We start from the raw sequence: 56,366 nt of genomic DNA, 5'->3' as shown, positions 1-56,366 counted from the left end.
CCATGAGAGCCGCATCCGCGAATTGAGCACCAAGATCGGCTTCGACATCGATCCGACCGCGCAGATATGGACGCTCCCCATGGGCATGCGCCAGCGCGTCGAGATCCTCAAAGCCCTCTATCGCAAGGCCGAAGTCCTCATCCTCGATGAACCAACCAGTGTGCTGGCACCGAGCGAGATCGGCTCCTTCCTCGAAAGCCTCAGGGCGCTCAGGGCCGCCAATCACACCATCCTGCTCATCACCCACAAGCTCGAAGAGGTCATGCAGGTGGCCGACCGCGTGACGGTCATGCGCCACGGCAAGGTCACCGATGAGATCGATGCCAAGGACACGACGCCGCGCCAGCTCGCCCGGCGCATGGTCGGGCGCGACGTGATCATGAATCTCAAGCGTGTGAAAACCACGCCCGGCAAGGTCATCCTCACGGCCCGTGATCTTGTCGCCACCAACGACAGGGGTGTCAAGGCGCTCGACAATCTCAGCTTCGAGCTGCATGAGGGCGAAGTGCTCGGCGTGACCGGCGTCGACGGCAACGGCCAGCGCGAGCTCAGCGAAGTGATCGCCGGCCTGCGCCCTCTCGACAGCGGCGCGCTCGAGGTCTCGGGCCGCGACATCACCCGCCTCGGGGTGAAGCAGCGCAAGAACGAAGCCGGCATCGGCTTCGTGCCCGAGGACCGGCAGACGACCGGCCTCGTCCTCGACTATCCGGTGGCGACGAATCTCGTCCTACGCGACTATGATCGCCCCCCCGCCTCGCATCGCGGCATCCTCGATTTCGCTTATATGGCAAAGAACGCCATCGAGCTCGTCAAGCGCTACGACGTGCGCCTGCGCTCGCCGCAGCAGCTGGCCCGCTTTCTGTCGGGCGGCAATCAGCAGAAGGTCATCCTGGCGCGCGAGATCGAGGCCCGGCCGCGGATCCTGGTGATCATGCAGGCCTGCAAGGGTCTCGATATCGGCGCCATCGAATTCGTGCAGAACACCATCTTCGATCTCAAGAAAGCGGGCGTCGGCGTTCTCTATATTTCCACCGAGCTCGAACATGTCATGGATATATCGGACCGCATCGCGGTGATGTGCCGCGGTGTCATCACCGGCATTCTGGCGCCGGAGGAAGCGACCGGCGAGCGTCTGGGCGAACTGATGGCGGGCGTGAAAGGGGAGGCCGCCTGATGGCGCGGTTCATGCAATTCCTCTTCGTGACCAAGACGGTGTGGGCGGTGCTTCTGGCATTGCTCGCCGGATCGGTCCTGATCCTGGTCGCCGGCGCCAATCCGATCGAAGCCTATCGCTCGCTCTTCGGCGAAGCGTTCTTCGACTATTACGGCTTCGGCGCCACGCTGGTGAAGTTCTCGCCCATTCTGCTCGCCGGTCTCGCCGTCGCCATTCCGCTGCAGGCCGGCCTCTTCAATGTCGGCGCCGAGGGCCAGATCTATATGGGCGCGCTGTTCTGCGCCATCGCCGCCCTCTATCTGCCGGAAATGTACTGGCCGCTGCATCTCCTCATCTGCACGCTCGCGGGTGCGGCGGGCGGCGCCTTCTGGGCGGCGATCGCCGGCTATCTGAAGGCTTATCGCGGCATCAACGAAGTCATCGTGACGCTGCTGCTCAATTATGTCGGCATCAATATCGTCAGCTATGCCGCGGGCGGCCCGATGATGGAGGAAGGCGCACCCTACCCCTATTCGGCCGAGATTCCGTCCGGCCTGTTCCTGCCGCACATCATGAACCCGACGGACGCGCATATCGGCGCCATCGTCGGCGTGCTGCTCGCCATAGCCCTGGCGCTCGCCCTCAAATACACGACCTTCGGCTTCGCCATCACGACGGTCGGCAGCAATCCCCAGGCGGCGCGCTATGCCGGCATCTTCGTGCAGAGGCAGATGGTTGCCACCATGGCGCTTGGCGGCGCGCTGGCCGGTCTCGCCGGCGCCTTCGAGATTCTTGGCGTCAAATATCGCCTGTTCCATATGTTCAGTCCCGGCTACGGCTTCGACGGCATCGTCGTCGCCTTCATGGCGGCCGCCAACCCGATCCTCGTTCCCATCTCCGCGCTGTTTTTCTCAGGACTGAGATCCGGCGCGCAGTTCATGCAACGGGCCGTCGGCGTCGACAGTACGGTGATCGACGCCATCCAGGGCCTCGTCGTCATCTTCGTCGCCGCCAGCCTCGCCATCAAATTCAGCGATTCGCGCTGGGGCAAGATCCTGGCGCGGCGACGCGCCATGGAAGCGGCGGTCACGCTGGGGGAGAAGCAGAATGCTTGAGTTTCTGGATCTGGCGCTGATCACCGACCTGTTGCGCACCAGCCTGCGCCTCATGGTGCCGATCGCCTTCGCCGCGCTCGGCGGCGTCATCTGCGAGCGAGGCGGCATATATAATGTCGGGCTCGAAGGCATGATGCTGTCGGGCGCCTTCGGCGCGGCACTCGGCACCTTCCTCACTGGCAATCCCCTTGGCGGCGTGCTCGTCGGCATATTGTGCGGCATGCTGGGCGGCGGCGTTCTCGGCCTCCTGTCGATCCGCCTGAAGGTCAATCAGATCGTCTGCGGTATCGCCATCAATCTCGTCGCCCTGGGCCTGACCGCCTTCCTGGCGCGCCTGATCTTCGGCCTCAATGCCACGACCAAGACGCTGCCCGGCTTCACGCCCTGGGCCATATCGGGTCTGTCCAAAATTCCTTTCATCGGGCCGATCTTCTTCGACCAGGATCCGCTCATCTATTTCCTCTATCTGCTCGTGCCCTTCCTCTATTGGCTGATCTACAAGAGCGCCTGGGGCCTCTCTGTCAGGGCGACCGGCGAAAACCCGGGAGCCGCCGATTCTGCCGGCGTTCCTGTCTATTCGGTGCGCTTCGCCTGCGTGCTGCTGAGTGGCGCGCTCGCCGGCCTCGGCGGTGCCTATATCGTCGTGTCGCAGGTTTTCGTCTTCACCGAACATATGAGCGCCGGCAAGGGCTTCATCGCGCTCGCCGCGATCATCCTCGGCCGCTGGGATCCGATCGGTGCATTGCTCGCTTCGTGGTTCTTCGGTTTCTGCGACGCGCTGCAGCTCAGGCTGCAATTCGCCAATCCGTCCGTGCCCTATCAGATCTTCACCGCTCTCCCCTATGTCGCCTCCATCCTCGCCCTTATCGGCCTCTATGGCCGGGTGAAACCGCCGGCGGCGGTGGGCGTGCCCTATCAACGCGAATCCAAGACCTGAAGACATGTTGCTTAAACCGGGCACGCTGACCCTGAAGGATCTGCGCGACTTCTCCGCGCAGGATATGGAGCTCGAACTCGCGCCCGCCGATCGCCAACGCATGGCGCAGTCGCGGCAGGTCGTCGAGGATCGTATCGCGCAAGGCATCACCACCTATGGCGTCAATACCGGCTTCGGCACGCTGTCTGGTCATCTGATCTCGGCGCGCGACCTCGACGAGTTGCAACGACGGCTCATCGTCTCCAACGCGGCCGGGACTGGCGAGTTCATGGGCCGGAACGATGTGCGCCGCATGATGCTGCTCAAGGCGTCGGCGCTGGCAACGGGGCGCTCGGGTGCACGACCGCAACTGGCCGAAGCCATATTGGCGCTCCTCAACCACGACATCACCCCTTGCGTTCCAAGCAAAGGTTCGGTCGGCGCCTCGGGCGACCTTGCGCCGCTGGCCCATATGGGCGCCGCCTTGATCGGAACGGGCGATGTCCTTCATGCCGGCTGCATCGTATCCGCCACGGCGGCGCTCGAGGCGGCCGGGCTCAAGCCCTTCAAGTTCGCGGCAAAGGAAGGCCTTTCGATCGTGAACGGCACTCAGGCCTCCACATCCTTCGCGGTCGCCGGCCTCTTCCGCGCCGAGGAACTGCTCGCGGCAGCACTCGTCGCGGGCGCGCTCAGCGTAGAGGCGGCGCACGGCCAGGACATGGCGTTCGACGCCCGCCTGCATCAGGCGCGCGGCCAGCCTGGTCAGATCGCCGTTGCCGGTATGCTGCGCATGCTTCTCGCCGAGAGCGGCATCCGCGTCGACGCGCGCGTCAATGGACGCCTCCAGGATCCCTATTGCCTCAGATGCCAGCCGCAAGTGATGGGCGCCTGCCTCGATCAGCTGCGTCATGCGGCGACGGTCATCGGGCATGAGATCAATGCCTGGACCGACAATCCCATGGTCGACGCCGAGAGCGGCGACATTCTCTATGGCGGGAATTTCCATGCCGAGCCGGTGGGCATGGCCGCCGACATGATCGCGGTCGCTCTGGCGGAGATCGGCGCCATGTCGGAGCGGCGTATCGCGATGCTCACCGATCCCCATCATAGCCGGCTGCCGGCCTTTCTCGTCAAGGAAACCGGCCTCGATTCAGGATTCATGGTGGCCCAGGTGACGGCCGCCGCACTCGCCAGCGAAAACAAGTCGCTCGCCCATCCGGCAAGCGTCGATTCCATCCCCACCACCGCCAATCACGAGGACTTCGTCAGTATGGCGACCTTCGCCGCGCGGCGTCTCGCCGACATGGCGGACAACGTCGCGGCGATCCTCGCCATCGAGCTTCTGGCCGCCTGTCAGGGGCTGGAATTCCGCCGTCCTGCGCGCTCCAGCAAACTCCTCGAAGATATTCACGCCAGGATCCGCCGACTTGTTCCAGCCTATGAGGAAGACCGATTCTTCGCGCCCGACATCGCGGCGGTGAAGGATTTGGTCCTTTCCGGCGCGTTCCTCGCTATGCTTCCGCCCGACCTCGCTTTGAGCTCGGCCAGTTCCTGCCCATAAAATGGAGAAGAAAATGTCCGCATCAGAACTGTTGACGCTGCCTGCCCGCAAGGGCCGGGCCTGCCGCCTCACCAAGGGCCAGGCCATCAAGATCATCAACACGCATGGGCATCAGGTCGTCGATACCTGGGCCTTCAGCGCCGAAGACCTGCATGAATTCATGTCGAACGAGCATCTGCGGCCTACCATCGGCACGATTTTCCCGACCAAGGGCCACAATCTCCACACCAACCGGCGCCGGCCCATCCTGTTCTTCGAGGAAGACACCTCGCCAGGCATCCATGACACGCTTCTCGCTGCTTGCGACGACTATCGCTACGGACTCCTCGGCTGCACCGAATATCACGACAACTGCACCGATAATCTCTATGCCGGCATGCGCCAGATCGGGCTGACACCACCAGAAGTGCCGAGCCCGCTCAATCTGTGGATGAACATCCCGGTGGCGCCCGACGGCAAGACGGGGTGGGGTGAGCCCGTATCGAAGGCCGGCGACTATGTCATCCTGCGCGCCATGATGGACTGTGTCATCGCCATGTCGGCATGCCCGCAGGACATCCTGCCGATCAACAAGGGCAAGCCCGTCGAAGCCCACTACCAGATCCTCTCCTGACAACGGACAGAGCCATGATCAGACGTCCCGTTCCGTGGCCCAATGGCGCAAAGGTCGCCGTGGCCATCACTTTCGACATGGATGCCGACAGCCTCGTGCACATCGAGCATCCGCAGGATTCGATCACCCGCGTATCGACCATGTCGATGCTGAAATACGGGCCCGAAGTCGGTGTGCCGCGCATCCTCGACGGCTATCGCCGCTACGGCCTCAAGCAGACCTTCTTCGTTCCCGCCTGGTGCATCGAGCAATATCCACAGGCGGTGGAAGCGATGGTCAAGGACGGTCACGAGGTCGGTTTCCACGGCTATATCCATGAGGCGCCCAATTCGCTGTCACGCAGCGAGGAGCAATATTGGATGCAGCGATCGATCGCCGTCATCGAGAAACACACCGGCAAACGGCCGCGCGGCAACCGCTCGCCGCTCTACAATTACTCGATCCACACGACCGATCTCCTGGTCGAGGAAGGCTTCCTCTATGACTCTTCGCTGATGGGCGACGACGTCCCCTATATCCTTGACAATGGCAAGGGCGAGATCGTCGAATTGCCGTCAAGCTGGGCGCTCGACGACTGGCCGCCCTATGTGCATTCGATCGATCTGAATTATATGTTCCAGATCATGTCGCCCGACCGCGCCATGGAGACCTTCATGGCCGAGTTCGAGGCGATGCGCACCGCCGGCGGTGGCTTATGGATCGGCGTGTGGCATCCTTTCGTCAGCGGGCGGCTGTCGCGCTGGCTCCGGATCGAGAAGATGATCGAGTATATGCTGAATACCGGCGATGTCTGGTTCGCCCGGCTGGAGGATATTGCCGGCCATGTGCAGAGCCTGCGCAAGAAGGGCACCTATCAGGCGCGCGTCGACAAGCTGCCCTATTACGACAAGCTCCAGATCCCCTCGCCGCCGCCCTCGTCGATGCTGCGCAAGGGGTAGATTAAGGCGTGATGAGACTAGTGTCCCGAATCCGAAGTTCGCCAAAGCCAGCGGGACCTTCCGAGCGAACTTCGGATTCGGAAGGACACTAGAAAACCTAATGAATCTAGTGTGCTTTTGAACGCGAAGTTCCTGTCCGTGCAAGCCACCTGATATCAGGAACTTCGCGTTCAGCACACTAGCCTCATCTGCAACCCTCACCCTGAGGTGGCCGCGCAGCGGCCCTCGAAGGGTGGCAAGCGGCAAGACTTCGTGCCTGGATCATGCTTCGAGGCTCGCTTCGCTCGCGCCTCAGCATGAGGGCGTTAACGACTATAGTCATTTTGCGGGATAGGGAGGAAGAAATGAGCGAGCGGATCAATATTGCTGATATCAGCTGGCCGGAATTCGAGCGGCGCATCGCCCAGGGCGCGGTCGTCTTCGTGCCGGTCGGCGCTACCGAGCAACATGGCCGGCATCTGCCGCTGGGCGTCGATGCCATCATTCCCTCCGCCATTTGCGAAAGGCTCGCCCGCTTCTGCGGCGGGTTGGTCGCGCCGACGGTTGCCTATGGCAACCGCTCGCAGCCGCGCTCCGGCGGCGGCCCGGCCTTTCCGGGAACCATCAACATCACCGCCGCGACACTCACGCTGCTGCTGCGCGACATTCTCACCGAGCTTTTCCGGCACGGCGCCCGGCGCATCGTCATCGTCAACGGACATTATGAGAACACCTGGCCGATGGTCGAGGCGATCGAACTCGCGCTCGATCATATCGGCCGCGACCGCCTCGGCGATCTCAAGATCCTGCGCCTCGATCATTGGGAGCTGGTGCGCCCCGAGACGCTGGCCCGCGTCTTCCCCAATGGCTATCCGGGCATCGAGCTCGAACATGCGAGCGTCATCGAGACGTCGCTGATGCAGGTGCTCAAGCCCGATCTCGTCGATCTGAGCCAGGCGAAGAATGACGGACCGGCGAAGTTCAAGCCCTATGACCGCTTCCCGGGGCCGGTTACGGAAGTGCCGCCGTCCGGCGTCCTGTCGATGACGGCGGGCGCGTCGGCGGAAAAGGGCGAATGGCTGCTGGCCGACGTCATCACACGCATGGAGCAGGCGCTCGCCGAGGAGTTCGGCGCCGGCAAAGCCCGGTAGGACGGCGATGCTGTCTTTCAACCTAGCCGATGGCGGCCGCGTCGAGCCGGTGATCGGCCGGCTCGTGCTGGCAGGCTTCGCCGGGCGCAGCGCCGCCGACGTCGAGGCCCATATCGAGGAGATGGCGCGCCAGGGCGTCAAGCGCCCGCCTTTCGCGCCTATGCTCTGGCCGGTCGCGCCGCGCCTCATCACGCAAGGCGCCGAGATCACCGTCTATGGGCCGGATACGGTGGCGGAGGTGGAATATGTCCTCTTCGCCTGGCAGGACAGGTTCTATGTCACGGTCGGCAACGACCAGTGCGACATCGAGGTCGAGCGTGAGCTGTCGAGCGAAAAATCCAAGAATCTCTGCCCCAAGGTGCTGGCGGGCGGCGCCTGGCCGCTCGACGATGTGCTGGCGCATTGGGACGATCTCGAGCTGAGGCTCGCCTGCAACGGCACGATTTTGCAGCAGGACCGGCTCGCCGCCCTGATCCGCCCCGAGACCTTGCTCGCGAAGCTCGCGGCACTGGACGGCATCGAGGCCAATGGCCGGATGGTCTTTTCCGGCACCATTGCGAGCAAGGGCGCCTATCCGCCGGCGCCCTATCGCATCGACATGACGATCACCGATCCGCTGAGAGGCCGCGAGATACGGCACGGCTTCACCGTCACGGCGCTCAAGCCGCTGTATTGATCTCAATTCCGGAGGCAAGAATGGCCCTATCACCCAATGAAATCCCCAAGATCTTCGGCGACGTGCCCGCCTTCATGGGCTCGGCCTATACGCCCGATCTCGCCAAAGCTGGCAATCCCGATGCCGTCGTCGTCGGCATGCCCTATGACGGCATCGCCACCTTCCGCGGTGGTGCCACCCGGCGGGCACCGCAGGAGATCCGCAAATATTCGCTGCTCTTCGGCTCCTATCATTTCGATTGGGACCTCGAGACGCTCGATCATGTCACGGTGACCGATTGCGGCGACATCGACGTCATGCCGGGCGACACACCTTTGAGCTATCGCAGGCTCGAGGACCGCATCGCCGAGATCCAGCGCATCGGCGCCGTCCCCCTGATGATGGGCGGCGATCACGGCGTGACTTATCCCGCGGTGAAGTCGGTCGCCGCACGCCAAGGCGGGCCGCTCGGCTTCCTGCTGTTCGACACGCATCTCGATCTTTCCGAGAATTTCAACAACGACCGGCTGACGCGCGCCTCGCCGGTCTTGCGCATCTGCGAGCTGCCGGAGATCGATCCCAAGCGCATCGCCATCATCGGCCCCAAGGGTGCCCGCAACCTGCCGGAATGGACGCCGCTCGCGCGTGAGCTCGGCATCACCATCTATCCTGACCGCGTCGTCCAGAAGCGCGGCATCGAGGCGATCGTCGAAGAAGCGCTCGACATCGTGTCGCGGGACGGCCGCCCGCCCTATGTGAGCGTCGACATCGACGTGATCGACCCCGCCTTTGCGCCCGGAACCAACAGCATCGAGCCGGGCGGCTTCACGGCGCGCGAGATCATCAATGGAGTCCGGCTCGGCTGCGAAAGGGGTTTCTGCGGCTTCGACGTCGTCGAAGTCTCTCCCGATTACGATTCGAAGACCGGACATACCTCGACGCTCGCAGCAAAATTGATGGTCGAGGCGATTACCTGCCTCGCCGCCCGCAAGGCCGGCAAGATCCGCGCCTGGGACAGACGCTGATGCGCGCCCTCGTCCTTCCTCATACGGGCGGCCCGGAGGTGTTCCGCTGGGAAGAGGTCGCGACACCCGAACCCGGCGCCGGCGAGGTGCGCATCAAGGTTTGTTATTGCGGGGTGAATTGGGGCGATATCCAGAAGCGGCTCGGCAACTATCCGGATCCGATCGCCTATCCGGCGATCATCGGCCTCGAAGTGTCGGGCCATGTCGACACCGTAGGGCCTGGGGTTCGCGGCGTGAAGATCGGCGCACCGGTGGCGGCGATCACCGGTCCCCGGATGCTCGGCGGCTATGCCGAATATTGCGTCGTGCCGGCGGACTATGTGATCAACTTGTCGGCCGGCATCGATCTGAAGCTGGCGGCGGCGATCCCCGCCGCGTCCATCACCGCCTGGCATCTCCTCAACACCGCCTATCCGTTGCGCCGCGGCGAGACAATTCTCATTCATGCCATTGGCGGCGCCGTCGGCCTCATGCTGACGCAGATCGCCTCGGCCAAGGGCGCCCGGGTGATTGGGACGGTCGGCTCGGCCGGTAAGGCCGAGGGCCCCCTCAAGCTTGGCGCCGCCCATGTCATCGACCGCTCGCGGCAGGATTTTGTCGCCGAGGTGATGCGGCTGACCGACGGACGCGGCGTCGATCTGGTGATCGATTCGCTGGGCGCCGACATTCTCGAGCGCAGCTTCGATGTGCTGCGTTATTTCGGCCGGCTGATCAATATCGGCGAGGCGGCGGGTGATCCGCATTTCAATATCCGCGCCAAGCTCTATCAGCGCTCGACATCCATGGCAGGGTTCGAATTCCTGCATGCGAGGCCAGGCTCGGCTGTCTGGCGGCGCGGCATCAGAGCCATAACCGAGGGCCTGGTGATGGGGAAGCTCACGCTGCCGATCGAGGCCATCCTGCCTTTGCCGGAGGCCGGCAAGGCGCATGAGCTGCTCGCATCACGCACAGTGTCGGGGAAGCTGCTGCTGGAGGTTTCATAAGCGCTACTCTTGCGATCGTGGGCCGGCGCGTGAGATGGAAAATACCGGTGTCGGGCATAACTGTATTTTCCAACTCCCTGCAAATCGCTGCAAATCCGCTGTTATTCCCCTGTAAATCCGCTGTAAAAATTCCCCTGTTAATCTGCTGTTCTCAGCGGATTGACAGGGTCCGCACCACATCGAGCAGCACATTGGCGCCGGCGATGAGGTCGGCATCAGGCGTGAATTCCTTCGGATTGTGGCTGATGCCGCCGATGCTCGGCACGAAGATCATCGCCGCGGGTGCGATGCGCGCGAGCATCTGCGCATCATGCCCGGCGCCCGAGGTCATGCGGCGCACCGTGTGGCCGCGCGCCTTCGCCGCCGCTCCGATCTCGCGCACCAGCCCCTGATCGAAGATAACCGGTTCGAAACGGGCGAGGCGCTCGACCGAGACCGTAATCCCTTCCAGCGCGTTCAGGTAATCGGCAAGCGCCTGCTCATGGGACTTGAGGCTCGTTTCGTCGGGATCGCGTAGATCGATTGTGAAAATGGACCGCGCGGGTATGACATTGATGGCATTGGGCTCGAAAGCGATGGTGCCGACCGTCGCCACCGTGCCCGACGCCGAAGCCTTGGCGCGCTCATACAGAAATGTGATGACGGAGGCGGCGGCAAAGCCGGCATCGTGGCGCATCGCCATGGGCGTGGTGCCGGCGTGATTGGCCACACCTTCGAGCGTGATGCGCTGCCAGGAGATGCCTTGCAGATTTTCGACGGCGCCGATGGCGATGCCCTCGCGCTCCAGCACCGGCCCCTGCTCGATATGGAGCTCGATATAGGCGGCGGGCCGCGCGACATCATCTGACCCGGCATAACCGATGCGCGCCAGTTCCTCGCCGAGGAGCTTGCCGTCGGTGCCGCGCGCGGCGAGCGCCTCATCGACGGTGATGCCGCCGGCAAAGGCGAGCGAGCCCATCATGTCGGGTGAAAAGCGCACGCCCTCCTCATTGGTGAAGGCGGCGACGACCAATGGCCGTTTCGGTGTCAGGCGTGCCTCCTTCAGGGTTGCGATCACCTCGAGCCCGGCCAGCACGCCATAACAGCCATCATAGATGCCGGCATCAATCACCGTGTCGATATGGGAGCCCAGCATCAAGGGTGCCTCATGCGCGTTCTCCGACTCCGTCCAGAGCGCGAAGATATTGCCGACGCGATCCACCTTGACCGCGAGCCCCGCTTCCCTGGCCCAGGCGACGAACCGGTCGCGACCGGCCTTGTCGGCATCGGAAGCCGCGAGCCGGACGAGCCGGCCGTCGCCGTCTCGGCCGATCTCGCCCAATTGCTTAAGACGGCTCAGGAGACGGTCAGAATCGATCGCGAGATTGCTGAGGGCCATGCGCCATTCTCCTATAATCGGACGAAGTCCGCCAGCCGATCGCCGCGCGACACCTGTTCGCGCAATTCGGCCGGCGAGCCGTTGAAGGCGATGCGGCCCTTTTCCATGAAGACCACGCGGTCTGACACATCGAGCGCGAATTTCATCTCATGGGTGACGATGACCATGGTGCGGCCCGATTTCGCCAGATCCGCGATGATGCGCAGGACCTCGCCGACTGTCTCAGGGTCCAGCGCCGAGGTCGGCTCGTCGAAAAGCAGCACCAGGGGCTCCATGGCCAGCGCCCGGGCGATGGCGACGCGCTGCTGCTGGCCGCCCGACAATTGATGCGGATATTTGTTCTCATGCATGAGCATGCCGACCTGGTCAAGCAACTGGCGGGCCTTCGCCTCGATCTCGGACCGGCCGCCACGCTTGTGATAGACGGGCGCCATCATCACATTCTCCAGCACCGTCTTGTGCGGGAAGAGATTGAAGCTCTGGAACACCATGCCGATTTCCAGCAACTCATGGCTGAGTTTCGGCGGCTTCAGCTTCTCCTCATTCCCAGCCAGAATGGCGACGCCATGGAGATGCACCACACCGCGATGGAGGGCTTCGAGCCCGTTCAAGGAGCGGATCAGGGTCGTCTTGCCGGAGCCCGACGGCCCGATGATCGACACCACCTCGCCTTGCTTGACCGCCAACGAGAGGTCACTGAAGACAGTACTTTCGCCGAAACGCTTCTCGCCGCGCTCGAGGCTGATGGCTGGCTGTTGCGCAGAAGCGGTGAAACGCACCGCCGCGAACGCTTGCCCGTCGGCCGTCGCCGTCGACAGCTCCGTCTCTTTCTTCGAAAAATCGAGATGCTTCTCCAGGAGCTTGAGCAAGCGGTCGAATACGGTGACGATCAACACGTAATAAAAGGCGACCGCCAACATGGTCTCCATCACCTTGAAATTCTGCGTGTAATAGCGCTGGCCGACGAGCAGGATCTCCGACAGCGATATGACCGAGACGAGCGAGGTCAATTTGACGATCGAGACATACTCGTTGCCGAGCGCCGGCAATGCGATGCGCAGCGCCTGGGGGATGACGATCAGGCGCTGGATGCCGAGCTTGCCGAGCCCCAGGACGCGGCCCGCTTCATACTGGCCGCGATTGACCGCCATCAGCGCGCCGCGATGGATCTCGGCGATATAGGCGGTCTCGCTCAGCACCAGAGCGATCAGCCCCGCGACGAAAGGCAAGGACAGAAAGGCGCCGGTCGAGGGAAAAGCCTGCGGCAAGTTATAGACGAAGATCAAAAGCACCAGCAGCGGCAGGCTGCGGAAGAACCATATGTACACTGAGGCGGCCCGGCTCACCGCCCAGTAAGGTGACTGCCGTGCCAAAGCAACGAGGAAACCCAACACGACGCTCAGAACCCAGGCGGCAAGGCTCAATTCGACGACGAGAAGGGTCGCCTTCCAGAAGTCGCGGCTCCAGAAGAGCTGCAACAGATAGGTCCAATCGAATTCCATGAGATCTCGAGCCCTATTCGGTCAGAGATTTCTGGATTTCTTCCGGTGTCGGCATGGCAAGATTGTATTTCTTGAGAAGCTCCACATATTCGCCGGACGCGATGAGCGCCTTGAGCTCGGTATCGACGCGCTCCGCCAATGCCGTGTTGCCCTTCTTGACGGCAATGCCCATGACCACCGGGAAGAGAATTTCATCCGAGGTGATACGCAAGCGGTCGCCGGCTGTGATGACGGCCGCCTGCGAGACACCGGCATCGTCGAAGACGACATCGACACCGCGCGAGAACAATGCCTGCACAGCTTCCGCGGAGGTCGCATATTCCTGCACCTGGATCGGCTCGGAAGCGCATTTCGCGTCCGACACCTTCTGGAGCTCGGGCACCCAGGCGGCGCCTTTGAGATTACCGACCCGCTTGCCGCACAGCTCTTCCGGCTTCTTTGGCGCGAAACTGTCGTCGCCGCGCACCATGAGCGAGCCGCCGGTCTTGGCATAGGGAATGTAGTCGACGACCTTGGCGCGGGCAGGCGTCACATAAAGCGCCGAAGCGATCATGTCGTAGCGCTGAGCCTGCAATCCTGAGATCAGATTGGCGAAGCGCGTGTCGATGAATTTCACCGAAAGCCCGAGCTTGGGCGCGATCAGGGCCATCACATCGGCGTCGAGCCCCTTGGTCTCGCCATTCTCGATATAGTCATAAGGCGGGTAGACCTGGTCCGAGCCGATGAGAAGTGTGCCCTGCTCGATCGTCTCCACTTCGGCCGCCTGAGCGCCAGCGAGGCCGAAGGCAAGTGTCACCGCGCATAGTCCTACCAGAAGGCGTTTCGTCATTCTCATCTCTCACTCCCTTGCTTTTATGATTCAGGCAGCGCGTCTCCTTCGCCCAATCGCTCGGGCGTTGGCTTCTGCGTTGCGCTTGGTTCAGCGGATGACCGGCAGCTCGCGTGGCGCCCGCTTGGTCAGGAGGCGCGGACCATCCCTGGTGACCGCGATATTCTCCTCATGCACGATCATCTTGCCCGGCGCATATTCCATGCCGGGTTCGATGGTGAGCACCATGTTCTCGACGATCTCGGTACCGTCACCGAGGCGATGCGACGGCGGCTCGGTGAGTTGCATGCCGAGGCCATGGCCGAGACGGCCGACATTGTTGCCGATGGCGCCCGCGTCCTCGATGATCCTGGCCATGGCGCGCCAGACATCGTCGGTCTTCGCACCCGGCACGGCGGCCGCAATGCCGGCCTCGGTCGCCAGCCACAGCGCCTCATGCACGCGATGCGCCTCGTCCGATACCTTGCCCACCGCATAGTTGCGGTCGAAGTCGCAGAAATAGCCGTCGAAGGTCGAGCCCGTGTCGATGAACAGGATGTCGCCCGCCTCGATCAGACGGTCGTGCGGGCCGCAGACGATCTGCGCCACCCCGCCCAGTCCCGATATGGCCGGCATGAAGGGTGTCGAATCGGCGCCGCGGCGGGCGATGTCGATGCGCAGTTTGCGCACCACCTCGCGCTCGCTCTCGCCGATCCTGATTTGCGATGGCAGCGCCTCATAGGCGTCACTGGCGATCTGGCAAATATAGTGGATATGGGCGATCTCGGCTTCGGTCTTGACCATGCGGATTTCCCAGATGCAGGGCGATCCGTTCTCGAGGCTGAGCCCCAAGCTGCCCCGCAATTGCAGGAACTCCGCGACCGGCATGCGCAGCGCCATTTCGCGGCCCATCTCGGCGCCGACCTTGCCATGCTTGCGGGGCAGGCTCTCGATTGTCGATTTGAGCAGCGACAGGCCGTCATCTTCCGGATTGGGCGCCGCCCAGGTGCGGATATCCTTGACCCCGGTAAGCGCCATTTCTGGCGCGCCGATCTCCGGGATCACCGCGATCGGCGCTCCCTCACGCGGCACGACGACGAACCAGGGCCGGGTCGGGCTTTCCCAGAATTGCGAATCGAAGCCGGTGAAATAACGCACATTGGGCGGCGCCGTGAGGAGCAACGCATCGAAGCCATGGCGGTCCATGATTTTCTGCGCGCGCGCCGCGCGTTTCTCGAATTCGGCGGCCGAGAAGCCGCGCTGAGGTATCTGCAATGAACTATCCTTTCTGCATCACGGTCGTGGGCGACAAGCCGACGATCGCTTCATAGGAGGCGGGATCGGTGGCCGTCTCGGTGTTGATGACGAGGACGCGGCTGTCCTTGTCGAGCTTGAGCGCGGCGCTGGCGACCTGATCGCGCGCGATGGCGAGAAGCCCGGCAAGACCTGCCGCCCCGCTTTCGCCGGCGACGATCGGCTTCTCGCCGCCCTTCGGGAAAGCGAGGGCCCGCATAGCCTGCTTCGCCTCTTGCTCCGCGACGGTCATGAAGGCGTCGACGGTCCTTTCGAGGACGCGCCAGGCGATGAGCGAGGGTGTGTAGCATTCGAGCATGGCCATCACGGTCGGCTCGGTCGGCGCGACGCTGATGAGCTTGCCCGCTTTGGCGCTGGCGAAGACACAAGCGGCGCGATCCGGTTCGACGATGATGATCGTGGGCTTCAATGCGCCCAGACGATCGGCCAGATGGCCGGCGATGCTGCCGGCGAAACCGCCGACGCCCGCCTGCAGGAAGACATGGGTCGGCGCGGCCTGGCCCTGCTCTTCGATCTGCCGCAAGGCTTCATCCGCCAGGATCGTATAGCCCTGCCCCACGAAAGCGGGGGTTTCTTCATAGCCAGGCCACGAGGTATCGGAGACGAGAAACCAGCCTTTTTCCTTGGCGACGCGCTCCGATTCATTGACGGAGTCATCATAGGAACCCGGCACGCGCACGATCTCATCGGCGCCGAGCGCCGCGATGCGCGCGTCAGACACGCCTTGATGCACAAAGATCACCGCGCGGCAGCCGAGGAGACGAGCGCCGGCCGCGACCGATTTGCCGTGATTGCCATCGGTAGCGCAGCACACAGTGACGGAGCGCGCGAAATCTTTCGCCGTCGGCGAGAGAAGCTGCGTGACGCGCACCTCGCTGCCGAGATGGGTTTCGAGCAGGCGCTTGAACAGCACCATCACCGCATAGGCGCCGCCCAGCGCCTTGAAGCTGCCCTGGCCGAGGCGCAGCGCCTCGTTCTTGAGAAGAACCTGGCCAACGCCCGCCGCCACGGCGATCCCGGGCAAGGCGATGAGCGGTGTCGTGTCGATCGGGCCCCAGAGGCCCAGATAGGGGCGCACCAAATCCGGCGCGCTGCTCCCGACGGTCAGCCGGTCGGCTTCGCTCAAGGGCGAACCAAAAGCCGGCAAAGTGTTCAGATGGAGTGTCTTGGTCATGTGGCGAGAGAATATTGCAAACCACACGAGGATTGCGCTTGATTTTACCCCATTCTCTGCAAAGAAATTTCGCCACAGTCGCATAATGCGAGAAAGACCTGCACATGGCCAGACGACCGCATCCGGAAACGCTTGATGATTTCGACCTGAAGATTCTGGGAATCGTCCAACTCGACAATCAGATGCCGCAGCGGCTCATCGCCGACCGCATCGGCCTGTCGCCGCCGGCGGTGGCGCGCCGGCTGCAATATTTGCGCGAAGCGGGTGTCATCCGCCGCGATATCGCGGTGATCGATGAGACGGCCGTGGGCCGGCCGCTCACCATCGTGGTCGAGGTCACCACCGAGAATGAGCGGCTCGATCTCCTCGATGCTATGAAGGAGCGCTTCCTCGCCTGCCCGCAGGTCCGCCAGTGTTACTATGTCACCGGCGACATGGACTTCATCCTGATCATCAATGTCAGGGACATGGAAGAATATACCGAGCTCACCCGCGCCCTCTTCTTCGAAGGCGGCAATGTGAAGAGCTTCCGCACCTGCGTCTCGATGGAGAATGTCAAGACCAACGGTCCGGTGCCGCTTGCGACAGAGGTCTAGGGCTCCGGACACTCACATAGAATCGGGCCGGCGCTCTAACTCTTTGATTTGCGCATCGGATTATCCGAAAACCGCTTCGCACTTTTCGGTCCGATGCTCTAGCTCAAAGAAACTCGGCCAGCACCAGCAGGACCAGCGTCGAAGCGAGGCCGAGATTCACCGCGCGCGATGCGGCGGGATGCCGGAGGACGCGCGTCAACGCTGAGCCGGCGAGCGCCCAGAACATGTGGATCGCCACGATCGCCACAGCGAGCAGCAGGCATTTGAGCAGGGCGTCCGACAGCGGCCGTCCGGCCAGCAGGGTCGATTGCGCATAGACGGCGCCGATGGCGAGATAGGCCTTGGGATTGGCGATCGCCAGCGTGAAGCCGGCAAGCCAGCCCGGCTCGCTCCCGGCCGCCGCGGCCTCGGAGAGAGGCGGCGCCATGGCGATGCGCCAAGCCAGATAGAGTATATAAAGTGCGGCCGCGAGGCTGACGGCGAAGGAGACACCGGGCAGCTCATGGAGCAGAGCCGTGGCGCCCACAGCGACGGCGAGCAGCACGAGGATGGTGCCCAGATTGAGGCCGGCGCAGTAGGCGAGCGAACGCCGGAAGCCGAAGGCCGCCGCGGTCGCGGTGACGCTCATGGTGGTCGGCCCCGGACTCGCCATCAGTACCGCCGCCGATATCAGCAGCGTGACGAGACCCGACAGGGAAAGGTCCTGCAGCATGCATCGAGGCTAGACCCGCCTGGCCGCCCCCGTCTTGAACGATCGTGCTAAGCTTTCTTGTCGAACCGCCTGAGCACGTTCCAGGTCATCCGTGCCACTTCATTGTCGTAGCCGTTCCACGCCATGGCGCCGGCCCAGGCGATCGAGCCCACCGAAAAGACGGCGCCGCCGCCTTCCTTCTCGAAATAGACGAGATCGGCACGGATCGTCTCGTTCTGGGTGCCCGACATATCGGGCGTCGGATCGAGCATGTCCTCGGGCGTCATCAGATAGATGTCGGTATGTGATTTCGAGCTGCCGAGGATGAGCGCGTCGCGGGGCGTGCCCAGCGCGAAATCGGCACGGTCGATCTCCATGCCGGCCGCACCGCCGCCCGACAGGCCGAAGGCGCCGAATTTCCGTCCCGCCGTACGGTCGATGCCTTCGAAGATGAAATCGGCGCTCGGATCGGACGCGGCTTCGGTCAGTTCATAAGGCTCCGAGCGGTCGAAGCCCTGCGAGCTCATGATGAGGCCGGCAAGCTCGCTCGAGGGGCGGCCGTTGCGCCGCCACAGGCCCCCATATTCGCCGGTGAAGGCATGATGGAATTGGCCGAGACCCGGCTCCCACGGCCGGATGCCCGCTTCCGAGCGCCGGCATTCGATGACGCCCGGATGCTTGTCGCTGAAGGAAATGCGCCAGTAGAAGCCATTGCCGCCCAGATACATGAGCCTGCCGCCGCGATCGACGAAGCCCTGCAGCGCATCGAGCATCTGGAGCGAGTGATATTCGGGATGCGTTCCGGTCAGCACCACATGATAGCGGCGCAAGAGCGCCAGACCGTCGCGATGCAGATCCTCGTCGGTGATCACGTCATAGGCGACGCCCTGGTGCTCGAGCCAGCCGGTGATATGAGTGTCGGCGGTGAGCTGCCAGACATTGGAGCCGAGGCCGCCGAGAAAGCCCTTGATGCCGGGCTGCAGATCGACCACCGGCCGGTTGCGCGACGAATGGAATACGCCGCTGCCATCGGCATGGACTTCATAGAAGGAGAAGCCGAGCTCCGGATGCTCCTGCAGGAAAGCATGATGCCGGTCGATCTCGACGAGGCGCCCCATGCCAACCTCGGTGCCCGGCACATCGAGGCCCAGCCGGTGATTGGCGTAAGCGAGATAGCTCGCGGTCGGCAGCAGGAGGCAGACCGTGTTGCCGCTGGGCGACCGGCGCGGCGGCCTGACCGCGAAGACGCAATGATAGGCCGCCGCCTCATCGCCGTCGGGTACGAGACGGATCGCATAGAGACCGCTCTTCAGATCGTCCGGCAATCTGACCTCGAAATCGGTCTCCCATTGCGCGTCTGTCATGTCATCGGCATGGAAATGCATCGCCGAATAGAGTTCCGGCATCTGCCGCCAATCATGACATTGCCCAACCCAGCGCCAGCCGGTCATGGCGCGCGCCGGGCATTGCCACGTTTTGCCATGGAGCTGATGCGGCGAAGCATCGACCACCTCGGTGCCGTCTATGGCGCGGGAGAAATCCCAGAACGCCACGAGATCGGGCAAGCGGCTCAGTCTCTGCGGCAAGGCCAGTCGCGCGGCGGCCTCCAAGGGCTCCATCGCGCGGGCGAACAGGACGGGCGAATCGATCTTGCCGTCGAAATGACACTCGCCTGATGCGCGCGCCGCGATCAGCGCGGTGACGGCGCCGCTCTGGCGCAAAGTGGCGGCTGCTTCATCCTGCGCGATGATCTCGCTGTCCCTGGTGAGGCTTGCGAGACGCAGGCGCCCCTTGTCGAAGGACAGGACCAGGAGCATCCATTTCCCGCAAACCACAGGTGTCGCGAGCGTCAGCCAAGTTTCGCCGAGCTTGGCACATGCATGGCCCTCGCCGTCGATCAGCAGTTCGAGTCCGATGCCGGCGAGATGAAAGATTGTACGCTCCGTCTCTCCTACGAGGGTCGGCTGGACCGGCACCGCCAAAGTGAAGCTTGCGAGATCGGCCAGCACATCGCCGCGGTCCTCGATCCTGACATAGGAGCCGGGCTTGATCGGCTGCCGGCGCGCTTTGCGCTCGCCGCCGAGATCGAGCGCGATCGCCTCGTCCTTGTAGCCCGGCGCATCGGGATGACGGTCGCCCTGGATGAGGCGGCGCAGATCGGCGTGATAGACCTGCGCGCCATAGGAGCCGACCTTGACCGCCAGGGTCTCGCCCGGCGCGGCGCTCAGCGTGTTCGTATAGGCAATGAGAGACAGCATGGTTCAGCGCCGCATGGTCAGAAGTTCTAGTGGCAGGTCCGGTCCGCCGAGATCGCGCCAGCGGCGCAGGAAGACATCGCGCTCGGCGGTCGCGAGATCGCCATAGTCTACGCCATCGGCTTCCTCGATGGGCTCACCGCGCTTCGCCGGAAGCCGGGCGAGCCGCCAGCGCCGGTAGGGCTCCTTGCACAGGATGACATATTTGCCCTGGGGCCCGAGGCCGCGCATGACATTAAGCACCCGCTGCAGGCCGGGACTGCGATAGCCGAAAGGATCGGCCAAAAATTCCCGCGCGAAGGGCACATCATCCGGACCGATCTGGTAGCGCGCCATGTCGTCTCCTCGTCCAAAATGGGGCGGCTCGCGCCGCCCCGCTTGTTCACGCCGCTTTCCTGGCGATAGCGCCATGGACCTCATCCAGCGTCTTGCGCAGGATGCCGAACAGTTCGGAAATTTGCGTTTCGGTGATGATGAAAGGCGGCGCCAGCACAATCGAGGCGCCAAGCGGCCGGCAGATCAGGCCGTTCTTCAACGCCTGGCGCGACACGCGCTCGCTGACATCGAGATTGCCGGCGAAAGGCGCCTTGGTCTTCTTGTCGGCCACCATTTCGAGCGCCCCCATCAGCCCGACGCCGCGCGCCTCGCCCACCATCGGGTGATCGGCCATCGCTTTCAGCTGCTTCTGGAATGCGGACGAAACGGCTTTGACATTGGCGAAGGCGCCGCCTTCGATCTCGTCGAGCGCGGCCATCGCTATGGCGCAGCCGACCGGGTGGGCGCCGGTGGTGAAGCCCGTCGGTAGTTCCTCATATATGGCCGAAGCTTTCTCCACACGCTCGGTCATTTCCGGCGACAGGATGATGGCGCCCATCGGGAAGAAGCCGGCGGTGATGACCTTCGAAGCCACAACGATATCAGGCTTCATGCCGTATTTTTGCGACCCCCAGAATTCGCCGGTACGGCCGAAACCGCAGATCACCTCATCGGCGATGAGCGGGATGCCGTATTTCCGCAAGACCGGCTGGATGGCCTGGAAATAGCCTTCCGGCGGGGGAATGACACCGCCGGCGCCCATCACCGGCTCGGCGAAGAAACCGGCAATGAAGTCCGGGCCGGTATTGCGGATCGTCTGCTCGAGCTCGAGCGCCAGGCGCGCAGAGAACTCCGCCTCGCTCTCTTTTGGCAGCGCCTCGCGCCAATGATGCGGACAAGTGAGATGGCGCACCTCTTTCAGCGGCAGGCCGGAGGCCGATTTCACATAGTCCTTGCCGGTGAGGCTCGCGGTGATCACCGTCATGCCGTGATAGGCGTTCCTGCGGCTGAGCAGGAGGCGGCGATGCGGCTTGCCTTCCGATTCCGCCAGGAACCACAGAAGCTTCACCACCGTGTCGTTCGCCTCGGAGCCCGAATTCGCATAGAAGACGCGGTTCGCCTCCATCGGCGCCAGCTTGACGATGCGCTCCGAGAGGTCGAGCGCCGACTGGCCCACGCGCCCGAAGAAGGCGTGATAGGCCGGCAACTTGGCATAGGCGCGCTGCGCCGTCTCGATGAGCTTCTTATTGTCGAAGCCGAGCACCACATTCCACAGGCCGGAATTGCCCTCGAGAAATTTGCGGCCGCGATCGTCATAGATGTAGACGCCCTCGCCCTTGTCGATGATGACCGGCCCTTCCTCCTCAAGCGTCGGTATATGTGAAAAAGGATGCAGGAAGGCGCTTGGATAATTGCGTTTGCTCATTCTGGTTGCTCCCGGCTCGATGGCCTCTAGTGCTGGACAATATGTACCCACTCGCGCCGGCGATACCGGTGCGTTTGGAATAGGATCAATCTCTCTAAGCTCCTCATGCTGAGGTGCGAGCGAAGCGAGCCTCGAAGCATCCCTCAGGATAAAGTGAGCTTGCTGTACCTACCCTTCGAGGCCCGCCTCCGGCGGGCACCTCAGGGTGAGGGTAGATGAGAGGCAGCTCAGTTCATCAGTTGGCCTTGATGCGTGACCAGGCCCGATCATAGAGCTTCAGGTCGGCGCCAAGATCCTCGAATATCTGCAGTTTCGCGCGCACCTCGGGAGGCGGGTTGATCGCGGCGTTGTTCTTGAGCTCGGGCGGCAAGAGGTCGAGCGCCGCCTTGTTGACTACGCCATTGGTCAGCATGGTGGAATTTTGCGCGGCGATCTCGGGGCGCAGCAGGAACTCCATGAACAACTTGGCATTATCCTTATTGGGCGCCGTCTTCAGCATGCAGACATTCTCCTGGTACATCGTTGCCCCCTCTTCGGGAATCACGAAACCCAGCTCCTTCGGCCGCTTGTTCACATAGAGAACGCCGCCGACATAATAATGGGACGCCGCCATGTCGCCGCCCTCGATCAGCGGGATCACGTCATAGCGGAAGGCCGCGATATTGGGCTTCTGCTTGAGGATGAACTCCTCGGCGAGCTTGATGTCGGCTGGATCGCGGCTGTTCACCGACTTGCCGTTCATGATCAGGCCGATGCCGAGGGTCTCGCGCAGGTCGTCGAGCAATGTCACCCGGCCGGGATTCTTCGCCGCATAATCGAAGAGATCCTTCCACGACTTGAAGTCCTGGCCGCTGACCGTCTTGTTGTAGAAGATGCCGACCGGTCCCCAGGCATAGGGAAGACAGAAATCCGCCTTGGGATCCTGTTTGGAGCGCAGTGCCGTGGGATCGATATTCTCGAAGCCCTTGGACTGGTTGATCTTGCTCTCCTCGATAAGGCCGAGCTGCAGCATGATGTCGGCCATATGGACCGACGGCCAGACGAGATCATAGCCGGTGGCGCCAGCCTGGATCTTGGCCAGCATTTCCTCATTGGTCGAATAGGTGTCGAGCGACACCTTCACGTCGAATTCCTTGGCGAACTTGTCGATGATCTCGGGATTGATGTAATCGCCCCAATTGTAGAGATGCAGCTCGCCGGCGGCATAAGCGGGACCCGCCGCCAATGCCAAAAGAGCAGTTCCCGTCAGTGCGGTCTTCCTGAGCCAGTTCATCATTTCCTCCTCTTCCTTCTAGTTTCTACGCGATCTGAAATAGAGGCCGGCGCTCGCCACCACGAAAGAAAACATGATCAAGAGCACGGCCAGGGCGTTGATCTGCGGCCGGATGCCCCGCCGCATCATCGCCAGAATGAAGAGTGGCAAGGTCTGCGTGTCGACGCCGGCGATGAAATAGGTGATGACGACATCATCGAGCGAAATAATGAAGGCGAGCAGGAAGCCGCCGATGACGCCCGGCAGGATCAAAGGCAGCGTCACCCGTCTGAAGGTCGTCACCGGCCCGGCGCCCAGATCGGCGGACGCGACTTCCAGTGTGTTGTCCATGCCGGCAAGGCGCGCCGCCACGATGATATAGACATAGCTCGACAGGAAGGTGCAGTGGCCGATGATGATGGTGGCGAGGCTCAGCTTGAAGCCGACGCCGACGAAGAAGATGAGCAGCGCGATGCCGAGCACGATATCGGGCATCATCATCGGCAGGAACAGAAGTCCCTGATAGATGCGCTTGCCGATGAAGTCATAGCGCGCGGTGGCGAGCGCCGTCGCCGTGCCGATCACGGTCGAGACGGCGCTCGCCAGAAAGGCGACGATGAGACTGTTCCGGAGAACCTGGAAGATGCGATCGGGATTTTCCGTGAAGGCGGCGTCGAAGGCCGCTCCCGCCGGCTGCATGCCGAACAAGGTGCGATACCAGTCGAGCGTGAAGCCTTCCCACACGGCCATGTTGAGGGCATTGGCGTTGAAGGAATAGAAGAAGATGAGCGCCAACGGCGCATAGAGAAAGAGCAGGAAGGCCGCGCCATAGAGATTGAGCGCTGCCCAGCCGGGGGAAAGCCGCCGCTTAGGCATGCCCCACCTCCCCGGCCGCCCGCGCCTTGCCGGACCGGCGCATCCACAACACATAAAGCAGGATCAGGATCAGGACACTCGCCATGACGGTCATCGCCAGAGTCGAGCCGAAGGGCCAGTTGCGCGCCTGAAGGAACTGCCGCTCGATGACATTGCCGGTCATCTGCACTTTCGAGCCGCCGAGAAAGGCCGGCACGATGAAATTGCCGAGCGCCGGTATGAAGACGATCACAGCGCCACCGGCGATGCCGGGGGCGGTGAGCGGCAGGATCACCCGCCGGAAGGTCTGGAACGGCGTGGCGCCGAGATCCTGGGACGCCTGCACCAAGGACCAGTCGAGCCGCTCGACGCTGGCATAGATCGGCAGGAACATGAAGGGGATGAGCACATAGACGAGGCCGACGATCACCGCGAATTCGGTGAAGATCATGTTCAGTGGCTCGCTGATGATGCCGAGAGACATCAGCACCGTGTTGACGGCGCCGGTCGGCCGCAACAGCAGCAGCCAGGCATAGATGCGCACCAGAAGATTGGCGAAGAAGGGCAGCGTGATGGCGAAGAGCACGAGATTCTTCGCCAAAGGACTCATGCGGCTCACCCAGAAGGCGACCGGATAACAGACAACGAGGGCCACGACGACGGTGATGACGGCGTAATAGAGCGAGTTGAAGATGATCTGGATGTAAAGCGGCTCAAACTCCTCACCACCACCCAGGGGCCAGCCGAAGATGCGGCCATAGTTGAAGGGATAGAAGGACCAGACCACGCCGCCATAGAGCCCCGGCTCCAGGAAGCTGAAGACTACCATGATGCCAAGCGGGATCAGAAAGAAGGCGCCAAGCAGTATCGTGATGGGTGCGAGGAGCACGAGAAGCGCCCGCCGCCTCTGACTGGTCATGGCGCCACTGCCCGCCATCATGTCACCCCGCTCTTCATGAGATGCGGGGCCGTCGCCTGATAATGAAGGGTGACCGTCTGGCCGGCCCCGAGATCGAGAGGACCCGTGCCCCGGGCATGACGCTCGAGCGCCACGACCGGCAGGCCATTGCCGAGGCGGCCATGCAGATGGAGATCGGTCCCGACGAAGACGATATTCTCGATCACCGCCTCGAGGCTGCCGCCCGGGCCGGTCCTGCCCGGGTGAAGCGAGAAATGCTCAGGGCGCAGCATGACATCGACCTTGTCGCCCGAAACGAAACCATCCGCCCTCGCCGTGATGGCCGGGCCGCCCTCGATCTCGACATGTGAGGCGCCGCCGCTCTTCGCCAGCCGACCGGTGAAGATGTTGCTGGTGCCGATGAAGCCCGCGACGAAGCGGTTCGCCGGCGTGTCATAGATCTCCGCCGGCGTGCCAAGCTGCAGGATGCGGCCCTTGTCCATGACCGCGATGCGGTCGGACATGGTGAGGGCCTCCTCCTGGTCATGGGTGACAAAGATGAAGGTGATGCCGACGGTGTTCTGCAGGTTTTTCAACTCGATCTGCATGGACTGGCGCAGCTTGCGGTCAAGCGCCGAGAGCGATTCATCGAGGAGCAGCACACGGGGCCGGTTGATGAGGGCGCGCGCCAGGGCCACACGCTGCTGCTGGCCGCCGGAAAGCTGAGCGGGTTTGCGCCGTTCGAGCCCCGCGAGGCCGACCAGCCGCAGAATCTCGGAAACCCGCGTCGCTTCCTCGGCGCGTGGAACGCCCGCAACCTGCAGGCCATAGCCGACATTGCCGGCAACCGTCATATGCGGAAACAGCGCGTAGTTCTGGAATACGGTGTTGAAGGGCCGGCGATGCGCCGGCACCGGGCTCATGGCGCGACCTTCGAGATAGATCTCGCCCTCGTCCAGTTCCTCGAAACCGGCAATGGTCTTGAGCAAGGTGGTCTTGCCGCACCCGGAAGGCCCAAGAAGGGTAAGGAATTCGTTGTTGCGAATCGACAGCGTGATGCCGTCGAGCGGTGTCACCACGCCGCTTTCCGGGGTGCGAAAGGACTTGCGCGCCTGGTCGACGCGCAGCACTTCTTGTTCGGAGACCTGCCTCATCCCGCGGCGCCCACTCCCTGTTTGCATTTAAATGCTTCTAACGGCATTTCCTTGCGATACAGAAATGCTATAATGTCTTTTGCTGCATGTAAAGTACGTAAATGGACAATACCAAAAAACTCAAGAGCGAGCTTCAGTCAGAGCTCGTTAGCCGGATCAGCGAGTGGATCCGCAACCAGGATCCGAGCGGAAAGATCCGCGTGCGCGAGGCGGTGCTGTCGCGCGAGCTCGGCGTGTCGCGCACCCCCATCCGCGCGGCGCTGCAGCATCTCGTGGGTGAAGGCGTTCTTAGTCCGCATGAGCTGGGCGGCTACACCATGCTGCTCATACCCCCCGTCGCCAGCGACAGCATGGCGCCCGGCGACGAATCCGCCGGCCTCTATGGACGCATTCTGCGCGACATCATCCTGCATGAGATGCCCGATCCCGCCACCGAAAGCGCGTTGATGCGCCAATATGGGGCCGGGCGCGGCGAGATCCTGCAGGTGTTGCGCCGCCTGATGCGCGAGGGCCTCGCCGAGCCGCTCCCCGGGAAGGGCTGGACGATGCTGAAATTCGACGGCGAGCAGATGCTGAAGAGTTATCATCTGCGCAGCATCCTGGAGCCGGCGCTGCTCATCGACCGCGACTATGTCATCGACCGCCCGGTCCTCGAGCGGCTGAAGGCCGATCACCAGGCCGCCCTCGCGGCGCTTTCCGAGACCTCGTCCTGGCGCGAGATCTTCGAGCTCGACGCCACTTTCCACGAGGTCCTGGCGCGCGGCAGCCGCAACGACCTCATCGCCGACATCATCCGGCGGCAGAACCGCCTGAGACGACTCGCCGAATTCTTCAGCTATTCGCGCCTGGAACGTATCCGCGCCTCGATGACGGAGCATGTCGCCATTCTGGACGCCCTTCTTGCCGGCGACCCGGCCTGGGCGTCGGCGCTGATGCGCCAGCACCTGACGGTCTCACGCACCGAGACCGAGGATCATTTCAGCCGCGACCTCGAAGCCGTACGCTCAGCCTCGAGCGGCATCGAAAGGCTAAAATAAGCCACTAATTCGGCGCGTGATCGGACGGAAACCGGTGCCCGTTATTTCTGATCGCGCGTTGACTTGCCCAGGACAGCCCCGTTCGCTAGAGCTTACGTCATGCCAGACCAGGTGCCGCCCAAAGCCCCGCCCAAACTCGAACCCGGTGTCGTCGCCGCCGGCGTCTATGCCAAAGGCAAACGTGTTACCGACATCGAGATCGACGAAGCGGGCGCGTGGCGCAAGAAGCCCGGTCATGTCGTGTGGATCGGCCTGTTCGAGCCAAGCGGCGATCTTCTCGCCCGGGTGAGCGCGCAGCTCAATCTGCATCCCCTCGCCATCGAGGATGCCGAGAAGGCGCATCAGTACCCCAAGCTCGAGGAATATGGTGACGCCCTCTTCATCGTGGCGCGCACCGCGCAGATGGTCGAGGGCAAGATCGGCTTCGGCGAGACGCATCTCTTCGTCGGACGCGGTTATGTCGTCTCGGTGCGACATGGCGCATCCGCCACCTACGCCACCGTGCGCGCCCATTGCGAATCCTGCCCTAAGCTCTTGTCGCATGGCGAGGACTACATCCTCTACCGGATCCTCGATTTCATCGTCGACAACTACATGCCCGTGCTGGAAAGCGTGCGCGAAGAGATCGACGAGTTGGAAGACAGGTCCTGCATGAGACGATCAGCGCCGATCAGGTGCGCCGGCTCTATACGCTGAGACGCGAACTGCTCAAACTTCGCAATGCCGCCGTGCCGCTGGTCGATATCTGCCGCAGGCTCGAGCATACCGAATTGATTCCGATCGATGCCGAGATGCGGCCGCATTTCCGCGATGTCACCGACCACATACGGCGCACCCAGGAGAGCATCGATGCGCTCCGCGAAGTGCTGGCCTTCGCCTTCGAAGCGAACCTGATGATGGGCCAGGCGCAACAGGGCGCCATCACCCGCAAGCTCGCCGCCTGGGCCGCCATACTCGCGGTGCCGACGGCAATCGCCGGGATCTACGGCATGAATTTCGACAACATGCCGGAGCTCAAATGGCAATATGGCTATTTCGGCGTGGTCGGCGTGATCCTGGTTCTGTGCGGCATCCTCTATTACCGCTTCCGCAAGAGCAACTGGCTGTAGGACATCCGCAAAAGGTGTGAAGTTTATTTCCCCTCCCCCTTGCGGGGAGGGGTTAGGGTGGGGGTCGTGCGGCAGGGCGACGTCGGAGTTCGCGTCACACATGATCCATACCACCCGACCCCCACCCCGGCCCTGCGGGCCGACCCTCCCCGCAAGGGGGAGGGTATTTTTGGCGAACACCTTTCGAGACAATCTGACCGATCAGAGTGCGACCACCTGGCCCTCATGGATGGAGCGATCGGCGGCGACGACGATCTTGAGGCTCTTCACCCCGTCATTCATGTGATCGGTGAGGTCGATATCCTCCTCGATCGCCTTGAGCAGGTAGCGCTGCTCGCGCTCGCACAACCCGTCATGATCGGGCTCGTCCGTCATGTCGATGCGCTCATCGGGCTTCGACATGTCGGCGTGATGCCAGAGGATCTGGTTGGTCTTGGTATGGGCGTTGATGTCGTCGGACTTCACCTTGCCGGCGGTCTCGGCCATCACGATCGATACCGAGCCCTTGGGCCCGATCACGTCCTTCACGAAGAAGGCCGTCTCGCTCATCATCGGGCCCCAGCCCGCCTCGTACCAGCCGACCGAACCGTCGTCGAAGGAGACCTGCAGCATGCCGTAATTCTGCTTGGCCACCTCGTTGGTGAGCCGGGTGCCGATCGCATGCACCTTGACCGGCTTCGCCTTGGTCATCTGGCACATGACATCGACATAATGCACGCCGCAATCGACGATCGGAGGGAAGCTGTCCATCAGGCGCTTGTGCCATTCCCAGGTCTCGCCATTGGACTGCTGGTTGAGATTCATGCGGAAGACCAGGGGCGTGCCGAGCTTCTTCGCGATCTCGATGAATTTGATCCAGGACGGGTGATGGCGCAGAATATAGCCGATCACCAGCTTGCGCTTGGTGCGCTTGGCCGTCTCGACCACCTTCTCGGCATTGGCGACAGAATCGGCGAGCGGCTTCTCGACGAACACATGGGCCCCCGCCTCCATCGCCTTGATGGCGAAATCGGCATGGGTGTCGGGCAGCGTGTTGATCGACACGACATCGGGCTTGAGCTCTTTCAGCGCGGTGTCGAAATCGGAGAACTTCTTCGCATCCTTCAGCGCCTCGGGAAGCTTACGCTTGGCAATGCGGCGCTCGCACACGCCCACCACCTCGAAACCCGGAATGCGCGTATAGGCCAGCGCATGGCTCATGCCCATATTGCCGAGGCCGACCACCAAAACTCTTTTTTTCTTTGCCATATCTATTTTCCTCCGATCCTGATCACATTGCCGGTGCGTGCCGATTCTTCCGCCGCCAGCGTCGCTTCAAGGGCCGCGGCCGCGTCTTCCGGCCGCCCCACGCTCGGCGTCTTTCCATTCAAGGCGCAAGTCGCGAAATAAGCAAATTCATCACGTAGCGCCCCGCCGCGCACGCCGTCGAATTCGGGCCAATAGGTCGTATCGGGGCTGTGCAGCTTGTCCTTGGACACAATGCCGAGATTGGGGAAAGTGTCCTGGATATGGATGATGCCTTCCGTGCCGATGATCGACATGCGTTCGTCGATGTCGAAGGGCGTTTTCTCCGGCATGCACCAGACCGTCTCGAGCGTCGCCGTGGCGCCGCCGGCGAAACGATACATGGTCTGGCCGATATCGGGAAATTTGAGGCCGCGCACATGCACGGTCTGGGCATAGGCGCTGACGACGCGGTCGCCGGTGAACCACAGCATGAGATCGGTATCGTGGATCGCGTCGCCGACGATGGGTCCGATCTTGTTCAGGATCTCGGGCGTCCAGGCGGCGGGAATATTGCGCCTGGAGCTCATCGCCACGATCCTGCCGATCCGGCCGGCCTCGATCGCCTGCTTCGCCATGCGGTAGCGCGGATTGAAGCGGCAGATATGGCCGACGAGAAGAATGCCCTTTGACCGCTTCGCCGCGGCGATGATCTTCGCACAGTCGGCAACCGTCGAGGCCATCGGCTTTTCGAGGAAGACATGCTTGCCGGCTTCGAGAGCGGCGATGGCGGGCTCGGTATGCTGATCCCACATGGTGACGATCGACACGGCGTCGATGGCCGGATCGGCCAGCATGTCGCGGTAATCGCGATAGGTTTTCTTCACGCCATATTTCTGGGCGAGCCCGGCCAGACGGTCGGGCTTGCGGGTGCACAGAGCGGCCAGCTCCAGATGGGGAACACCGACAATGGTGTCGCAATGAATTTCGCCGAACCAGCCCAGTCCGATGACACCGATGCGCAATCTGTCCATGTGCTTGCCCTTTATCCTTTTAGTGGAGCGCTTCCTTACGCCGAAGTCGAGCAACTTTGGCGGGAAGCGCTCTAGAAATCCTCGAGCGTCAATTCACGGGTCATCACGATATTGCCGGCCGTCAGACCGCAATCGACAGGCAGCGCCACGCCGGTGATGGCGGCCGCCGCGTCGGACGCAAGAAAGCCGATGACATGCGCGACGTCGCTGGGTTCGACAATCCGTCCCAGCGGATACCAGCGCGTGAGCGTCGCCAGGACCTGCGGGTCCTTCTTCGCCCGTTCGTCCCAAAGCGGCGTGCGCACCGTTGCCGGCAATACGATATTGGAGCGGATGCCGAAGCGGCCATATTCGAGCGCCAGCGATCTGGTGAGCGAGATCATGCCGGCTTTGGCGGCGCTATAGGCCGGATCGCCCAGCGCCGAAAGCCCGTTGACGGACCCCACCGCGATGATCGAGCCCTGGCGTTTCTCCTGCATGGCGGGCAGGACGGCAAAGGCGCAATTATAGGCGCCGTTGAGATTGCCGTTCATATCGGCCTGCCAGCCGGCGGGATCGGTCCGCGCCAGCGTCGGATGATCGGAGTAACCGGCATTGTTGATGAGGATGTCCACCGGGCCGAGCTCCGCAGCAAGCTTGGCAAAGGCCTTGGCCACGGAAGCGGCATCGCCGATATCGGCGACCGCATGCGCTGTCTTAACTCCCTCGCGCTTCAGCTCATCGGCGAAGGATGTGACGGTCGCCTTCTTGTCGATGGCGGCGATCGCGGCACCCTCGTTCGCGAAGTAGCGGCAGACCGCCTGGCCTATTCCGCCCGCCGCCCCGGTGACGGCGACGATTTTTCCCTTGAAGCTCATGCCCGCTGATCCAGAATTCTCATGGCCTTGGCGATCCTCTCCATATTTGCTTGCCGTAAATGACCCCAGTTGTAGAAGGCGAGCTCGGTGACGCCGCCTGCGACGAGCGCCTCGACGGCGGCCAGGAATTCCGCCTCCTCGGCTAGATCCGGATAGGCCGGCCGCAGGATGCCGCGCAGCCTGCCCTTGCCGCGCAACCGTCGCTGCACATCGAAGAGATCGGCCTTCACGCGCGCCGCACCCGGCTCATAGAAACAGGCCTCGATGATGCCGGCCGCCTCCGCCTGAGCCTTGAGATCGCTGCCTTCATACCAGGTGCCTCCGGTCGGGCGCGCCACCGAAGGAATGATCGCGACTTTGACGTCCTTGCGCACGCTGGCGCGGATCTCGGTGATGAGCGATGTCACGACGCTCATGCGCCAATGCAGAAACTCGACCAATCCGTTGTCGCCGAACATATCGGCATGCCAGAAAGCCTCCGCCATGTCGGCTGGAAAATCGACGTCACTCGCCAGATAGTCGCTTACATCACGTGCGACCTGCGCCTTCAATCGCGCCGCGTCGATCCCCGCCTTCTCGGCACCCTTCACGCAGTGATCGCAGAAACACAGGCCCAGCATGCCGTCGAGCCAGCGGTTGGACGCGTTGAGCGCGAATTCATGGTGATAACCATGCGCATAGGGGAGGAAGCCGGCTGCCTCGACCGATATCCCCGAAACGCCGTAGCTTTCGGTCACATCCTTTGCGAGGCCCAGTGCATATGCGCGTGAAGCGGGGGCCGAGGGACAAAGGTTGTAAATGTATTTGTCGCCGAAGGCATTGGTGACCGCGGCTTCGGGGTGCGCGCTGCCAAGCGGCGTATTGTGCAGCAGCACCAGCCAGACATTGACCGCCATCCGGCCGGCGTCAACCAGCTCGCGCAGGACATCGCGCTCCTTCAGCATCGCATTCGCAATCGGCTTGATCGCGCCATAGCGGGCATGATCCGCACGGAAATAGACCGTGCCGTCCTCGGGAAAATAGACCTTGCCCGAGCGTCCATGCGGCCTGAGGAACTTGCCGGCATGATAGCTGCCGGCGATGGTCACCGTGTCGAGACCGAGCTTCAGGAACTGGTCGGCGGCTTTGCCGACACCTTCCTCGGCGAGATCCCAGGCATAGGTGTAGATGGCCCTGTAGCTCATGAAGCGGATTGTCCGGATGTGGGGCGCGGCAAGGGTTAGGTCCCGAACCAGCCTTCTTTGAGATAATGCATGTATTCGAAGACGGTGTTGTGCTTGCGGATGAACACGACTTCCAGGAAGTCGCCGACGATGAAGGGCGGGATCAGGATCTCCTGCCCTTCGATGTGAGGCGCCAGCGCGGCAACCCGGAAGGCGATATGCGGATTATTGCGCACGACATCGGGCACGGTCGTCCCCTCCGCATAGCGCAGGAACTCGATATGCTCAGGGTGATTGCGCGGATTGGTCACCCACACACGGCTCTGCTCCACCCAGTTCTCGTCGGGCTGGGGAATGGTGGTTGTGATGCCGACATGATCAAAGACGAACATGGGCCCCGTTCTCCGGATGGAAGGAATGAAGCTGGCGGCGGCCGATCAAGGCCGCCGCCGCTTGTCTTCAAGAGCGCCGGACGTTCAGACGGAATCGTCGCGGCGCTCTATTTCTTTGTTTTGCGCATCGGATTATCCGAAAACCGCTTCGCATGGCCGGGTCAAGCCCGACCACAAGCTTTTCGGTCCGATGCTTCTAGAGATTAGCCTTGATCGCCTCGACATCCACCTTCTTGTAGTCGTCGGAGAGCGCAAAGCCTTCGGCATCGGCCTTGACCTTGGCTGCATCGAAGGAGTTGGCAGCGTCGACGAGATCGTTCTTGACCACATCGGCGACCTTGATGTCGCCCTGGATCTGGCCGATCTCCTTCGCCGTATCGAAGAAAAGCTGCCAGCTTTCCGGAATGTGGTAGCCCCATTTCTTGCGCTCGTCCCAGCGGCCGGCGAAGACATTGGCGAGTTGCATCATGGACTCCGTCGCGACGGAGGGATTCATCTGCGAGGACAATCCCGGGAACTGCTCCATAACGATCTGCGTCGCGGCGCGCGGATTCTGGCGCCCGTATTCGAGGCCGGCTGCCCAGCCCTGGAGATAGCGGGCATAGAGGTCCTTCTTCGCCGCATCCTCGAAATCCGCCTTGCGGATGACGAAGCTGTTGGCCGGCAGCTTGGAGAAATTGCGGCCGAGGAAATAGTCGAAATCGAGTCCCTGGCCTTTCCACTGGGCGCGCCAGCCTTCCCAGGACAGAGCCGCGTCGCCATTGCCCTGCGAAAGGACGGTGCCCCAGGCCGGCCAGCCGCCATCGACATATTTCACCTTGGAAATGTCGACGCCCGCCGCCTTGAGCATGGGATCGCAGATCGATTGCCAGCCGGCGGAACCCAGCACGATCGTCTTGCCTTCGATGCCTTTGATGTCGGCCGGCTTCTCGCCCTTGCGGAAGGCGAAGTCGAACACATCGGCGCCGCCCATATGGAAGACCGAGACCAGCGGAATGCCCTGCGCCAGGCCCAGCGAGAACACGCCGGGTGAGGGATAACCCATATCGGCCTGGTTCTGATCGACGAGCTTGACGCAGGCCGTCGCGTCGGACGGACCGGGCTCAAGCGTCGTTTCGATATCGCCGAAATAGCCGTATTTCTTGCCGACCCAATAGGGATAGTCGTCGAGTACTTCGATGGTGCCGCGCGGCGAGACCCAGCGCACCGTATCCGCCGCATGGGCCTTGCGGGCACCCAGGCCGCCCAAGGCCGCGACCGAAACGCCCGCGGCGGTCAGGCTCAGCAGGCGGCGCCGTCCAATCATCATGCGAGTCATGTCTGGTTTCCTCCGTTATGTGCTGTCGTGTTATCCGGTCACGCACTTCTCTTTCTTGTTTTGAGTCCGAGCTCTCCGTTTACGCCTCCCAGCTCGCCCATTTCTTGCCGATCCAGTAAAAAAGCACGTAGATCGATATGCCGATGATGGCCAGGATGAGGATGATGGCGAAGAATTGCGGCATGCGGATCAGGGCCGAGTAATAAGTGAGGCGGTTGCCGAGGCCTTCCGCACCCCCCACCATCTCGGCGCCCACCGTGGTCAAGAGACCAAAGATCGAACCGACCATGAGACCGACGATGATCATCGGCATCGCCATGGGTATGCGGATCTTGGTGAAGATCTGGAAGGTCGAGGCGCCGAAGGAGCGGGCAAGCGCGATCTTGGCGAGATCGACGCGCCGGAAACCGGTCGCCGAATTGATCATCACCATCGGGCCGGAAGCAAGCGCCACCGCGATGATGCGCGGCTCGCTGCCGAAGCCGAGCTTGAGAATGAGGAGCGGCACCAGCGCCAGCATCGGTGTCGTGACCAGCAGCAATATGTAAGGCGTGACGATCTTCTCGACGAAGGGAAACTGGGTGATGACGGCGGCAAGGATGAAGCCGATCGAGGCGCCGATGGCGAATCCCGTCAATAGTTCATAGAGCGTGATGAAGAGATGCCACTGGATGAATTTCCACTCGGTGAACAGCGCCGTGACGATCAGGCTCGGCGTGGGCAGCACATATTGTGGCACATTGAACCATTTGAGCAGGAACTCGGCGCCGCCGATGATCACCACCGCCACCAGGATGATGACCAGGGTCTCGACCTTGGTGCGGTGATCGCCGAGGCCCAGGGACGCGCCCGACAGGCCGACACCGTCGCCGCCTCCGCCGGCCTTCTTCCGGTTGAATTCCGGAATCTTGTCGCCCAGCGCCTTGTCCACCTCTTATTCCTCCCTTGAGCGATGTCCCGATCGTTTCCGAATTGTCTTGGAGCAATCCTTATTGCCAAAGTCTGTAGTTTTGGCGGGATGTGCTCTAAGTGATCGCCAGCCCTTCACTGGGGCTGCGACCGTGATCGATGCTCGCCTTGATATGCAATACGCGTTCGATGAAATCCGGCCGCGTCTGGATCTCGACCGGACGCGGGCGCGGTATGTCGATGTCGAAGATGGTGGCGATACGCCCGGGCCTTGCCGACATGACGGCGACGCGGTCGGCCAGGAAGATCGCTTCCGAAATGGAATGGGTGACGAAGGCGATGGTCTTGCCGGTCTCCATCCAGATTTCCTGGATGAGCAGGTTCATCTCGTCGCGGGTGAAGGCGTCAAGCGCGCCGAACGGCTCGTCCATCAGAAGCAGCGACGGGTCGACCGACAGGCTGCGCACGATGGAGGCGCGCTGCTGCATGCCGCCCGACAATTCGCGCGGGAACTTCGTCTCGAATCCTTTCAGATTGACGCGTTCGAGCAGCTTGTTGATACGCGCCTGATCGGGTGGCTTGCGCTTGAGCTCGAAGGGCAGAGCGATATTGGCGGCAAGATTGCGCCAGGGGAGAAGATTGGCGTCCTGGAAGATCATGGCGATCTCAGGATGCGGCTTGGTGATCTTCTCATGCCCGAACCTGATTTCGCCGCTGGTCAGTTCGTGCAGGCCGCCCATCGACCAGAGCAGGGTCGATTTTCCGCAGCCCGAAGGCCCCAATATGCAGAGGAACTCGCCGTCTCGTACATCGAGCGACACATTGTCGAGCGCATGCACCGCGCCGGTGCGGGTCTGGTAATATTTTGTGGCGCCCGCAATGACCATCTTGGGCGCTGTCTTGTCCGAAGCGCTGGGTACGCTGCGCATAGGCGTCGCATCCATCATGTTTCCGGCCCTCGACGACAATCGTGTCGTCGCTTTTTCTATTTTGTCAAATCATGTTACAAAATTTCAGAGTCTGCAATAGCCTAGTGGCACGCATTAGCCGACCCGTGGTGAGGAAGCGAGTAAAATTGCGCCGCTACGAGGTGATCGCTTGCTCGATGGTCAAAAGCCTGTAATTTATTTACGAAACAGACCGGGGCCACAGGACAGGAAATGGCGCGGCGACGCAGCGAGAATTCAGGCGAGCAGCCACCGGCGATCGACATCGTCTCGCGCATCGAGCGTATAGAAAGCGATTTGTCCCCGTCGGAGCGCCGCGTCGCGGCGATCGTCGGGCGCGACTACGAAGCCGCCACCCGCATGACGATCGCCGATCTCGCCAGGAAGGCGAAAGTGAGCCAGCCCACCGTCACCCGCTTCTGCCGCTCGGTCGGCTGCGGGTCCTTCGCCGAATTCAAGATCAGGCTGGCGACCACGCTCACCGTGGCGTCGGCCTATCTCAAATCGGACCGCGCCTTCAACGATGATATCGGCCAGCTCGCCCAGACGATCATGATGCGCGCGGCGGGCTCGGTGCGCGAATGTCTCGACCAGCTCGACACGAAGACGATCGGCCAGGCGATCGCGGCTTTGGCGGAAAGCCGGCGGATCGATATCTATGGCCAAGGGGGCGGCTCGGCCGCCATGATCGAGGATGCGAAACTGCGGTTATTCCGCTTGGGGCTCGCGGTCTCCGCCTATAGCGACGGGCATCAGCAGCGCATGTCGGCGGCGACGCTGAAACCCGGCGACACGGCATTCGCGATCTCCAACAGCGGCCGCACGAAGCCGGTGATCGAGGCGATCGAGATCGCCCGCTCCTTCGGCGCCCGCACCATCGCGCTGACGCGGCCGGGAACGCCGCTCGCCAAAGCCGCCGATATCGTCATCGCGATCACCATCGCCGAGGGCGACAATGTGCTGGTGCCGACGCCGTCGCGCTATGCGCATCTGGCCGTGATCGACACGATCGCCGCCGGCGTCGCGGTGAAGCTCGGCGCCAAAGCCCGGGAGGCGCTGCGCCGCGTGCGCTATACGCTCGCCCGCATCGGCGTCGCCATCCCGACGCCCGCGACCGACCCCACGCCCCTGATGCGGGCGCGGGATCCGCAGGAGTGAGGCGGGAGGCCTCGAAAGCGAGCGATTCCAGCAGGATAGGCTGAATCCGGATCAGCGGGCTTTCATGTTGTTTTTGTTCTCTTTTCGTTCTAATAGACTCGCATGGAATTTGTCCCGGCGATCCCTCCTCAGCCTGCCCGGCGGCGGCCCGCAAAGCCTGCCAGCCTGGAGGAATTGCGCCGGCTTCTCGCCCCGCCTCTCGGCCGTTCGGCTAAAAGCCGGTTCTTCTCCTTCGAGCTGCCGCTCGACAAATATCTGCCCCGGCAAGGCCTCTCGCTCGAAAGCCTGCATGAGATCCATGCCGCGACACCGGAAGACCTGCCGGCGGCTTTCGGCTTTCTCGTGGCACTCACGATCTCGCTCAGTTCCTCAGAGCCGGTCTTCGTCATCGGTTCGGCGCAGAGCCTTGCCTCCGCCGGCCGGCTTCATGGTCATGGCCTGAACGCGCTCGGACTCGATCCCGGTCGCGTCACTCTTGTCGAGGCGCGCAACGACAAGGATGCTTTCTGGGCGATCGAGGAGACCCTGCGCTCAGGCGCAGCCCCGGTGACGCTCGGACTCCTGGCGCAGAATTTCGATCTCAAGACGAGCCAGCGCCTCAGCCTTGCCGCGCGCGAGGCGAAGCGGCCGCTTTTGCTACTGCGGCCGCCTGGATCGGGTGCCGCGAGCGCGGCCGAGACGCGTTGGCGGATCGCCTCGGCCCCGGCCCGGCGCGATACGACGGGCGGAATTCTGGATTTGTGTTGGCGCGTGATGCTCGAGCGCTGCCGCAATGGGTCGAGTGGTGAGTGGGTGTTGGAGTGGGTAAATGCGTCGCATCGTTTCCGTCTGGCTGCCACGATGGCCCGTCCTGCGCTTCCTGACAGCGCAGGGGCCGTCGGGCGATATAGCGCCTGACCGGCCTTTCGTCCTGACCATCGAGGCGTCGGGTGGCCCGCGCATCGCCGCCACGAATCCGGCCGCCGAGAAGCTCGGTCTGTTCGCCGGCCAGGGCTTGAGCGATGCCCGCGCCAAGGCCGGCGGCCTGCTGCAGGCCCGCTTGCTCGAGGCCGACAAGGATGCGCAGGCACTCCGCCGCCTGGCGCTGTGGGCGACACGTTATGCGCCCGCCGTCTCGCCCTGGGGAAGTGAAAATGGCGGTGACGGATTCTTTCTCGACATCACCGGGGCCGCGCATCTCTTCGGCGGCGAGGATGCCTTGCTCGAGGACCTCATCACGCGTCTCGGCAAATTCCATCTCAGCGCGCGCTGCGCCATTGCCGGCACGCCGGGCGCGGCCTGGGCGCTTTCTCACCATGGCGCCGCTCTGCCGCTTTCCTTGGCCGAAGGGCGGGAGAAAGAAGCGCTGAGCCCGCTTCCCATCAGGGCCTTGCGGCTCGGTCCCGAAACCCATGAAGCCTTGCACCGCCTCGGCTTCAAGCGCATCGGCATGCTCATCGACGCGCCGCGCGCGGCCTTCGCGGCGCGCTTCGAGAAGGAGCTGCTCATTCGCCTCGACCAGGCCTTCGGTCTCCGGCCGGAGGCCTTGCATTATATCGCACCACCGCCCGTCTATCATGCGCAACGCTCCTTTCTCGATCCGATCTTCACGCAGGAGATCGTCGTCGCCACGGCCAGGAAACTCGTGGCACGTCTCGTTCCCGCTCTCGAGCGCGACGGCGTCGGCATCCGCGCTCTGCGCCTCGGCCTCTATCGCGTCGATGGCGAAATGCGCCAGCTCGATCTGGGGCTTGCCGCACCGACGCGCGACCCGGCTTATATCGCCCGCCTCATCACCCTCAAGCTCGACGGCCAGACGCGCGGGCTCGAAGCCGGCTTCGGTTTCGACTGCGTCAGCCTCTCCGTCACCGCCGCCGAAACCATCCACAGCGAACAAGGCGATCTCGCATCGTCCGGCGATCACCAGGAAGACGCGCAAAATCATGCGCGCCTTCTCGATGCGCTGCGCCAGCGCCTCGGCGCCGACAGCGTGCGGCAGCTCAAGCCCGTCGAAAGCCATATTCCCGAACGCGCCGAAATCCTGGTCAAGGCGGACAGCGTAAAAGCCGCCTGGCCCACAGCTGATGCGGACCGCTCGCGACCAACGCTTCTTCTGCCACAGGCGGAGCGCGCGGATGTCATCGCCCTCATCCCCGACGGGCCGCCCCGGCAATTCCGCTGGCGCGGCAAGTTTCATAGCGTGGCCGCCGCGCAAGGGCCGGAACGCATCGCGCCCGAATGGTGGCGCAGCAGCGTGTTTGCGCCGACCCGCGATTATTATTGCCTCGAGAATGACGCGGGCCAGCGCTTCTGGCTCTATCGCGAAGGCCTCTATGGGCGTGAGACCGATGCGCCGCGCTGGTTCGTCCATGGCTTCTTCGCGTGAGGCGCCGTCATGGCCTATGCCGAGCTCGCCGTCACCAGCAACTACTCCTTCCTGCGCGGGGCCTCGCATCCCCACGAGATGGTCGAACGCGCCAAAGAGCTCGGCCTTGCCGCCATCGGCCTAGCCGACCGCAACAGTTTCGCCGGCGTGGTGCGCGCTCATGCGGAGGCCAAAGGCCGGAAAATAAGATTCCTTCCCGGCGTGCGGCTGGTCACGACGGACGGTTTCCAGGTGCTGGCCTATCCGACCGATCGCGCCGCCTATGGCCGGCTCTGCCGCCTGCTGACGGACGGAAACCGGCGCGCCAAAAAAGCCCAATGCCATATAGGCCTCGATGAGATCTGCGGCGCGCGCGAAGGCCAGATGCTGATCGTGCTGCCGCCGGACAAGCTCACCAGCGCCTTCAAGACGCAGCTGGTAAAGCTTGCCGGCGCAGCGCCGGCGCAGGTCTTTCTCGGCATGGTTCATCGTCATAAGGGCGATGAAAGGCAGCGCTTCGCCCGTCTCGCCGAATGCGCGCACCAGCACGGCACGCCGCTCGTCGCCCTCAATGACGTCCACTATCACCGGCCGGAGCGGCGGCCGCTCGCCGATGTGCTCACCTGCATCCGCGAGAAATGCACCATCACGGAAGCGGGCTTCCGTCTCGACGCCAATGCCGAGCGTCATCTCAAGTCGGAAGCCGAGATGCTGCATCTCTTCGCCGGCCATGAGGAGGCCGTCCGGCGCAGCGCCGAGATCGCGGCGCGCTGCCGTTTCTCCCTGGACGATCTCAAATATGAATATCCCGACGAGCCGGTGCCGCCCGGCAAGACGCCGCAGGAGCATCTCACCGATCTCGCCTGGAAGGGAGCGGCCAAACGCTACAAGGGAGGAGTGCCCGAGGATGTCGCCAAAAACATCCGCGAGGAATTGCGCATCATCGAGGAACTCGATTATGCCCGCTATTTCCTCACCGTGCATGATGTCGTCGCCTTCGCGCGCAGCAGATACATTCTCTGCCAGGGGCGCGGCTCGGCGGCGAACAGCACGGTGTGTTATTGTCTCGGCATCACCGAGGTCAATCCGACATCGACCAAGCTGCTCTTCTCGCGCTTCATCTCACAGGCGCGCAACGAGCCCCCCGATATCGATGTCGATTTCGAACATGAGCGGCGCGAGGAGGTCATTCAATATATCTACGTGCGCTATACGCGCGAGCGCGCCGCCATCTGCGCCACTGTCGTGCATTACCGCTCGCGCCGCGCCATTCGCGAAGTGGGCCAGGCGCTGGGCCTGACGCCGGACGTCACCGCCGCACTCGCCAAGACGATCTGGGGCTATGGCGACCACATGCCCGATCAGTATATACGCGAAGCCGGCTTCGATCCTGACAATGGGAAGATCCGCCAGGCCGTCGACATCGCCAATGAGCTCATCGGTTTCCCGCGCCATCTCTCCCAGCATGTCGGCGGTTTCGTGCTCACCCAGAAGCCGCTCTCAGAGACCGTGCCCATCGGCAATGCCGCAATGGAGGACCGCACCTTCATCGAATGGGACAAGGACGATATCGACGCGCTCGGCCTCATGAAGGTGGATGTGCTGGCGCTCGGCATGCTGAGCTGCCTGAGGCGCGCCCTCGAAATGCTGCGCATCCAGTACCGCAAGCCCTACTACACGCTGGACGATCTGCCTTACGAAGACCCGGCGACCTATGAGATGCTGTCGAAGGCCGATTCCGTCGGCGTGTTCCAGGTCGAAAGCCGGGCGCAGATGTCGATGCTGCCGCGGCTCAAGCCCGAGAAATTCTACGATCTCGTGATCGAAGTGGCCATCGTGCGGCCCGGGCCTATCCAGGGTAATATGGTGCATCCCTATCTCAAGCGGCGCGACGGCATCGAGAAGACCGTCTATCCCTCGCCCGATCCCGCTTTCGGCCCGGCCAATGAGCTGGAGGAAGTCCTTAAGCGGACCATGGGCGTGCCGCTCTTCCAGGAGCAGGCGATGCAGATCGCCATCACCGCGGCGGGCTTCTCGCATGACGATGCCGATCGCCTGCGCCGCTCGATGGCGACCTTCCGCAACAAGGGCTCGGTCAGGACCTTCCGCGACAAGTTCATCACCGGCATGACCCGACGCGGCTATGACCAGGACTTCGCCGAACGCTGCTTCAGCCAGATCGAGGGCTTCGGCGAATATGGCTTTCCGGAAAGCCATGCCGCTAGCTTCGCGCTGCTCGTCTATGCCTCGGCCTATATCAAATGCCATCACCCGGATGTGTTCTGCGCCGCCATCCTCAACAGCCAGCCCATGGGCTTCTATCAGCCGGCGCAGCTGGTGCGCGACGCGCGCGAGCATGATGTCGAGGTCAGGCCCGTCGACATCAATGACAGCCACTGGGACTGCACGCTCGAACGCCTCTCGAAGGAGCGTTCGGCGGTGCGGCTCGGCTTCCGCCAGATCGGCGGCCTGAAGGAAGAGGAGGTGAATGAAAAGCTCGTCGCCCGGCGGGGCAATGGTTATTCGAGCCTCGAGCAGCTCGCCCGCCGCAGCGGCGCGGCACGCTTCACCTTGGAGAGGCTCGCCGAAGCCGATGCGCTCACCTCACTTGGGCTCGACCGCCGCAACGCGCTCTGGGCCATGCGGCGCCTGAGCCGGCTCGATATCGACTCCGAGCCGACGCCGGGCATCGCCTCCGCCAGCAATCTGCCGCTCTTTGCGCCTCATATCGAGGACGGGCTGTTCCACGAACCCTCGATCGCCTTGCCCCAGATGCAGCTCAGCGAAGAGGTGATCGATGACTATGAGACCACGGGGCTTTCGCTCAAGGCGCATCCTTGCCGCTTCTTCCGCGCCGATCTCGAGAAGCTCGGCGCCATCACCAGCGCCGCCCATCGCGCCGAGACCCTTAAGCAGAATACCAAGGTCACCGTCGCCGGCATCGTCCTCATGCGGCAGATGCCGAGCACCGCCAAAGGTGTCGTCTTCATCACCCTCGAGGACGAGACCGGTATCGCCAATATCATCGTCTGGCCGCAGGTCCTGGCGGAGAACCGGCGGGTGGTGATGACGGGCGAGTTCCTCGCCATACGCGGCCGGCTGCAGCGCGAAGGCCTCGTCATCCATGTCATCGCCGAGCGCTTCGTCGACCTCACCGCCGAATTGCGCAAGCTGCGGCAAGGCGATCTGTTCGAAATGGCCCCGCCCGCCCTCGTCAAGAGCCGGGATTTTCACTAACCCAGCGTACAAAGAGGAGAAATCTCGCATGGCTAGCATTCTTCTCGAAGCAACATATATGTTTAATAAACACTTCTGTTGTGATATGCCATGAACAGCAGCCAAGCGAGGCGGTTTCTTTCCCGACTGGGCTGCCGATTCGAACCCGGCAAGGGCGGCCATCTGATTGTCCGGCGCGGAAATCTCAAATCGGTTCTTCCTCAGCATGGAGGGTCCAAGGAAATCGGCAAAGGCTTGTGGCTCAAAATACTGAAAGACCTGGATCTGAAGGAGGACAAATAGTGCTGCGTTATCCAGTGATCCTCAAGAAGGACAGCAATGGTACTCTCCTCGTGACGGCGCCGGACTTCCCCGAGCTGACCACGTTTGGCGAAGACAAGGCTGACGCTCTGATCCGGGCTGCTGATGCCATCGCTACCGTGATGCAGGGCCGGATCAGCGACAGGGAGAAAATCCCCAAACCCTCGCAGGCCAGACGGGGCCAGCCCTATGCCTATTTGTCTACCCTCGTCGCGGCCAAGCTGGCGCTCTATGAGCTCATGATCAAAACCGGCACCCGGAAAGCCGATCTTGCCAGGAAGCTGGGTGTTCATGCTCCGCAAGTGGACAGGCTATTGGATCTCGACCATGAGTCCAGGCTCGACCAGATCGACAGCGCCGTGCGCGCGCTTGGCAAAGAGCTCGAGATCCGGATCGTCGAAGCCGCTTAAGCCCGGATTACAACGCGATCACATTGTGGATGAGCGCGAAGAGATCGCCGGTCTTGATCGGCTTGCGCAGATAGGCGATTCCGCTGCCGCCAATCTCAGCCTGGACCTTGGCGCTATGGTCCGCCGTCACCACGATGGCCGGCACCTGATGGCCGACGGCGCGCCGCAAGGCCTCGATCGCCTCGGCACCGGTTCCCTGATCGAGATGATAGTCGGCGATGATGAGATCGGGTGTCTTGTCGAGGCTCTGCAGCGTCTCGAGCGCCTCGCCCGCCGATACCGCGGGAATGGCGCGCATGCCGCCTTCCTGCAAAAGCTCCAGCATGCCTTCGAGGATGGCGAGGTCGTTCTCGATGACGATGGCGGTGAAATGGGCGAGGTCCACCGGCAGCCGCTCCGTCACGACCTGGGGCGCGATCACCCGCGTCGGCGCGGCACAGGCCGGCAGCTCGATCGCAAAGCGCGACCCCTTGCCCACATGGGAGGCGACGGTGATCCTGTGATCGAGCAGCCTGGCGATGCGCCGAACGATGGCAAGGCCTAAGCCCGCCCCTTTCGGCGTATCGGGCAGATCCTGGCCGAGCCTCCGGAATTCCTCGAAGATGAAATCGCGCTTGTCCTCGGGGATGCCGGGCCCGGTATCCCAGACCTCGATGGAGATCATCATTCCGCGCCGGCGCGCGCCCAGAAGCACGCCCCCCTTCGCCGTGTAGCGCACGGCATTGGCGACCAGGTTCTGGATGATCTGGCGCAGGAGGCGCGCATCGCTCAGCCCGAAGAGCTCAGACGGCACGCAGCGCAGCTTCAACTGCTTCTGATCGGCCAAGGGCTGGAACTCGGCGGCGAGCGTCGCCAGGATCTCGGCCACCGACAAGGGCACGACATTGGCCTCGACGCTGCCGCTATCATAGCGGGAAATGTCGAGCAGCGTGCTCAGCACCTCCTCGACCGAGCCGAAAGCCATATCGACCTTGCCGGCGAAATGGACCTGGCGCGCATCGAGTCCCGTGCCGCTCAACAGCGATAAAAAGATCCGCGCCGCATTGAGCGGCTGCAGCACGTCATGGCTCGCGGCCGCGAGGAAACGCGTCTTGCTCTTGGTCAGTTCCTCGGCGGTGTCGCGCGCCTGGATCAACTCCACCTCGATGGCGCGCCGTTCCATCACCTCGCGGGTCAAGGCGGCGGTGCGCTCCTCGACGCGCTGCTCCAGCGTCTCCTTCGCCTCGCGCAAAGCGTCGCTGGCACGGCGCTCGTCGGTGACATCGGCGAAACTCACCACGATGCCGCCATCGGGCATGACATTGCCGCTGACCCTCAGGATCGTGCCGTCACTCTTGACGAGCTCGACCGGATCGAGATCGGCTGACGGGTTGCGCGACCACTCCTGGACCCGCAAGGCGCCGGCGCGGTCGAACGCGAAGACAGATTTGCTGACCCAGTCCCACAGGCGATCGAAGCCGGCGAGCGGCGCCACCAGGCGCAGCGGCAGGCTCAGGAGATCGACGAAACGATGGTTCCAGGCCTTCAGCCGCAGGTCCCGGGAGAACATACAGATGCCCTGCGGGAGATGATCGAGGGTCGCCTGCAGGAGCCGCGACTGCTCATCGAGCTCGCGCTCGCGTCTCAGCCTCTCGCCCCGCACGATATCGGTGATGTCGGTCTGGAACACGACCGTGGCGCCGGCGCCGGTCTTCTTGTTGGAGACCTGGATCCAGCGGTCGCCGGAAAGCTGCTGGATGAAAGAGGCATGCGGCTTGCGAAACAGCTCGATGCGCCCCACGCACCAGGCCTCGGCGCTCTTCTGCTGGTCGAGCACCAGGAAGCGGCTCCGCGAGAAGCTCTCCGCGATGCGTCGAAAGGATGTGCCGGGCTCGAGCCTTGCGGCGATGTCCGGCAGAAGTGACCGGAACGGCGCATTGCACATCACGAGCTCTTCGGCGTCGTTGAAAAGCGCGAAGCCCTCGCTCACCGCCTCGATCGCCGAGGTGAGATTCTGCTTGGCGATTTCCGCGTCGTCGCGGGCATCCTCGAGGCGCGCATAGGCGTCGGACAGGTCCTCCAGCGTGCGCTTGAGATCGCCGGTCCGGGCGCTGACCTGGCCCTCGAGCAGGATCGCCGTCTGGAACAGCGAAAAACCGTTGCCGGAAAAATCCATCGAACGCTCGACGCGGTTCATCAGCGCCCGGTTGATCTTCTCGAGCTTGCGCAGGCGGACTTCCGGCTCTTCGGCGGCTTGCGTCATGGCGCGCGTGGTTCCTCCGCCTTGCGCCTGCCCCCGCCGATGGCGACACCGGTGAAGGTCTGGTTGACATGCATCGAGCGGTATTGCTCGCCATAGGTGCTGAAGCCGACGACCCCATGGCGCTTCAGCACCTGCGAGACGGCGAGGCTCTTCTGCTTCTGCTCGGCCTCGAGGCGGCGCAGGATGCAGTCGAAGCCGAGGATGAGGTCGAGCGATCCCAGCTCGTCGGCGAGCCTGGTCAGCGCGGCATCGAGATTCCGCGCGATATCGTCGCCGTCGGCGACGGTGAGGACAAGGCCCTCATCGATCCCGCAGTAGAAGCGAAGCGACCCGTCCGCCTCGACTTTCTGGATCGAGCGCACATGATATTCGCCGCCGACCCTGACGACGACCGGATAGGCGGCGAAGGTCATCGGGTTGAGCTGACGCTCGTCGAGCCCCACCATCTTCGCATAGGCAGGGGCGGCGGGCTCGGCATTGATCTCCATCACCAGCCGGCGCACCGGATCGGCCTCGGTCACCACCATCTTCTTTTCGGTCGGGCGGAAATGATCGTGCTTGAACACACTGAACGGGCATTCCGTCTCGATCAGCGCCAGCACCGCGGCATTGGTATGGAAAGCGCCCTCGGCAAAGACCCAGGTCGTGCCGAAATCGAGGCCGTCGCCGGCCGAACCGCCGAAAAGCGGAACAGGATCGAGGAAACGGCTGATCGAGGAGACGACCATCTCCTCCTGCCGGCTCAAGCCGTCGATGAGCAGCATGCCGAAGGTCTGATGCGGGATCGCGCGCACCGAAAGCGGCGCCAGGCCCAGATCGGCGAAGAGCTCCTGCACGACCAAATTGCCCTGTTCCATGCGGAAGCGATCGAGACCGGCGATCAGCCGGATGCTGGCACGGTAGTCGGCGCCGCCCATGCTGACCCCCGTCAACGTATTCTCGCGATAACCCTCGGAGGTGATCTCGCCGGCGGTCGTGCAGCCGATGGCCACGACGCCCGGCATGAGCCTTCCGATCGCCTCGGCCAAAACGGCGCGGTCGTAGCTGGGCGAAGCGAAAACGATCACCAGCGCCATGGCGGGCTGGTCGATCTGGCGCAACAACTCGGCCACAGCCATGGCGGGATCCGAAGCGGCGGAGAATCCCTGTCTAGCCGGCACGGGACGGCTCCAGCTCCATGACACTCTCCGGCTGATCCACGGCCAGCCCCTGCAATTTGAGCCTCTGCATGATCAGCACCGCCTGGGTGCGGTTGTGGATCGCGAGTTTCTTGAAGATCGAAGTAATGTGCGCCTTCACGGTCGTCTCGACGATGTCGAGCTCATAGGCGATCTGCTTGTTGAGTTTGCCTTCGCAGATGAGGGTCAGCACCTTGTATTGCTGCGGCGTCAGCTCGCGCAGGCGCGCCAGGATGTCGATCTCGCGTTGACGCGCCGCGACGCCTGGCAGCACCGGCATGTCGGCCGCCACACCGAAATGAAGTTTGCCGTCGAGCAACTGGCGCACGGCGGCAATGATCTTCTCGCGCTTCTCGCTCTTGTTGATGAAGCCTGCGGCGCCGAGATCGCGCAGCTGATGAACGATCTCCTCGCCCGAAATGGAAGAAATGATGCAAAGCGGCGTGCGTGGACTGGCGGCCTTCAAGCTGACGACGCCCTCGAAGCCGGCAATGTCGGGCATCTTGAGATCGAGCAGGATCAGATCCGGCCTAGCGCCCTTGGCGAGCGCCAGATGCGCGGCTTCGATCGAATCCGCCGTTTCCACCCGTGCCATGGGAAAGGCGACATGCAGCGCCATTTCGAGGGCTTCCAGGAAAAGCGGATGATCGTCGATGATCAGAAAGCGCAATGGCTGCATGGCGCCAGTTTGCACGCCCGCGCGGCGCAAACAAGAAGCCAGTCTCCAGGAGACCCTTCAAGCCTCCCGCAATCGGCTGGATCTGGTCTCAAAGCCCTGAAATTGCGACTGAATTTGCCCGCGCAGAAATCACCCTGACCTATTCGCAACTCCAGCGGGGCCGCTCAGCGCGTCGCCGCCGACAGGGTCTTGCAGAAATCGGTGAGGTGCCGGGCAGCGAGGCGGCGCTGCTCGGGATCGCGGGTCAGGCGGCCCACGACGGTGACGGCGGCGCATATTTCCTCATCCCAGTTCACGATGGGGGCGCAGATGCCGAGGTAGTCCGGCACAAAGGTGCCGAGCGTCATGGCGTATCCCTGCTCGCGCACCGTCCGGGTGATGCCGTCGACATCGAAATCGATGGCATTCTCGAGCTCTCTCTCCTTCTGAATCTCGCTCTCGACGAAGGGGCGGGTGAGGCGCGCCGGCATATGGCTGAGGAATACATTTCCAGTCGCCGAGCGCAGCAACGGAAAGGTCGAGCCCAGCACGTCGGGAGAAATCAGGGAATCGGGCGTGCGCTGCCAGCGCACTGCGATTGGTCCTTCATGGCTCCAGATCGCGACATGCGCCGGCATATCGAGCTGATCGACCAGGTCCTCGAGATGATCGCTGACCCGGTTGACGACATCGATGCGGCGTATGGCGGATACGCCCAGGCGCAAGGCGAAGAGACCGAGATCATACTTTCCGGACCGTCTTTGCTGCGAGACCAGGCCGCCCGCGACCAGGCTGTGCAGATAGCGATGAGCCTTGCTGGGTGCCATGCCGCAGGCCGCGCCGATCTCCTTCAGCGACATCGGCCCCCTGGCCGAGGCGAGGGCCTTGAGCACGGTCATGCCGATATCGACGGATTGAATGCCACCATGATCTCGCTCCGGCGCGGGCACAGGTTCCGTATGATCCCCTGCCGTGAAGACGGCAGACGCTTCAGGGTCATGTCGGTTCATGGTTGCTCCCGAACCATTCCAGAGCCCTGCCCCCAAAGCCCGACTGCGATGACATGAAAACTCTAGGTAGCCACCGTCGACAATATATCCATTCTTCCTCTTTTCCAAATGCGTTGACGTTTTTTCACCATCGAATACTGGGGCGCCTCGACACCTGCGTGGAAACAAAAGCACCGCCTGGGATAAAATGACAGTTCAGCGCCTATTCGAAGTCAACTTCACTTGTTCTCGATGATCGGGTAGCCGCTTGCTCGCCAATCCCGCATGCCGCCGGCAAGATGGGAAACCTGCGTGTAGCCCAGGCGAGCGAGATCGCCTGCCGCTTTCTCGCTCATTCCTCCCATCAGGCAATAAAGTACGATCCGCGCATTTTTGTCGCCGGCGAGTGCTGCTGGATTATCCGCGATCTTGTCGAAAGGAATGAACGCATCCGTCCCTTCGATCTCGCCCTCATAAGGGATATGGACGTTGATCAGCAGAAAATCCTTCTTCTCCATCATCTGGGCCAATTGCGCGCTGCTGATGGTCGCGTAGCTCTGCCGGGCCGCGTTCTCCTGCTGCGCGAGGGCCGCATTGGGCGCCGTAGGCAATGCGACGACGAGCGCCAGAGAGAACACCGAAGCCGGGAGTTGTAAAAAGCTCTTCAAATCACTACACCTCGTCATGCATCTTGCGGCGCAGACAACGACGAACCGGAGCCCATCGCCAGACTTCAAAGTGACGCATGCGATCCGCCGCTGCCCGGGCTGGCGCCGACAGGAACTAGCGCAAAGGTGATCATCGAAGGGCGGGCTCGAGTCTTGACGGCACGGGGTGATTGCCGTCATATCCCGACCCTCGGCGCATGCGCGTTCACCAGTGGGAACTGTCAGAATTCCGCCACAAGCTCCGGGCACGCAAGGAAATATGTCTATGGCCAAACAGAAATCATGGCGCAGATGGGTGGCGATCCCCCTGTCGATCATGATTCTGTTCGCCCTCCTGTTCGCGGGCGCGGCGCAGGCCGGTTCATCATCCTGCGCATCGACCGCGGCGGCTATCGCCGACCTGACCGGCCATGATGGTCCGATGCTCGGTGCCGGCGACGACCTTTCCAAGCAGACTCCATTTAACGCTATGCGGAGTTGTTGCAGTTTCACCTGTGTCGCCAGTTTCATCGTGACCGGCAGTGCGGATGAGCCGCCTGCTGCGCGCCGACACCAGTCAAGCGTCCTTTCCGACCAATGGCCGGAAACGCTGGCAGGTGAAGGGCTGAAGCGGCCGCCGAGATCGATCCTCACGGACAACGGGCACGCCTGAGTCCCGACAGGGCCGCGTGCCATCCAGGCTACGCCGTCTTATCGAGGATCAAGCTATGCTACTGACAATTCGGGCTCTTGGCGTCGGACTTTGCATGATCCTGGTTTCGCCTGCGCTGGCCCATTCGGGTATCGGCATCAATGGCGGGCAGCTCATCGAAGCCGCGAACCGGCATATCGAGTTCATCGGCGGCCCTGCTTATGAATCGATCATTTTCGCTTTGTCGGACGCCCGGCAGAAGCCCATTCGCGCCGCCGGCAGCGCCGCCTATGCCACCATCATCCAGCGGGAGCAGCAACTCCGGATTCCCTTGCGCCCGGACGGCGAGAACTGGCTGTCCGCCAATCTGCCCGCCCCCATGCTCCTCGGTGCGTCGGTCTCGGTCTTCGTCGAGCTGGCGACCGGCGAAACACTTCAAGCCCAGTTCGAGGCCCGCTAGATGACATCCTCTTCGGCGCCCCCAAGACCATGTAAAAGCCACGCAATTCTGCTACTCCCTGATCCCAACAAACGAGGTCATCGATGCTTTGTCCGGATAGAAAGCGCAAACCAGAGATGGTGAGCCGGCGCACCATGCTGCGCTCGGTGCTTCTGCCATCGCTGGCCGGCCTCGTGTCGCTCGCGACGACGGGACGTTCCACCTTCGCGACGACGGACGTCGTGGTGCCGGGGGCCCATCCCGTCACGCCCGTGGCACCGCAAACAGGCGTGGCGGCCGGCGCCGAGGTGGAGCTGTTCCCCATTGCCTATGATGATGTGCGCAAGGTATCGCGCCGCTTCCGGCGCAAGGAGGTCGCCTACGAGACCCCCGAGCCACCGGGCACGATCATTATCGATGTCGATGCGCGCCAGCTCTATTTCACTCTATCCGGTGGACGCGCCCAGCGTTACGGCATAGGCGTCGGCAAGCAAGGTTTCGAATGGTCGGGCAGCGCGATCATCCGCCGAAAGGCGATGTGGCCACGTTGGGTGCCGCCCAAGGAGATGGTTGCCCGCGACCATCTCGCGGCACAATGGGCGGGCGGCATGCCGGGTGGACCCGAGAATCCGCTGGGTGCTCGCGCCCTTTATCTTTACCAGGGCGAGGTCGACACGCTCTATCGCATCCATGGCACGTCACAGCCGCAGAGCATCGGCAGGGCGGTGTCGTCCGGCTGCATCAGGCTTCTCAATGCGGATGTCGCCGATCTCTTTGAACGTGTTCCGATCGGGACCAAAGTGGTAGTCCTGCCCTCGGCGCGACAGGTCGCCGCCCAGGAGGCGCCCAGATTCGGGCGCGCCAAGCGCGGACGCGATCGGTGATGAGCGTGATGAACAGACGCAGCCTTCTTGCCTGCGCCGGTCCGGGAGCCGCGCTATTGGCCTTCGCCGCTTTTCCGGGCGCCGCCTTCGGGCAATCCGATCTCGGTTCTCCGCAACGTATCCGTCAGGTGAAGGCGGCGCTCGCCGTCACGCCCAGCCAGGAAGGCCCGTGGTCCGACTATGTCGAGGCCCTCACGGCCTATCGCGCTGCGGTGCGCGAGGTGCGGGCGGCGGAGATCGACCTGATGGGGGGCGCGCAAGCTATCGACGGCGCGAATGACGCGGTCCTGCAAGAGCGGCAGAGTGAACGGATCAAAGCCAAGGCTGCCCTCAAGGCCAGCTACGAGACCTTCTATGGCGTGCTCGACCCCGCTCAGCAGCGGATCGCGGATGCCACCCTTACGGCGGGAGAGTGCGGGAGATAGAGCATCGGAGCGAAAAGCTTGTGATCGGGCTCGACCCGACCATGCGCAGCGGTTTTCGGATAATCCGATGCGTAAACTCATCGCGATCTTGTCCGCGCGCGCAGGAGGAACTGGGCCAGCATCAGAAGCGTCAACGACGTCAGGAGAACGGCCGTGCCGATGGCGTTGATCTCCGGTGTCACGCCGCGCCGGATCGAGGAAAAGACATAGATCGGCAAGGTCGTATTGGGACCGGCCACGAAGAAAGCGATGATGAAGTCCTCGAACGAGAAGGTGAAGGACAGCAGCAGGCCGGCAAGGATGGACGGCATCAGAGCCGGCAGCACCACTTGCCGGAACGTGGCGAAGGGCGTGGCGTAGAGGTCTTCCGACGCCTCGACCAGGCTGCGGTCCATGCCGGCGAGTCGCGCCCTTATGATGAGGACGACCACCGCCAGATTGAACAGAACATGAGCGGCGATCACCGTCCACAGGCCCATTTGCAGCCGCACCATGCCGATGGCCTCAAGCGTCGGATTGACGGCGTCGAACACGGTCACGAAGGCGATCAAGGTCGATATGCCGATGACCACGCCCGGCACCATGATGGCGATATAGATCAAGGCGTCAAACAGCTGGCGCAGCCAGCCGCGCATGCGTTCGAGGCCGAGCGCGCAGAGCGTTCCCACCGTGGTGGCGATGATCGACGTGCAGCTGGCGATGGTGATGCTTGTCACCAGCGCCTTGACGATGATCGGATTGGTGAAGGCCTTGCCGTACCATTCGAGCGAGAAGCCCTGCCAGTCCATCGCGTAACGTCCGGCATTGAAGGAGAAGAAGACGATCAGCGCGATGGGCGCGTAGAGGAAGACGTAGATGAAGGCGGCGTAGAGTCGGAGCGGCATGGCTACACCAGCGCGGCGCGGCGCACATCGCCGCGGCTCAGGACAAAGCGCATATAGACGACGATGGTCACGAACATGATGGCGACAAGGGCGGTGGAGACGGCGGCGCCGAAGGGCCAGTTGCGCGACTGGAGGAAGAGATCGACCAGTGCATTGCCGATGAAGAACACCTTTCCGCCGCCGAGAAGCTGCGGCAGGATATACTCGCCCATCAGCAGGATGAAGACCAGCATCGAGCCGGTGGCGACGCCCGGCAGCGACAAGGGCAGCGTCACCTGCCGGAAGGTGCGCCAGGAATCGGCGCCGAGATCGGCGGACGCCTCGAGCAGGCGCTTGTCGAGCTTTTCGAGGCTCACATAGATGGGCAGCACCATCAGCGGCAGGAAGCCATAGACGGCACCGATCAGCACGGCCCAGGGCGTATTGATGATGCGCAGATCGGCTATGCCCAGGTAAGCGAGCCAGCTCGGAATGCCTTTCGAGCCGAGGATCATGATCCAGGCGTAGTAACGCAGAAGCTGACTCGTCCAGAACGGCACGATCACCAGCACCAGGAGCAAGGTGCGCGAATTGGGGCTCGCCTTGACGGCCAGGAAATAGGCCAGCGGATAAGCGAAGAGCACGGTGAGCAGCGTGCCCAGAGGCGCCAGCGTCAGCGTGTTGAAGAAGGCCTGGCCGCGTGCCGGCAGATTGGCGTAGTTCTCCAGCGTGAAGGCCGGCGCGTAGCCGCCGGCATCGGCCCGGGCGCCGAAGGAATAGATGATGACGACGACGAGCGGCAGCACCAGCAGGAAGAAAAAAAACAGCCCGGCCGGCGCCACCAGGAGAGCGGTCACGGCTTTCGATCGGGAGGCTGGCGCGGATGCCACGGCGGCTCTTTTCATCAAGTTTCAGAATACGAAGGCATGAAGGAAGAGGCCATGCGCCGCGCATGCCCCTCACCCTTCCCGCCGCTCGCGCGGCGGGCCCCTACCCTCTCCCCGCTTCGCGGGGCGAGGGTAAGAAGCATGCGTCTTCGCATCACGCCGACTTGAAGCGCGCCATGATCTCGGCGCGCAGCGGATTGGTCAGCGTGGCGGCGGCGCCGAATTCGAGATTGGTCAGCAGATCCTGGGCCGGATAAAGAATCGGATTATCCAGCATCGCCTTCGGCACCAGCTTGTTGGCGCGCGCGTCGGTCGAGGGATAGCCATGCGCCTGGACTTCCTTGGCGTTGATCTCGGGCGTCAGCAGCCAGTCGATCAATGCATAGGCCGCCTCCTTGTTGGGGGCGACTTTCGGAATGGCGTAGTAGTCGGTCCAGATCTCGCCGCCTTCCTTGCCGATCACATATTGCATTTCCGGCAGGTCGCGATGCAACTGCGTCGCATCACCGGTCCAGCACACCGACATCCAGGCATCGCCGTTGCGCATCGAGGGCTGATAGTCGGAATTGATGGCGAAGAGATGCGGCTTGGCCTCGAGCATCAGCTTCTCGGCCTCCGCCAGCTGCTTTTCGTCATTCGAGTTGAAGGAATAGCCGAAATATTTAAGCGCATTGCCGATGGTGGTGAGCTGATAGTCATGCACCATGACGCGGCCGGTCAGCGGTCCCTTGGTCAGGTCCCAGAATTCCTTCCAGCTCTTGGGATTCTGCGTCACGTTCTTGGTGTTGATGATGAAGCCGGTGGTGCCCCAGTCCTTCGGCACGGCGTAGACGGTGCCGTCGATCGTGCCTTCCGAGGTGAAGCGCTGATCCTGCGTGCTGACGTCGTAATTGGGCAGCTGCTTGAGATCGAGCGCGTCGATAAGGTCGAGCCCCTTATAGGTCGAGATCGTGTAATTGGTCGGCACAAAGACGTCCCAGCCGGTCGAGCCCGCCTGGAGCTTGGCCAGCATCTCCTCATTCGAGCCGAACACATTCATGTTCACCGCGACGCCGGTCTTCTTGGTGAAGGCGTCGAGATTCTCCTGGCTATGGTAATTGGGCCAGGTGGTGAGATTGACCGTGCCCGAAAGCGCGGCATAGGCCTTGCGCGGACGAAGACCCGGCACGGCGCTGCCCAAGACCGCCGTCGCCAAACCTAAGCCGGTGACGCCGAGAAAATGCCGGCGCGTGACCGAGCCCTTCTGAAAGCGGCGCAATTCATCCATGAATTTCTGCGGTGTGATGATCTTGTCGTCTGACATTGGTTTCCTCCCTATCGTTTTTCTACGCACTCAATCCTTCAAGAGAATCAGGGCGGCATCCGGCGGCCAGCCGACCGCCACCTTGTCGCCGATCTCGAAGGCCAAAGCCTGATTGCCATGGCGTGGACTCCTGACCATGAATTCGCCGAGCTTCTCATGCGTCACCACATACTCAGTCTGCTCGCCGAGGAAGATGCGGTTGAGAACACGCGCCTCGGCGCGAAAGGCGACCTGGTTGGGCAGGTCGGTCGCGGCGGCGGCGAGCCTGATCTGCTCGGGACGCACGCTCACCAGAACGGCTTCGCCGGCCTTGGGCGGCGATGTCGAGCGCGACGCCCGGCCGGTCGCCTTCATGCCGTCCGCCAGCGCCACATCGATCAGCCCGCTCTTCGGCGCGCCGGCGATGCCGGCGAAGAAATTCGACTTGCCGACGAAGTCCGCCACATAGCCATTGACCGGCTCGTCATAAAGTTCGCGTGGCGTGCCGGTCTGGACGAGGCGGCCTTCCTTCATGATGCACACACGGTCCGACATCGACAGCGCCTCTTCCTGGTCATGCGTAACCAGCAGAAAAGTGATGCCGACATTGCGCTGCAGGTTCTGCAGCTCGATCTGCATGTCATGGCGAAGCTTGCGGTCGAGCGCCGCCAGCGGCTCGTCGAGAAGCAGCACGGCCGGACGGTTGATGAGGGCGCGGGCCAGCGCCACCCGCTGCTGCTGGCCGCCGGACAGTTCCCAGGTACGACGCTGGCCATAGCCTTGCAGGCGCACCATCGCCAGCGCCTCGTCCACCGCCTTGGCGATCGCCTCGCGCTGCGGCCTGGGCGAGCGCTGACGCAGGCCATAGGAGACATTGTCGGCGACATTCAGATGCGGAAACAGCGCATAATGCTGGAACACCATATTGACCGGGCGCCTGTAGGCCGGAACGCCAGTGACATTATCGCCGCGGATGAAGACCTCGCCTTCGCTCGGCTGCTCGAAGCCCGCCATCATACGAAGACAGGTCGTCTTACCGCAGCCAGAGGGCCCCAGCAGCGAGACGAAAGCGCCTTTCGGCAGATCGAGATCGACCTGGTCGACAGCCACCACCTCGCCATAGCGCTTCGACACGCCGCGAAAGGAAATGTCGGGGGTCGCCCTCTGGGTCATGAACAATACGCGCCCGCGCGCCACACGCGGAATGTCGATACTGATGGCGGTAGCAGACGGATCGGCATCCGGGCTCTGGCGATATATCCCACAATCGGTAAAATGATCGCAGTCGAGAGCTCAACTGTATATATCCTAAATGGGATAGAAGCGGATGGCCAACGTAGCCGATATCGGTGAAAGAGCCTGGAATGACAGCCTGGCCACGATCATTGCCGCGATCGGCACGGCGGATTTCGCCCCGGCCCTGATCGACGCGCTCAAGCATGTGGCGCCGTTCAATTATTCGGTAATCTTCGCCTATTGCCAAGGGGCCCGGCCGATCGACCTCTTCGACACTTTCCCGGCGGCGAAGCGGCGCATCTTCGTCGATGACTACCAGGCCGGTCCCTATCTCCTCGATCCCTTGTACATTGCCGATCCCAGGGCCCATGGGCCGGGACCGCACCGGGTCTCCGATCTCGCCCCCGACCGCTTCCCGCAAAGCGAATATTTCCGCTCCTACTATGTGCAGACCGGGCTCTCGGAGGAAATTGCCTTCATGGTGCCCATCAATGCCGCGACCCGCGTCGTTATCTCGCTGATGCGAGACGCGGCCCGGCTTCAGCCTTTCGCGATCCGGGAGCGCAAAAGGCTACAAAGCGTGGCGCCTCTCGTTGCCGCGGCGGCGACGCTTCATTGGAAGGATGTCGAAAGCCGGTTCTCGGGTCAGGGCCCGAACCGGAGGATCAACGAGACCGAACGTCTCCTCGCTTCGGCCTTCCTTCATTTCGGCGAGGGCCGGCTTACATCGCGCGAGAGCGAGATCGTGGAGCTCGTGCTCAAAGGCAATTCATCGGAAGCCATCGGCAAAAGGCTCGGCATCGCCACCGGCACGGTACGCATCCACCGCAAGAACATT

Annotated in this window: 53 protein-coding genes and 1 pseudogene (2 of these 54 running past the window's edge); 24 read left to right on the top strand and 30 right to left on the bottom strand. The window is 62.8% G+C overall.

The genetic code is table 11. From position 1 onward, the window contains the following. The 10 genes from G5V57_RS15885 to G5V57_RS15840 all read left to right on the top strand — a co-directional run. On the top strand, positions 1-1,174 hold the 3' portion of the coding sequence (locus G5V57_RS15885) for an ABC transporter ATP-binding protein (protein WP_165168569.1). It extends 341 nt beyond the left edge of the window; 1,174 of the gene's 1,515 nt are visible here — the last part of the coding sequence; its start codon lies off the left edge, out of view; it ends in the stop codon at positions 1,172-1,174. Further along, complete coding sequence (locus G5V57_RS15880) at positions 1,174-2,268, top strand: ABC transporter permease (RefSeq protein WP_165168567.1); 1,095 nt, start codon at positions 1,174-1,176, stop codon at positions 2,266-2,268. The genes G5V57_RS15885 and G5V57_RS15880 overlap by 1 nt, the downstream gene beginning before the upstream one ends. Continuing rightward, entirely contained in the window at positions 2,261-3,205 is a 945-nt protein-coding gene (locus G5V57_RS15875) for an ABC transporter permease (RefSeq protein WP_165168565.1), read from the top strand. The genes G5V57_RS15880 and G5V57_RS15875 overlap by 8 nt, the downstream gene beginning before the upstream one ends. Before the next feature lie 4 nt (positions 3,206-3,209). Beyond that, a complete protein-coding gene (gene hutH, locus G5V57_RS15870) occupies positions 3,210-4,745 on the top strand; it encodes a histidine ammonia-lyase (protein WP_165168563.1) in 1,536 nt (511 codons plus the stop codon). 13 nt (positions 4,746-4,758) lie between these two features. Next, positions 4,759-5,358, top strand: coding sequence for a DUF1989 domain-containing protein (locus tag G5V57_RS15865; RefSeq protein ID WP_165168561.1), 600 nt, complete (start codon positions 4,759-4,761; stop codon positions 5,356-5,358). 14 nt (positions 5,359-5,372) lie between these two features. Continuing rightward, positions 5,373-6,296: a polysaccharide deacetylase gene (locus G5V57_RS15860; RefSeq protein WP_165168559.1), complete on the top strand. Its 924-nt coding sequence runs from the start codon at positions 5,373-5,375 to the stop codon at positions 6,294-6,296. Positions 6,297-6,640: 344 nt separating this feature from the next. After that, the gene (locus G5V57_RS15855; protein WP_165168557.1) at positions 6,641-7,426 is read left to right on the top strand and encodes a creatininase; all 786 of its coding nucleotides are present in this window, start codon (positions 6,641-6,643) and stop codon (positions 7,424-7,426) included. A 7-nt stretch (positions 7,427-7,433) separates the two neighbouring features. After that, the gene (locus G5V57_RS15850) at positions 7,434-8,102 is read left to right on the top strand and encodes a DUF2848 family protein (RefSeq protein WP_165168555.1); all 669 of its coding nucleotides are present in this window, start codon (positions 7,434-7,436) and stop codon (positions 8,100-8,102) included. A 20-nt stretch (positions 8,103-8,122) separates the two neighbouring features. Continuing rightward, positions 8,123-9,106: an agmatinase family protein gene (locus G5V57_RS15845; RefSeq protein ID WP_165168553.1), complete on the top strand. Its 984-nt coding sequence runs from the start codon at positions 8,123-8,125 to the stop codon at positions 9,104-9,106. Continuing rightward, a complete protein-coding gene (locus G5V57_RS15840; RefSeq protein WP_165168551.1) occupies positions 9,106-10,089 on the top strand; it encodes a zinc-binding dehydrogenase in 984 nt (327 codons plus the stop codon). The genes G5V57_RS15845 and G5V57_RS15840 overlap by 1 nt, the downstream gene beginning before the upstream one ends. Before the next feature lie 151 nt (positions 10,090-10,240). Here G5V57_RS15840 and G5V57_RS15835 read toward each other — a convergent pair whose 3' ends face one another. The 5 genes from G5V57_RS15835 to G5V57_RS15815 all read right to left on the bottom strand — a co-directional run bounded on the left by G5V57_RS15835 (position 10,241) and on the right by G5V57_RS15815 (position 16,265). Further along, the gene (locus G5V57_RS15835; protein ID WP_165168549.1) at positions 10,241-11,467 is read right to left on the bottom strand and encodes a Zn-dependent hydrolase; all 1,227 of its coding nucleotides are present in this window, start codon (positions 11,465-11,467) and stop codon (positions 10,241-10,243) included. An 11-nt stretch (positions 11,468-11,478) separates the two neighbouring features. Then, complete coding sequence (locus G5V57_RS15830; protein ID WP_165168547.1) at positions 11,479-12,969, bottom strand: amino acid ABC transporter permease/ATP-binding protein; 1,491 nt, start codon at positions 12,967-12,969, stop codon at positions 11,479-11,481. Between the two features lie 13 nt (positions 12,970-12,982). Continuing rightward, on the bottom strand, positions 12,983-13,798 hold the full coding sequence (locus G5V57_RS15825; RefSeq protein WP_165168545.1) for an ABC transporter substrate-binding protein: 816 nt from the start codon (positions 13,796-13,798) through the stop codon (positions 12,983-12,985). 90 nt (positions 13,799-13,888) lie between these two features. After that, the gene (locus G5V57_RS15820) at positions 13,889-15,052 is read right to left on the bottom strand and encodes a Xaa-Pro peptidase family protein (RefSeq protein ID WP_165168543.1); all 1,164 of its coding nucleotides are present in this window, start codon (positions 15,050-15,052) and stop codon (positions 13,889-13,891) included. 4 nt (positions 15,053-15,056) lie between these two features. Then, on the bottom strand, positions 15,057-16,265 hold the full coding sequence (locus G5V57_RS15815) for a diaminopropionate ammonia-lyase (RefSeq protein ID WP_165168541.1): 1,209 nt from the start codon (positions 16,263-16,265) through the stop codon (positions 15,057-15,059). Between the two features lie 104 nt (positions 16,266-16,369). On the opposite strand from G5V57_RS15815, the gene G5V57_RS15810 reads away from it, so the two are divergent. Beyond that, positions 16,370-16,861 carry an Lrp/AsnC family transcriptional regulator gene (locus G5V57_RS15810; RefSeq protein WP_165168539.1) on the top strand — a complete coding sequence of 164 codons (492 nt, stop codon included), beginning with the start codon at positions 16,370-16,372 and terminating at the stop codon, positions 16,859-16,861. Positions 16,862-16,964: 103 nt separating this feature from the next. Here the strand turns inward: G5V57_RS15810 and G5V57_RS15805 are convergent, their stop codons facing one another. The 8 genes from G5V57_RS15805 to G5V57_RS15770 all read right to left on the bottom strand — a co-directional run bounded on the left by G5V57_RS15805 (position 16,965) and on the right by G5V57_RS15770 (position 25,707). Beyond that, positions 16,965-17,573, bottom strand: coding sequence for a LysE family translocator (locus tag G5V57_RS15805; RefSeq protein WP_165168537.1), 609 nt, complete (start codon positions 17,571-17,573; stop codon positions 16,965-16,967). Between the two features lie 47 nt (positions 17,574-17,620). Next, positions 17,621-19,810: a LamG domain-containing protein gene (locus tag G5V57_RS15800; protein WP_165168535.1), complete on the bottom strand. Its 2,190-nt coding sequence runs from the start codon at positions 19,808-19,810 to the stop codon at positions 17,621-17,623. Between the two features lie 3 nt (positions 19,811-19,813). After that, the gene (locus G5V57_RS15795; protein ID WP_165168533.1) at positions 19,814-20,143 is read right to left on the bottom strand and encodes a hypothetical protein; all 330 of its coding nucleotides are present in this window, start codon (positions 20,141-20,143) and stop codon (positions 19,814-19,816) included. Positions 20,144-20,189: 46 nt separating this feature from the next. Beyond that, on the bottom strand, positions 20,190-21,548 hold the full coding sequence (locus G5V57_RS15790; RefSeq protein ID WP_165168532.1) for an aminotransferase: 1,359 nt from the start codon (positions 21,546-21,548) through the stop codon (positions 20,190-20,192). Positions 21,549-21,783: 235 nt separating this feature from the next. Continuing rightward, positions 21,784-22,824, bottom strand: coding sequence for a spermidine/putrescine ABC transporter substrate-binding protein (locus G5V57_RS15785; RefSeq protein WP_246737647.1), 1,041 nt, complete (start codon positions 22,822-22,824; stop codon positions 21,784-21,786). Between the two features lie 15 nt (positions 22,825-22,839). Continuing rightward, the gene (locus G5V57_RS15780) at positions 22,840-23,676 is read right to left on the bottom strand and encodes an ABC transporter permease (protein ID WP_165168530.1); all 837 of its coding nucleotides are present in this window, start codon (positions 23,674-23,676) and stop codon (positions 22,840-22,842) included. After that, entirely contained in the window at positions 23,669-24,574 is a 906-nt protein-coding gene (locus tag G5V57_RS15775; RefSeq protein WP_246737646.1) for an ABC transporter permease, read from the bottom strand. Before G5V57_RS15775 ends, G5V57_RS15780 begins: the two co-directional genes overlap by 8 nt. Before the next feature lie 17 nt (positions 24,575-24,591). Beyond that, positions 24,592-25,707, bottom strand: a complete 1,116-nt coding sequence (locus G5V57_RS15770; RefSeq protein ID WP_165168526.1) for an ABC transporter ATP-binding protein — start codon at positions 25,705-25,707, stop codon at positions 24,592-24,594. Between the two features lie 101 nt (positions 25,708-25,808). On the opposite strand from G5V57_RS15770, the gene G5V57_RS15765 reads away from it, so the two are divergent. Continuing rightward, a complete protein-coding gene (locus tag G5V57_RS15765) occupies positions 25,809-26,744 on the top strand; it encodes a GntR family transcriptional regulator (protein ID WP_165168524.1) in 936 nt (311 codons plus the stop codon). Positions 26,745-26,843: 99 nt separating this feature from the next. Beyond that, positions 26,844-27,853: pseudogene (gene corA / locus G5V57_RS15760) on the top strand (magnesium/cobalt transporter CorA). A 201-nt stretch (positions 27,854-28,054) separates the two neighbouring features. On the opposite strand, the gene G5V57_RS15755 reads toward corA, so the two are convergent. From G5V57_RS15755 to G5V57_RS15720, 8 genes are all read right to left on the bottom strand, one after another. After that, positions 28,055-29,101 carry a Gfo/Idh/MocA family protein gene (locus tag G5V57_RS15755; protein ID WP_165168522.1) on the bottom strand — a complete coding sequence of 349 codons (1,047 nt, stop codon included), beginning with the start codon at positions 29,099-29,101 and terminating at the stop codon, positions 28,055-28,057. A 2-nt stretch (positions 29,102-29,103) separates the two neighbouring features. Next, the gene (locus G5V57_RS15750) at positions 29,104-30,111 is read right to left on the bottom strand and encodes a Gfo/Idh/MocA family protein (RefSeq protein ID WP_165168520.1); all 1,008 of its coding nucleotides are present in this window, start codon (positions 30,109-30,111) and stop codon (positions 29,104-29,106) included. A 71-nt stretch (positions 30,112-30,182) separates the two neighbouring features. Further along, positions 30,183-30,968 (bottom strand): SDR family oxidoreductase, encoded by a 786-nt coding sequence (locus G5V57_RS15745; RefSeq protein ID WP_165168518.1) that lies wholly within the window; start codon positions 30,966-30,968, stop codon positions 30,183-30,185. Further along, on the bottom strand, positions 30,965-32,152 hold the full coding sequence (locus G5V57_RS15740) for a hypothetical protein (RefSeq protein ID WP_165168515.1): 1,188 nt from the start codon (positions 32,150-32,152) through the stop codon (positions 30,965-30,967). Before G5V57_RS15740 ends, G5V57_RS15745 begins: the two co-directional genes overlap by 4 nt. A gap of 35 nt (positions 32,153-32,187) precedes the next feature. Next, positions 32,188-32,523 (bottom strand): hypothetical protein, encoded by a 336-nt coding sequence (locus G5V57_RS15735; protein ID WP_165168513.1) that lies wholly within the window; start codon positions 32,521-32,523, stop codon positions 32,188-32,190. A 196-nt stretch (positions 32,524-32,719) separates the two neighbouring features. Then, positions 32,720-33,841, bottom strand: coding sequence for an ABC transporter substrate-binding protein (locus tag G5V57_RS15730; RefSeq protein WP_165168511.1), 1,122 nt, complete (start codon positions 33,839-33,841; stop codon positions 32,720-32,722). A gap of 79 nt (positions 33,842-33,920) precedes the next feature. Further along, positions 33,921-34,772 (bottom strand): ABC transporter permease, encoded by an 852-nt coding sequence (locus G5V57_RS15725; protein WP_246737645.1) that lies wholly within the window; start codon positions 34,770-34,772, stop codon positions 33,921-33,923. A 94-nt stretch (positions 34,773-34,866) separates the two neighbouring features. Then, entirely contained in the window at positions 34,867-35,679 is an 813-nt protein-coding gene (locus G5V57_RS15720; RefSeq protein ID WP_246737644.1) for an ABC transporter ATP-binding protein, read from the bottom strand. A gap of 231 nt (positions 35,680-35,910) precedes the next feature. Here G5V57_RS15720 and G5V57_RS15715 point away from each other — a divergent pair, with 231 nt between their 5' ends. From G5V57_RS15715 to G5V57_RS15690, 6 genes are all read left to right on the top strand, one after another. Continuing rightward, a complete protein-coding gene (locus tag G5V57_RS15715; RefSeq protein WP_165168509.1) occupies positions 35,911-36,855 on the top strand; it encodes a MurR/RpiR family transcriptional regulator in 945 nt (314 codons plus the stop codon). A 174-nt stretch (positions 36,856-37,029) separates the two neighbouring features. Continuing rightward, a complete protein-coding gene (locus G5V57_RS15710; RefSeq protein ID WP_165168508.1) occupies positions 37,030-37,752 on the top strand; it encodes an ImuA family protein in 723 nt (240 codons plus the stop codon). Then, positions 37,664-39,220 carry a DNA polymerase Y family protein gene (locus tag G5V57_RS15705; protein WP_165168506.1) on the top strand — a complete coding sequence of 519 codons (1,557 nt, stop codon included), beginning with the start codon at positions 37,664-37,666 and terminating at the stop codon, positions 39,218-39,220. Before G5V57_RS15710 ends, G5V57_RS15705 begins: the two co-directional genes overlap by 89 nt. Positions 39,221-39,229: 9 nt before the next feature. Then, entirely contained in the window at positions 39,230-42,436 is a 3,207-nt protein-coding gene (locus tag G5V57_RS15700; protein WP_165168504.1) for an error-prone DNA polymerase, read from the top strand. A gap of 90 nt (positions 42,437-42,526) precedes the next feature. Beyond that, on the top strand, positions 42,527-42,718 hold the full coding sequence (locus G5V57_RS15695; RefSeq protein ID WP_165168502.1) for a type II toxin-antitoxin system HicA family toxin: 192 nt from the start codon (positions 42,527-42,529) through the stop codon (positions 42,716-42,718). Further along, positions 42,718-43,146, top strand: a complete 429-nt coding sequence (locus G5V57_RS15690; RefSeq protein ID WP_165168500.1) for a type II toxin-antitoxin system HicB family antitoxin — start codon at positions 42,718-42,720, stop codon at positions 43,144-43,146. The genes G5V57_RS15695 and G5V57_RS15690 overlap by 1 nt, the downstream gene beginning before the upstream one ends. Before the next feature lie 7 nt (positions 43,147-43,153). On the opposite strand, the gene G5V57_RS15685 is transcribed toward G5V57_RS15690, so the two are convergent. From G5V57_RS15685 to G5V57_RS15665, 5 genes are all read right to left on the bottom strand, one after another. Beyond that, entirely contained in the window at positions 43,154-45,388 is a 2,235-nt protein-coding gene (locus G5V57_RS15685) for a PAS-domain containing protein (RefSeq protein WP_165168498.1), read from the bottom strand. Continuing rightward, positions 45,385-46,548 carry a nitric oxide-sensing protein NosP gene (gene nosP, locus G5V57_RS15680; RefSeq protein WP_206530272.1) on the bottom strand — a complete coding sequence of 388 codons (1,164 nt, stop codon included), beginning with the start codon at positions 46,546-46,548 and terminating at the stop codon, positions 45,385-45,387. Before nosP ends, G5V57_RS15685 begins: the two co-directional genes overlap by 4 nt. Further along, positions 46,538-47,245 carry a response regulator transcription factor gene (locus G5V57_RS15675; protein WP_165168496.1) on the bottom strand — a complete coding sequence of 236 codons (708 nt, stop codon included), beginning with the start codon at positions 47,243-47,245 and terminating at the stop codon, positions 46,538-46,540. The genes nosP and G5V57_RS15675 overlap by 11 nt, the downstream gene beginning before the upstream one ends. A 164-nt stretch (positions 47,246-47,409) precedes the next feature. After that, a complete protein-coding gene (locus G5V57_RS15670; protein WP_165168494.1) occupies positions 47,410-48,234 on the bottom strand; it encodes an IclR family transcriptional regulator in 825 nt (274 codons plus the stop codon). A 218-nt stretch (positions 48,235-48,452) separates the two neighbouring features. Next, entirely contained in the window at positions 48,453-49,061 is a 609-nt protein-coding gene (locus G5V57_RS15665) for a rhodanese-like domain-containing protein (protein ID WP_165168493.1), read from the bottom strand. Positions 49,062-49,146: 85 nt separating this feature from the next. Between G5V57_RS15665 and G5V57_RS15660 the strand changes: the two genes are divergently transcribed. The 4 genes from G5V57_RS15660 to G5V57_RS15645 all read left to right on the top strand — a co-directional run bounded on the left by G5V57_RS15660 (position 49,147) and on the right by G5V57_RS15645 (position 51,260). After that, a complete protein-coding gene (locus tag G5V57_RS15660) occupies positions 49,147-49,533 on the top strand; it encodes a hypothetical protein (protein ID WP_165168492.1) in 387 nt (128 codons plus the stop codon). 55 nt (positions 49,534-49,588) lie between these two features. Then, positions 49,589-49,972, top strand: a complete 384-nt coding sequence (locus G5V57_RS15655) for a hypothetical protein (RefSeq protein ID WP_165168491.1) — start codon at positions 49,589-49,591, stop codon at positions 49,970-49,972. A 116-nt stretch (positions 49,973-50,088) separates the two neighbouring features. Continuing rightward, positions 50,089-50,835, top strand: a complete 747-nt coding sequence (locus G5V57_RS15650) for a L,D-transpeptidase (RefSeq protein ID WP_246737643.1) — start codon at positions 50,089-50,091, stop codon at positions 50,833-50,835. Positions 50,836-50,843: 8 nt separating this feature from the next. Then, positions 50,844-51,260 carry a Spy/CpxP family protein refolding chaperone gene (locus G5V57_RS15645; protein WP_165168489.1) on the top strand — a complete coding sequence of 139 codons (417 nt, stop codon included), beginning with the start codon at positions 50,844-50,846 and terminating at the stop codon, positions 51,258-51,260. A 77-nt stretch (positions 51,261-51,337) separates the two neighbouring features. Here G5V57_RS15645 and G5V57_RS15640 read toward each other — a convergent pair whose 3' ends face one another. The 4 genes from G5V57_RS15640 to G5V57_RS15625 all read right to left on the bottom strand — a co-directional run bounded on the left by G5V57_RS15640 (position 51,338) and on the right by G5V57_RS15625 (position 55,465). Continuing rightward, positions 51,338-52,144 (bottom strand): ABC transporter permease, encoded by an 807-nt coding sequence (locus G5V57_RS15640; RefSeq protein ID WP_165168487.1) that lies wholly within the window; start codon positions 52,142-52,144, stop codon positions 51,338-51,340. A gap of 2 nt (positions 52,145-52,146) precedes the next feature. Beyond that, positions 52,147-53,013: an ABC transporter permease gene (locus tag G5V57_RS15635; protein ID WP_371744794.1), complete on the bottom strand. Its 867-nt coding sequence runs from the start codon at positions 53,011-53,013 to the stop codon at positions 52,147-52,149. 151 nt (positions 53,014-53,164) lie between these two features. After that, on the bottom strand, positions 53,165-54,313 hold the full coding sequence (locus G5V57_RS15630) for a PotD/PotF family extracellular solute-binding protein (protein WP_206530271.1): 1,149 nt from the start codon (positions 54,311-54,313) through the stop codon (positions 53,165-53,167). 30 nt (positions 54,314-54,343) lie between these two features. Continuing rightward, complete coding sequence (locus G5V57_RS15625) at positions 54,344-55,465, bottom strand: ABC transporter ATP-binding protein (protein WP_165168483.1); 1,122 nt, start codon at positions 55,463-55,465, stop codon at positions 54,344-54,346. Positions 55,466-55,619: 154 nt separating this feature from the next. Here G5V57_RS15625 and G5V57_RS15620 point away from each other — a divergent pair, with 154 nt between their 5' ends. Beyond that, positions 55,620-56,366: the 5' portion of a LuxR C-terminal-related transcriptional regulator gene (locus G5V57_RS15620; RefSeq protein ID WP_165168481.1), read on the top strand. It continues 102 nt past the right edge of the window; only the first 747 of its 849 coding nucleotides appear in the window; its start codon is at positions 55,620-55,622; its stop codon lies beyond the right edge, outside the window.

The organism is Nordella sp. HKS 07 (assembly GCF_011046735.1).
In the GTDB taxonomy this organism is placed as follows: domain Bacteria; phylum Pseudomonadota; class Alphaproteobacteria; order Rhizobiales; family Aestuariivirgaceae; genus Taklimakanibacter.
This window is presented reverse-complemented; position numbering and strand designations above follow the sequence as displayed.

What these genes read in the sequence shown, in the direction of transcription:
- G5V57_RS15855 (WP_165168557.1), top strand. Translation starts at nt 6,641, where the DNA reads ATGAGCGAGCGGATCAATATTGCTGATATCAGCTGGCCGGAATTCGAG.
- G5V57_RS15840 (WP_165168551.1), top strand. Translation starts at nt 9,106, where the DNA reads ATGCGCGCCCTCGTCCTTCCTCATACGGGCGGCCCGGAGGTGTTCCGC.
- G5V57_RS15730 (WP_165168511.1), bottom strand. Translation starts at nt 33,841, where the DNA reads ATGACTCGCATGATGATTGGACGGCGCCGCCTGCTGAGCCTGACCGCC.
- G5V57_RS15790 (WP_165168532.1), bottom strand. Translation starts at nt 21,548, where the DNA reads ATGAGCAAACGCAATTATCCAAGCGCCTTCCTGCATCCTTTTTCACAT.
- G5V57_RS15675 (WP_165168496.1), bottom strand. Translation starts at nt 47,245, where the DNA reads ATGCAGCCATTGCGCTTTCTGATCATCGACGATCATCCGCTTTTCCTG.
- G5V57_RS15780 (WP_165168530.1), bottom strand. Translation starts at nt 23,676, where the DNA reads ATGCCTAAGCGGCGGCTTTCCCCCGGCTGGGCAGCGCTCAATCTCTAT.
- G5V57_RS15705 (WP_165168506.1), top strand. Translation starts at nt 37,664, where the DNA reads ATGCGTCGCATCGTTTCCGTCTGGCTGCCACGATGGCCCGTCCTGCGC.
- G5V57_RS15810 (WP_165168539.1), top strand. Translation starts at nt 16,370, where the DNA reads ATGGCCAGACGACCGCATCCGGAAACGCTTGATGATTTCGACCTGAAG.
- G5V57_RS15700 (WP_165168504.1), top strand. Translation starts at nt 39,230, where the DNA reads ATGGCCTATGCCGAGCTCGCCGTCACCAGCAACTACTCCTTCCTGCGC.
- G5V57_RS15720 (WP_246737644.1), bottom strand. Translation starts at nt 35,679, where the DNA reads ATGCGCAGCGTACCCAGCGCTTCGGACAAGACAGCGCCCAAGATGGTC.
- G5V57_RS15685 (WP_165168498.1), bottom strand. Translation starts at nt 45,388, where the DNA reads ATGACGCAAGCCGCCGAAGAGCCGGAAGTCCGCCTGCGCAAGCTCGAG.
- G5V57_RS15645 (WP_165168489.1), top strand. Translation starts at nt 50,844, where the DNA reads ATGAACAGACGCAGCCTTCTTGCCTGCGCCGGTCCGGGAGCCGCGCTA.
- G5V57_RS15775 (WP_246737646.1), bottom strand. Translation starts at nt 24,574, where the DNA reads ATGACCAGTCAGAGGCGGCGGGCGCTTCTCGTGCTCCTCGCACCCATC.
- G5V57_RS15795 (WP_165168533.1), bottom strand. Translation starts at nt 20,143, where the DNA reads ATGGCGCGCTACCAGATCGGTCCGGATGATGTGCCCTTCGCGCGGGAA.
- G5V57_RS15740 (WP_165168515.1), bottom strand. Translation starts at nt 32,152, where the DNA reads ATGAGCTACAGGGCCATCTACACCTATGCCTGGGATCTCGCCGAGGAA.
- G5V57_RS15640 (WP_165168487.1), bottom strand. Translation starts at nt 52,144, where the DNA reads ATGCCGCTCCGACTCTACGCCGCCTTCATCTACGTCTTCCTCTACGCG.
- G5V57_RS15825 (WP_165168545.1), bottom strand. Translation starts at nt 13,798, where the DNA reads ATGACGAAACGCCTTCTGGTAGGACTATGCGCGGTGACACTTGCCTTC.
- G5V57_RS15755 (WP_165168522.1), bottom strand. Translation starts at nt 29,101, where the DNA reads ATGGCAAAGAAAAAAAGAGTTTTGGTGGTCGGCCTCGGCAATATGGGC.
- G5V57_RS15830 (WP_165168547.1), bottom strand. Translation starts at nt 12,969, where the DNA reads ATGGAATTCGATTGGACCTATCTGTTGCAGCTCTTCTGGAGCCGCGAC.
- hutH (WP_165168563.1), top strand. Translation starts at nt 3,210, where the DNA reads ATGTTGCTTAAACCGGGCACGCTGACCCTGAAGGATCTGCGCGACTTC.
- G5V57_RS15630 (WP_206530271.1), bottom strand. Translation starts at nt 54,313, where the DNA reads ATGTCAGACGACAAGATCATCACACCGCAGAAATTCATGGATGAATTG.
- G5V57_RS15660 (WP_165168492.1), top strand. Translation starts at nt 49,147, where the DNA reads ATGGCCAAACAGAAATCATGGCGCAGATGGGTGGCGATCCCCCTGTCG.
- G5V57_RS15845 (WP_165168553.1), top strand. Translation starts at nt 8,123, where the DNA reads ATGGCCCTATCACCCAATGAAATCCCCAAGATCTTCGGCGACGTGCCC.
- G5V57_RS15815 (WP_165168541.1), bottom strand. Translation starts at nt 16,265, where the DNA reads ATGACCAAGACACTCCATCTGAACACTTTGCCGGCTTTTGGTTCGCCC.
- G5V57_RS15860 (WP_165168559.1), top strand. Translation starts at nt 5,373, where the DNA reads ATGATCAGACGTCCCGTTCCGTGGCCCAATGGCGCAAAGGTCGCCGTG.
- G5V57_RS15625 (WP_165168483.1), bottom strand. Translation starts at nt 55,465, where the DNA reads ATGACCCAGAGGGCGACCCCCGACATTTCCTTTCGCGGCGTGTCGAAG.
- G5V57_RS15695 (WP_165168502.1), top strand. Translation starts at nt 42,527, where the DNA reads ATGAACAGCAGCCAAGCGAGGCGGTTTCTTTCCCGACTGGGCTGCCGA.
- G5V57_RS15765 (WP_165168524.1), top strand. Translation starts at nt 25,809, where the DNA reads ATGGACAATACCAAAAAACTCAAGAGCGAGCTTCAGTCAGAGCTCGTT.
- G5V57_RS15750 (WP_165168520.1), bottom strand. Translation starts at nt 30,111, where the DNA reads ATGGACAGATTGCGCATCGGTGTCATCGGACTGGGCTGGTTCGGCGAA.
- G5V57_RS15715 (WP_165168509.1), top strand. Translation starts at nt 35,911, where the DNA reads ATGGCGCGGCGACGCAGCGAGAATTCAGGCGAGCAGCCACCGGCGATC.
- G5V57_RS15805 (WP_165168537.1), bottom strand. Translation starts at nt 17,573, where the DNA reads ATGCTGCAGGACCTTTCCCTGTCGGGTCTCGTCACGCTGCTGATATCG.
- G5V57_RS15865 (WP_165168561.1), top strand. Translation starts at nt 4,759, where the DNA reads ATGTCCGCATCAGAACTGTTGACGCTGCCTGCCCGCAAGGGCCGGGCC.
- G5V57_RS15745 (WP_165168518.1), bottom strand. Translation starts at nt 30,968, where the DNA reads ATGAGCTTCAAGGGAAAAATCGTCGCCGTCACCGGGGCGGCGGGCGGA.
- G5V57_RS15655 (WP_165168491.1), top strand. Translation starts at nt 49,589, where the DNA reads ATGCTACTGACAATTCGGGCTCTTGGCGTCGGACTTTGCATGATCCTG.
- G5V57_RS15770 (WP_165168526.1), bottom strand. Translation starts at nt 25,707, where the DNA reads ATGAGGCAGGTCTCCGAACAAGAAGTGCTGCGCGTCGACCAGGCGCGC.
- G5V57_RS15875 (WP_165168565.1), top strand. Translation starts at nt 2,261, where the DNA reads ATGCTTGAGTTTCTGGATCTGGCGCTGATCACCGACCTGTTGCGCACC.
- G5V57_RS15735 (WP_165168513.1), bottom strand. Translation starts at nt 32,523, where the DNA reads ATGTTCGTCTTTGATCATGTCGGCATCACAACCACCATTCCCCAGCCC.
- G5V57_RS15650 (WP_246737643.1), top strand. Translation starts at nt 50,089, where the DNA reads ATGGTGAGCCGGCGCACCATGCTGCGCTCGGTGCTTCTGCCATCGCTG.
- G5V57_RS15850 (WP_165168555.1), top strand. Translation starts at nt 7,434, where the DNA reads ATGCTGTCTTTCAACCTAGCCGATGGCGGCCGCGTCGAGCCGGTGATC.
- G5V57_RS15835 (WP_165168549.1), bottom strand. Translation starts at nt 11,467, where the DNA reads ATGGCCCTCAGCAATCTCGCGATCGATTCTGACCGTCTCCTGAGCCGT.
- G5V57_RS15785 (WP_246737647.1), bottom strand. Translation starts at nt 22,824, where the DNA reads ATGATGAACTGGCTCAGGAAGACCGCACTGACGGGAACTGCTCTTTTG.
- G5V57_RS15800 (WP_165168535.1), bottom strand. Translation starts at nt 19,810, where the DNA reads ATGCTGTCTCTCATTGCCTATACGAACACGCTGAGCGCCGCGCCGGGC.
- G5V57_RS15670 (WP_165168494.1), bottom strand. Translation starts at nt 48,234, where the DNA reads ATGAACCGACATGACCCTGAAGCGTCTGCCGTCTTCACGGCAGGGGAT.
- G5V57_RS15665 (WP_165168493.1), bottom strand. Translation starts at nt 49,061, where the DNA reads ATGACGGCAATCACCCCGTGCCGTCAAGACTCGAGCCCGCCCTTCGAT.
- G5V57_RS15880 (WP_165168567.1), top strand. Translation starts at nt 1,174, where the DNA reads ATGGCGCGGTTCATGCAATTCCTCTTCGTGACCAAGACGGTGTGGGCG.